Source organism: Pseudochryseolinea flava (assembly GCF_003286915.1).
GTDB classification, from domain to species: domain Bacteria; phylum Bacteroidota; class Bacteroidia; order Cytophagales; family Cyclobacteriaceae; genus Ohtaekwangia; species Ohtaekwangia flava.
Window position 1 is genome coordinate 1 of sequence record NZ_QMFY01000024.1, and the last position, 57,671, is coordinate 57,671.

At 43.8% G+C, this 57,671-nt stretch carries 51 protein-coding genes (1 of these 51 running past the window's edge); 31 read left to right on the top strand and 20 right to left on the bottom strand.

From position 1 onward, the window contains the following. Positions 1–374: 374 nt before the first annotated feature. Positions 375–554 (top strand): GIY-YIG nuclease family protein, encoded by a 180-nt coding sequence (locus tag DQQ10_RS25895; RefSeq protein WP_165824130.1) that lies wholly within the window; start codon positions 375–377, stop codon positions 552–554. Between the two features lie 322 nt (positions 555–876). Here DQQ10_RS25895 and DQQ10_RS25900 read toward each other — a convergent pair whose 3' ends face one another. Continuing rightward, a complete protein-coding gene (locus DQQ10_RS25900; protein ID WP_112749859.1) occupies positions 877–3,882 on the bottom strand; it encodes an AAA domain-containing protein in 3,006 nt (1,001 codons plus the stop codon). A gap of 298 nt (positions 3,883–4,180) precedes the next feature. Beyond that, positions 4,181–5,170 carry a GlxA family transcriptional regulator gene (locus tag DQQ10_RS25905; protein ID WP_112749860.1) on the bottom strand — a complete coding sequence of 330 codons (990 nt, stop codon included), beginning with the start codon at positions 5,168–5,170 and terminating at the stop codon, positions 4,181–4,183. A 208-nt stretch (positions 5,171–5,378) separates the two neighbouring features. Between DQQ10_RS25905 and DQQ10_RS25910 the strand changes: the two genes are divergently transcribed. Next, positions 5,379–6,170, top strand: coding sequence for an SDR family NAD(P)-dependent oxidoreductase (locus DQQ10_RS25910; protein ID WP_221409798.1), 792 nt, complete (start codon positions 5,379–5,381; stop codon positions 6,168–6,170). Between the two features lie 110 nt (positions 6,171–6,280). Here DQQ10_RS25910 and DQQ10_RS25915 read toward each other — a convergent pair whose 3' ends face one another. The 3 genes from DQQ10_RS25915 to DQQ10_RS25925 all read right to left on the bottom strand — a co-directional run bounded on the left by DQQ10_RS25915 (position 6,281) and on the right by DQQ10_RS25925 (position 9,244). Further along, positions 6,281–6,760: a hypothetical protein gene (locus tag DQQ10_RS25915; protein ID WP_112749862.1), complete on the bottom strand. Its 480-nt coding sequence runs from the start codon at positions 6,758–6,760 to the stop codon at positions 6,281–6,283. Between the two features lie 146 nt (positions 6,761–6,906). Then, the gene (locus DQQ10_RS25920) at positions 6,907–7,938 is read right to left on the bottom strand and encodes an ankyrin repeat domain-containing protein (RefSeq protein WP_112749863.1); all 1,032 of its coding nucleotides are present in this window, start codon (positions 7,936–7,938) and stop codon (positions 6,907–6,909) included. Positions 7,939–8,203: 265 nt separating this feature from the next. Then, entirely contained in the window at positions 8,204–9,244 is a 1,041-nt protein-coding gene (locus tag DQQ10_RS25925; RefSeq protein ID WP_112749864.1) for a DUF3667 domain-containing protein, read from the bottom strand. 686 nt (positions 9,245–9,930) lie between these two features. Between DQQ10_RS25925 and DQQ10_RS25935 the strand changes: the two genes are divergently transcribed. The 4 genes from DQQ10_RS25935 (at position 9,931) to DQQ10_RS25950 (ending at position 18,316) form a co-directional block, all read left to right on the top strand. Next, a complete protein-coding gene (locus DQQ10_RS25935) occupies positions 9,931–11,649 on the top strand; it encodes a hypothetical protein (protein ID WP_112749866.1) in 1,719 nt (572 codons plus the stop codon). Between the two features lie 38 nt (positions 11,650–11,687). Further along, the gene (locus tag DQQ10_RS25940; protein WP_112749922.1) at positions 11,688–14,873 is read left to right on the top strand and encodes a SusC/RagA family TonB-linked outer membrane protein; all 3,186 of its coding nucleotides are present in this window, start codon (positions 11,688–11,690) and stop codon (positions 14,871–14,873) included. A gap of 19 nt (positions 14,874–14,892) precedes the next feature. After that, complete coding sequence (locus DQQ10_RS25945; RefSeq protein ID WP_112749867.1) at positions 14,893–16,647, top strand: RagB/SusD family nutrient uptake outer membrane protein; 1,755 nt, start codon at positions 14,893–14,895, stop codon at positions 16,645–16,647. Between the two features lie 64 nt (positions 16,648–16,711). Continuing rightward, positions 16,712–18,316, top strand: a complete 1,605-nt coding sequence (locus DQQ10_RS25950; RefSeq protein ID WP_112749868.1) for an arabinan endo-1,5-alpha-L-arabinosidase — start codon at positions 16,712–16,714, stop codon at positions 18,314–18,316. Positions 18,317–18,432: 116 nt separating this feature from the next. Here the strand turns inward: DQQ10_RS25950 and DQQ10_RS25955 are convergent, their stop codons facing one another. Beyond that, on the bottom strand, positions 18,433–18,783 hold the full coding sequence (locus tag DQQ10_RS25955) for a DUF4180 domain-containing protein (RefSeq protein ID WP_112749869.1): 351 nt from the start codon (positions 18,781–18,783) through the stop codon (positions 18,433–18,435). A 158-nt stretch (positions 18,784–18,941) separates the two neighbouring features. After that, positions 18,942–19,283: a HopJ type III effector protein gene (locus DQQ10_RS25960; RefSeq protein WP_112749870.1), complete on the bottom strand. Its 342-nt coding sequence runs from the start codon at positions 19,281–19,283 to the stop codon at positions 18,942–18,944. A gap of 188 nt (positions 19,284–19,471) precedes the next feature. Here DQQ10_RS25960 and DQQ10_RS25965 point away from each other — a divergent pair, with 188 nt between their 5' ends. From DQQ10_RS25965 to DQQ10_RS25995, 7 genes are all read left to right on the top strand, one after another. Further along, entirely contained in the window at positions 19,472–20,533 is a 1,062-nt protein-coding gene (locus DQQ10_RS25965; RefSeq protein ID WP_245970549.1) for an acyltransferase family protein, read from the top strand. A 261-nt stretch (positions 20,534–20,794) separates the two neighbouring features. Further along, on the top strand, positions 20,795–21,196 hold the full coding sequence (locus DQQ10_RS25970; RefSeq protein WP_112749923.1) for a RidA family protein: 402 nt from the start codon (positions 20,795–20,797) through the stop codon (positions 21,194–21,196). Positions 21,197–21,250: 54 nt separating this feature from the next. Beyond that, positions 21,251–21,553, top strand: coding sequence for a hypothetical protein (locus DQQ10_RS25975; RefSeq protein WP_112749872.1), 303 nt, complete (start codon positions 21,251–21,253; stop codon positions 21,551–21,553). 70 nt (positions 21,554–21,623) lie between these two features. After that, positions 21,624–22,427: a helix-turn-helix domain-containing protein gene (locus DQQ10_RS25980; RefSeq protein WP_112749873.1), complete on the top strand. Its 804-nt coding sequence runs from the start codon at positions 21,624–21,626 to the stop codon at positions 22,425–22,427. 83 nt (positions 22,428–22,510) lie between these two features. After that, positions 22,511–22,951 (top strand): carboxymuconolactone decarboxylase family protein, encoded by a 441-nt coding sequence (locus DQQ10_RS25985; RefSeq protein ID WP_112749874.1) that lies wholly within the window; start codon positions 22,511–22,513, stop codon positions 22,949–22,951. A 5-nt stretch (positions 22,952–22,956) separates the two neighbouring features. Continuing rightward, positions 22,957–23,379: a GNAT family N-acetyltransferase gene (locus DQQ10_RS25990; protein ID WP_112749924.1), complete on the top strand. Its 423-nt coding sequence runs from the start codon at positions 22,957–22,959 to the stop codon at positions 23,377–23,379. Further along, a complete protein-coding gene (locus DQQ10_RS25995; protein ID WP_112749875.1) occupies positions 23,376–23,795 on the top strand; it encodes a DoxX family protein in 420 nt (139 codons plus the stop codon). The genes DQQ10_RS25990 and DQQ10_RS25995 overlap by 4 nt, the downstream gene beginning before the upstream one ends. A gap of 52 nt (positions 23,796–23,847) precedes the next feature. Here the strand turns inward: DQQ10_RS25995 and DQQ10_RS26000 are convergent, their stop codons facing one another. Both DQQ10_RS26000 and DQQ10_RS26005 read right to left on the bottom strand, forming a co-directional pair. Next, positions 23,848–24,264: an OsmC family protein gene (locus tag DQQ10_RS26000; protein ID WP_112749876.1), complete on the bottom strand. Its 417-nt coding sequence runs from the start codon at positions 24,262–24,264 to the stop codon at positions 23,848–23,850. 30 nt (positions 24,265–24,294) lie between these two features. After that, positions 24,295–25,209 (bottom strand): alpha/beta fold hydrolase, encoded by a 915-nt coding sequence (locus DQQ10_RS26005; protein WP_112749877.1) that lies wholly within the window; start codon positions 25,207–25,209, stop codon positions 24,295–24,297. A 100-nt stretch (positions 25,210–25,309) separates the two neighbouring features. Between DQQ10_RS26005 and DQQ10_RS26010 the strand changes: the two genes are divergently transcribed. The 7 genes from DQQ10_RS26010 to DQQ10_RS26040 all read left to right on the top strand — a co-directional run bounded on the left by DQQ10_RS26010 (position 25,310) and on the right by DQQ10_RS26040 (position 31,651). Continuing rightward, positions 25,310–26,278, top strand: coding sequence for a hydrogen peroxide-inducible genes activator (locus tag DQQ10_RS26010; RefSeq protein WP_112749878.1), 969 nt, complete (start codon positions 25,310–25,312; stop codon positions 26,276–26,278). A 249-nt stretch (positions 26,279–26,527) separates the two neighbouring features. Then, a complete protein-coding gene (locus tag DQQ10_RS26015; RefSeq protein WP_112749879.1) occupies positions 26,528–26,890 on the top strand; it encodes a hypothetical protein in 363 nt (120 codons plus the stop codon). A 119-nt stretch (positions 26,891–27,009) separates the two neighbouring features. Further along, complete coding sequence (locus tag DQQ10_RS26020; protein WP_112749880.1) at positions 27,010–27,528, top strand: YfiR family protein; 519 nt, start codon at positions 27,010–27,012, stop codon at positions 27,526–27,528. Positions 27,529–27,680: 152 nt separating this feature from the next. After that, entirely contained in the window at positions 27,681–28,868 is a 1,188-nt protein-coding gene (locus DQQ10_RS26025; protein ID WP_112749881.1) for a metallophosphoesterase, read from the top strand. A 162-nt stretch (positions 28,869–29,030) separates the two neighbouring features. Beyond that, positions 29,031–29,930 (top strand): carboxylesterase family protein, encoded by a 900-nt coding sequence (locus tag DQQ10_RS26030; RefSeq protein ID WP_112749882.1) that lies wholly within the window; start codon positions 29,031–29,033, stop codon positions 29,928–29,930. A 167-nt stretch (positions 29,931–30,097) separates the two neighbouring features. Next, positions 30,098–30,949, top strand: a complete 852-nt coding sequence (locus tag DQQ10_RS26035) for a hydroxymethylglutaryl-CoA lyase (RefSeq protein ID WP_112749925.1) — start codon at positions 30,098–30,100, stop codon at positions 30,947–30,949. Positions 30,950–31,012: 63 nt separating this feature from the next. Continuing rightward, positions 31,013–31,651, top strand: a complete 639-nt coding sequence (locus tag DQQ10_RS26040; RefSeq protein ID WP_112749883.1) for a tetratricopeptide repeat protein — start codon at positions 31,013–31,015, stop codon at positions 31,649–31,651. 9 nt (positions 31,652–31,660) lie between these two features. Here DQQ10_RS26040 and dprA read toward each other — a convergent pair whose 3' ends face one another. The 5 genes from dprA to DQQ10_RS26065 all read right to left on the bottom strand — a co-directional run bounded on the left by dprA (position 31,661) and on the right by DQQ10_RS26065 (position 36,366). After that, complete coding sequence (gene dprA / locus DQQ10_RS26045; protein ID WP_112749884.1) at positions 31,661–32,764, bottom strand: DNA-processing protein DprA; 1,104 nt, start codon at positions 32,762–32,764, stop codon at positions 31,661–31,663. 80 nt (positions 32,765–32,844) lie between these two features. After that, on the bottom strand, positions 32,845–33,183 hold the full coding sequence (locus DQQ10_RS26050; RefSeq protein ID WP_112749885.1) for a MerR family transcriptional regulator: 339 nt from the start codon (positions 33,181–33,183) through the stop codon (positions 32,845–32,847). A gap of 1 nt (position 33,184) precedes the next feature. After that, positions 33,185–34,249 carry a CapA family protein gene (locus tag DQQ10_RS26055; RefSeq protein WP_112749886.1) on the bottom strand — a complete coding sequence of 355 codons (1,065 nt, stop codon included), beginning with the start codon at positions 34,247–34,249 and terminating at the stop codon, positions 33,185–33,187. A 189-nt stretch (positions 34,250–34,438) separates the two neighbouring features. Next, positions 34,439–35,404 carry a M23 family metallopeptidase gene (locus tag DQQ10_RS26060; RefSeq protein WP_112749887.1) on the bottom strand — a complete coding sequence of 322 codons (966 nt, stop codon included), beginning with the start codon at positions 35,402–35,404 and terminating at the stop codon, positions 34,439–34,441. After that, the gene (locus DQQ10_RS26065) at positions 35,404–36,366 is read right to left on the bottom strand and encodes a M23 family metallopeptidase (RefSeq protein WP_112749888.1); all 963 of its coding nucleotides are present in this window, start codon (positions 36,364–36,366) and stop codon (positions 35,404–35,406) included. Before DQQ10_RS26065 ends, DQQ10_RS26060 begins: the two co-directional genes overlap by 1 nt. A gap of 222 nt (positions 36,367–36,588) precedes the next feature. Between DQQ10_RS26065 and alaS the strand changes: the two genes are divergently transcribed. The 3 genes from alaS to DQQ10_RS26080 all read left to right on the top strand — a co-directional run bounded on the left by alaS (position 36,589) and on the right by DQQ10_RS26080 (position 42,035). Continuing rightward, complete coding sequence (gene alaS, locus DQQ10_RS26070) at positions 36,589–39,297, top strand: alanine--tRNA ligase (protein WP_112749889.1); 2,709 nt, start codon at positions 36,589–36,591, stop codon at positions 39,295–39,297. A 99-nt stretch (positions 39,298–39,396) separates the two neighbouring features. Further along, positions 39,397–40,851, top strand: a complete 1,455-nt coding sequence (gatB, locus tag DQQ10_RS26075) for an Asp-tRNA(Asn)/Glu-tRNA(Gln) amidotransferase subunit GatB (RefSeq protein ID WP_112749890.1) — start codon at positions 39,397–39,399, stop codon at positions 40,849–40,851. Positions 40,852–40,874: 23 nt separating this feature from the next. Then, positions 40,875–42,035, top strand: coding sequence for a TlpA disulfide reductase family protein (locus tag DQQ10_RS26080; protein ID WP_165824131.1), 1,161 nt, complete (start codon positions 40,875–40,877; stop codon positions 42,033–42,035). A 14-nt stretch (positions 42,036–42,049) separates the two neighbouring features. Here the strand turns inward: DQQ10_RS26080 and DQQ10_RS26085 are convergent, their stop codons facing one another. After that, on the bottom strand, positions 42,050–42,505 hold the full coding sequence (locus DQQ10_RS26085; protein WP_112749892.1) for a hypothetical protein: 456 nt from the start codon (positions 42,503–42,505) through the stop codon (positions 42,050–42,052). A gap of 254 nt (positions 42,506–42,759) precedes the next feature. Here DQQ10_RS26085 and DQQ10_RS26090 point away from each other — a divergent pair, with 254 nt between their 5' ends. Continuing rightward, a complete protein-coding gene (locus DQQ10_RS26090) occupies positions 42,760–43,524 on the top strand; it encodes a DUF3298 and DUF4163 domain-containing protein (protein ID WP_112749893.1) in 765 nt (254 codons plus the stop codon). 23 nt (positions 43,525–43,547) lie between these two features. Here the strand turns inward: DQQ10_RS26090 and DQQ10_RS26095 are convergent, their stop codons facing one another. The 3 genes from DQQ10_RS26095 to DQQ10_RS26105 all read right to left on the bottom strand — a co-directional run bounded on the left by DQQ10_RS26095 (position 43,548) and on the right by DQQ10_RS26105 (position 46,266). Further along, a complete protein-coding gene (locus DQQ10_RS26095; RefSeq protein WP_112749894.1) occupies positions 43,548–45,128 on the bottom strand; it encodes an energy transducer TonB in 1,581 nt (526 codons plus the stop codon). Continuing rightward, entirely contained in the window at positions 45,125–45,487 is a 363-nt protein-coding gene (locus DQQ10_RS26100; protein ID WP_112749895.1) for a BlaI/MecI/CopY family transcriptional regulator, read from the bottom strand. Before DQQ10_RS26100 ends, DQQ10_RS26095 begins: the two co-directional genes overlap by 4 nt. Before the next feature lie 107 nt (positions 45,488–45,594). Next, complete coding sequence (locus DQQ10_RS26105; RefSeq protein WP_112749896.1) at positions 45,595–46,266, bottom strand: DUF4159 domain-containing protein; 672 nt, start codon at positions 46,264–46,266, stop codon at positions 45,595–45,597. A 105-nt stretch (positions 46,267–46,371) separates the two neighbouring features. Here DQQ10_RS26105 and DQQ10_RS26110 point away from each other — a divergent pair, with 105 nt between their 5' ends. From DQQ10_RS26110 to DQQ10_RS26140, 7 genes are all read left to right on the top strand, one after another. Beyond that, positions 46,372–47,235: a hypothetical protein gene (locus DQQ10_RS26110; RefSeq protein ID WP_112749897.1), complete on the top strand. Its 864-nt coding sequence runs from the start codon at positions 46,372–46,374 to the stop codon at positions 47,233–47,235. A 115-nt stretch (positions 47,236–47,350) separates the two neighbouring features. Further along, on the top strand, positions 47,351–48,145 hold the full coding sequence (gene thyA, locus DQQ10_RS26115; RefSeq protein ID WP_112749898.1) for a thymidylate synthase: 795 nt from the start codon (positions 47,351–47,353) through the stop codon (positions 48,143–48,145). An 84-nt stretch (positions 48,146–48,229) separates the two neighbouring features. After that, positions 48,230–48,688 carry a hypothetical protein gene (locus tag DQQ10_RS26120; RefSeq protein WP_112749899.1) on the top strand — a complete coding sequence of 153 codons (459 nt, stop codon included), beginning with the start codon at positions 48,230–48,232 and terminating at the stop codon, positions 48,686–48,688. Between the two features lie 94 nt (positions 48,689–48,782). After that, on the top strand, positions 48,783–51,302 hold the full coding sequence (locus tag DQQ10_RS26125) for a PIG-L family deacetylase (protein ID WP_112749900.1): 2,520 nt from the start codon (positions 48,783–48,785) through the stop codon (positions 51,300–51,302). 144 nt (positions 51,303–51,446) lie between these two features. Next, positions 51,447–53,153 carry a sodium:solute symporter gene (locus DQQ10_RS26130; RefSeq protein ID WP_112749901.1) on the top strand — a complete coding sequence of 569 codons (1,707 nt, stop codon included), beginning with the start codon at positions 51,447–51,449 and terminating at the stop codon, positions 53,151–53,153. A 123-nt stretch (positions 53,154–53,276) separates the two neighbouring features. Then, positions 53,277–54,725 carry a baeRF7 domain-containing protein gene (locus DQQ10_RS26135; RefSeq protein ID WP_112749902.1) on the top strand — a complete coding sequence of 483 codons (1,449 nt, stop codon included), beginning with the start codon at positions 53,277–53,279 and terminating at the stop codon, positions 54,723–54,725. A gap of 144 nt (positions 54,726–54,869) precedes the next feature. Then, the gene (locus DQQ10_RS26140; protein WP_112749903.1) at positions 54,870–55,973 is read left to right on the top strand and encodes a family 20 glycosylhydrolase; all 1,104 of its coding nucleotides are present in this window, start codon (positions 54,870–54,872) and stop codon (positions 55,971–55,973) included. A 3-nt stretch (positions 55,974–55,976) separates the two neighbouring features. Here DQQ10_RS26140 and DQQ10_RS26145 read toward each other — a convergent pair whose 3' ends face one another. Together DQQ10_RS26145 and DQQ10_RS26150 are read right to left on the bottom strand one after the other, a co-directional pair. Continuing rightward, entirely contained in the window at positions 55,977–57,029 is a 1,053-nt protein-coding gene (locus tag DQQ10_RS26145) for a hypothetical protein (RefSeq protein ID WP_112749904.1), read from the bottom strand. Next, positions 57,008–57,671: the final stretch of an NAD(P)-binding protein gene (locus DQQ10_RS26150; RefSeq protein ID WP_165824132.1), read on the bottom strand. 920 nt of this gene lie beyond the right edge of the window; the window shows 664 of its 1,584 coding nt (coding positions 921–1,584); the start codon falls outside the window, past its right edge; it ends in the stop codon at positions 57,008–57,010. The genes DQQ10_RS26145 and DQQ10_RS26150 overlap by 22 nt, the downstream gene beginning before the upstream one ends.

Below are 57,671 nucleotides of genomic sequence, written 5' to 3' on the forward strand. Positions count from 1 at the left end.
CGCTTCGCGCCAAGGTCGTCAGTTCGAATCTGGCCACCCCGACTTAGAAAACTGAAGCCTGCAAAAAATGCAGGGTTCTTTTGTTTTGCACTAATAGGTTTTTAGGAGTCGCGTTAGCGTAGCTCGGTATCACGTGGCGCGCTTCGCCCCAAGGTCGTCAGTTCGAATCTGGCCACCCCGACTTAAAAAACTGAAGCCTGCAGAAATACGGGCTTTTTTCGTTTTGCAGTAATAGGTTTTTAGGAGTCGTTAGCGTAGCTCGGTATCACGTGGCGCGCTTCGCGCCAAGGTCGTCAGTTCGAATCTGGCCACCCCGACTTAGAAAACTGAAGCCTGCAGAAATGCGGGCTTCTTTCGTTTTAACACAAACCGTTATGCGTTACTATACTTACATCATCTTCAGCGAGACAACGAATCGCTATTATATCGGTCACACTGAAAACCTAGATAACCGGCTACACGAACATAATACTGGAGAAACAAGTCGATCAGGTATGGCATTCCTTGGATACTGTTATGGTCGATGGAGTGTGATACACGAGCTGATGCAATGAAGCTGGAGAAAAAAATTAAGAGTAGAGGAGCACAACGATTTCTTGCAGATATAGATCGCGAGTAGCCCGGTATCACGCGGCGCGCTTCGCGCCAAGGTCGTCAGTTCGAATCTGGCCACCCCGACTTAAAAAACTGAAGCGGCAGAAATACGGGCTTCTTCGTTTTAACACAAACCGTTATGCGTTACTATACTTACGTCATCTTCTGCTAGACAACGAATCGCCTGCTTCTCGTTCATCCGTCCATGCACGATCGATCAATTGCTTTTGAAGTAAGCGGGCTTCTGTCGACACCCACGTATAAGAACTAAGTGACGAAGTATTATTTCATTAATGGCACCTCGTGATGCCGCACCAGGTACTTGATCAATTTTCCGGAAGGACTATGAGATTTAGGATTGAAAATCCGTTCATTACCAATCACAATAAAGCTCTCCTTTGCCCGAGACACAGCGACATTTAAAATGTTAGGTTTGTTGTCTCGGTCGAAAAACATGACGGACACGTCACCTTCACCATATACCGGTGAGAAGAGGATTATATCACGCTCTGCACCTTGCAACGCATGAACTGTTCCTATTTTCATCTTGGACACATTCACTCCACTGCTTTTGAGCTTATTGATGAGCAGGCGCTTTTGCCCTTTAAACGGAGTGATGATGGCCACAATTTCCTCAATGGGCTTGCTAGGTTTAGTTGTGTCGCTGTTATAATGACTTTCAATTTTTGCCCGATTTGCTGTAAGCCATTTTTTGATCTGCTCTGCTTCGCTTTCATTTGATCGGTCCTTATGATGAACTTGTGAGTTGCCTTCCGAATGAATCAATAACATTGGAGGAAATAACTGCCCGGCCTTTGCCTTACCTTTCATAGGCTTCAGCATTCCTTCATAAGCCAGATCATTACAATATGATATGATGTCATCGAAGCACCTCCGATGTTCAAGCAGCATCATTCCTCGTTCCTTCATTTTATTCGAAGGATCGAATACGTCGCATGCATGCTGAGCCATCTTCATGATGGAGCCGTTCGAACTTAGAAATCCATTGTCTGACAACGTTCGGTGCAACGGTTCTTCCACGTTCATGATGATCTTATGTCTTGGGAGATTACCCATATCCATCTTTGGAGTGATGTTCCAAACTGGCTCAATCTGTTTGACATCACCAACAATCACGGCCTTTTTTGCAAGGCCGAAAATGGCTGTTCCGATTTCAGGACTTACTTGCCCAGACTCATCTACAATAAGTAAATCAATAAAAGAGGTTAGCGGTGGACTTTCCCATTTAACTGATTTGTCATCTCGGTATCCGGCTGCTTTAGAATAAGAGAAGAATTTCGGAGCCATGAAAAAGGTACTGACAAAGCAAGGAGTTAACATCGCGCGTGTCTGCCAGTTCTCCATTCTGCCTCCTCGTCCATTATTTGGATCAATTCGGTCAGTCATTGCCATGAGCCAACGCCCTTCCCAATAATGAATGGCCAAATGAAATGCTTTATGTCGTAGCGACAAATCTACTTCATCGAAGAAGTAGCCTAGTTTGTTCTTTCCTTTTAATTTGGCATACTCAATTTCCCACATCGCTTGTTCGTCGCTTGGTGGATTGTGGATAATACTATTGGCAGATTTCCAGGTGTTCCACGCTTGAAGGCTTTTGCAAATGTCAATGATTGTCTCGATGCGCTGATGAAAAAAATCCTGCAACTTGACTTTGGATCTATATTGTAATCCTTCTTTGCTTAATGTAAAATCTCGAAAGAGGGATTTTACTTCCAATTCTCTTTCACGCACCCATCTCGACAGCGAAAAAAAACAGAAGAGTTTTCTAAAGAACGGCTCGCGCTCAAAGTACTGTTTTACTTTTTCCTCGGTTGATTCCAGCTCTTGCCTAAGCCCCTGCCAATATGTGATATCGTAACATTGGTTTAAATCGGGAGGGGTGTTGAAGGATGGGCGGATCAAATCAATCTGTACATTGAGATTTTTCCAAAGCGTCCGAGCTTGTTCCAGGAAAACCTTTAGTCCAATAATCTGGCGTTGTAAAGCATCCACGACTTCACTAACCTGAACATAGTTTTGATTGAGATAGGAGTTGCCTTTTTCAAGGTAAAGGCCTTTCCCCCGCGTGACGTAATCCGAGCTTTCCATATCGGTGAAGGTCCCGGGGAGTTTTCCAAGCTTAATAAAGTTAAGGTTGGCCAATTCCTTCTCCGTCTTATCATTAGCAGGTAGGTAAGAAGCATATCCGGAGAAGTTCGGCAACCACCGATCTTTAAGGGAATCAAGATTGCTATCAGCTTTAACAAAGCTCTCGTTGATATTGGTTACTGCTTGATTATTAGCAGAGCATGCAAGGATCAAAGGCGCCGCTTCACCCTTAATTGCTGCGAGCACGACTTCATTTGCCACAATACTCTGAAGCAACGTAGTTTTGCCTGTACCTGGAGGACCGTTGACGGCAAATACCCGGGAGTCAGTGCTGGATAGGAAGGTATACAGACTTTTCCGCTGGCTTATACTTAGCGGAAAGGAGTTACCCATCTGGCCGAGATGTCCGATGTGGGCATCCATAAATTGATTAACACTGATTGGTTCGCGATTGGGTTGTTTCTGTTTTAATGTAACAAATTGATGAAGTAAAGGGGGTGTACGGGCCTCCTCCAAAAGATGTTTATATAAATCAACGATCGCGATCGCCGCACCAACTTCCTTGTCCGGGACGACAAGCGTTGTCTCCTTCACAACAAGATGACCATCGGTTTGGTAACTGCTCAGCGACTGCTCGGTGAGTTGTGTGAAGACTTGCTCAATGTATTTGATGTACGTTGCCCATTGATCAATTGGCTCGCGTCTCAATGCAGCAGCCTGATCAATTTCGTCAACGGTACTGAATACATAATCATGCAACTCGTTACCAATAGGGCTGAGGTATTCTCGTGGAACGAGCGGGAAGTATTCATCAGGAACGCGAAGCTCCCCACTGCGAAGCAATGTCCCTTGAATCCAAAATGGATACAGACTTTTGCGGTTACCCATATACTGGAGGTTATCCGGTATGTGGTTTACTTTAAATAGGGAAAGTATTACAGGCACACCTTCAAGTCGCTCCCAATCGGGACCGTCCCTTAATGTGATGCCTTTTTCCTTGTTCTTCTTTAGCTCTTCTTTTTCAAACAAACTGGATGTAATCGGTTCATCTATTCGGCCACTGGACAAGAAATCACTAAGGGGTTGATAAGAGTTGGCCGGCGAAACATCAACAGATGCACGCATAGCATCCGAAAGATTGTTCTTCCAGTAGGTAAGCAATCGGTTTTCTAACGTCATAGAATAAAGTCAACGATGAATGAGAAAGTTACTCGAAGTGAAAGAGTATTAAAACTATTTAACCTTGAATAAATGGGCCCCGTTTCCTCTAATTCAATCGGAATTGGACAAGTATCAAAACAAAGCCTTCGCTTATATTATTTGTAACACTTGGTCGCGACGGGATGTTTCCGGTGAAGGAAGGACGCACGCTCTTGCAAATAATAGTGAACGGGGTTCTATGTGTTCGACGCAGAAAACTGAGGCCTGGGTAAATAATTCATTGATCTCCCTCAACTCACCGTTGAAAGAATCCGCTTCAGATGGAAGCAATGGCTTTATTATACTTCGAACGGTAATCGATGGGTGACATACCTGTTATTTTGCGAAACACTTCCCGAAACGCTTTGGTATCAGAATAGCCCACCGAATACATCACCTCATTAATATTTTTCCGGCTATTCTCAAACAATCTTTTAGCAGCTTCTATTTTTACACGTTGTGTGTACGCTAAAGGTGTGTTGCCCGTTGCTCTGATAAAGCGGCGATCGAAATTCCGGCGACCAAGAGAGAATTTTGTAGCAAGATCCGCAGTCGATATTTTTTCAGTGATCTTACTTTCAATATAGTTCTGAGCCTTCTCTACAACATCATCGCCATGCGATTTTTGTCCGTTGAAAATTGAAAACGGAGACTGACTCATACGTTCAATCTCTACCTGTAAAACTTTCGCACAATGAATTGCCGTTGCCCGATCATAGAATTTTTCGACCAGATAGATCAATAGATTCAAGAAGGAGTACGCGCCTCCATTGGTGTAGATGCCAGATTCATCTGTAATCAACCGATCTCTTTCCAAATTAACCTTGGGAAACCTCGCCTTGAATTCATCCGCCAATCCCCAATGCGTTGAGCAACGTTTTCCGTCGAGCAAGCCTGTTGATGCCAGGAGAAATGCACCGGAACAAATACTTGCTACTTCTGCACCATTCTCAAATTGATCGTTTATCCATTGCAGCAAAAATTTGTTGTCTTTATCATTCGTTTTAAATCGAGGACTGATCGACGGAATGATAATTAAGTCCGTTTTCATGATCGCTGAAATATGTCGCTCCGGTTTCACCATAAATAACCCATCGGAAAAAGAAACTTGCTTCGCCGAACCCACTCTCGCAAATTCAACTTTCAACGGTTCTCTTTTTCCTTTCGACTTCCAATGATGGTTTGCTTTGGAGAACACTTCATGAATTCCAACGATGGCGCTCAGATTTGTTTGCCATTGACTGACGATGACGGTAACATGTTTCATCTATCTATTGGTTAAGTGGAATGATATCAACGCCCATGCGATAAATTCTTCTACCCTATAAATATAGGACTTTCACCATGTCCAAATCAACCCGCTAGATGGTCCAATTCACACCCGTTTACAGTCTGAATTGGCCAATACATTTGTGGCAAGAAGTCGATGATCACGCGATAAAACAGTTAACATATCACAAATTAATTCACAACATATGAAACGTCTCGAAAACAAAGTAGCAGTGATTTACGGCAATGGAGGCATTGGTGGTGCCATTGCAAAAGCTTTTGCCCGTGAAGGTGCCAGGATTTTTTTAGCAGGTCGTACGCAGACCAGGCTGGATGAAATATCCGCAGAAATTCAAGCCGCGAATGGAAGTATTGCAACAGCTGTGCTGGATGCACTCGATGAACAAGCCGTTCGCATACATATCGACAAGATTGTTTCGAAAACTGGAGTGATCGATATTTCTTTCAATACCATTGGGCTTCCGCAAACTGGCATTCAAGGGATTGCCCTTGCTAATCTTTCTGTCGAAAATTTTCTGAAGCCGATTTGTATTTATGCGCAATCGCATTTCATCACCGCCAAATGCGTATTACCACATATGATCAAACAACATCAAGGCGTGATCCTTAGCCATGTTCCTAACGCGAGTCGTCAAAGCGCGCCGTATGTTGGTGGAATGATCCCGGCATGGTCGTCGTTAGAAGCGCTGTCACGATCTATATCGCTGGAGTACGGCCAACAAGGTGTTCGATCCATCTGCATGCTTAGCACAGGCATTGAAGAAACACCGCTTATCGATGAAGTATGGAGTATTCACAGCAAAGTGCACGGATTAACCCTTGATCAATTCTATGAAGCGTCACGGTCGTTCACGCATCGAAAACGCCTTACAACTTTAAAGGAGTTCACAGATGCGGCGGTCTTTGCTGCTTCTGACGATGGAAGCGCCATTACAGGAACCTTGTTCAATCTCACTGCTGGAATGATTGTTCATTAGGTAACTTCAATTCCGAATATCAGTTCCTCCCATGATCTGCTGTAGCGCCTTGCCGAGGCCGAGTTCTCCTTCTGTTAATACGGCGGCCACAAGTTGGTGATCCTGTAAATTTACAGGCAACGGTCCGCGCGGCGCAGCAGCATTGGAAGCATAAACATCGTTTGTCTGCACTCCCTGATGAACATAAAAAGTGTGGTGGTGTTCCAGGATAAGATGCGCTCGCCGAACTTTTGAAAGATTACAACGTCGCGCCGTGGATTGTCCTGGTCGTCGAATGCAAATGCTATGTCTTCTACGATGTGCGCGGGGAGTAGCATGTCGAAGAGGTACGCCTGTGATTTTAAATGCAGAAAGTACAGCAAGCCGTGTGTGGTGATGAGCGTCGGATATTCCCAGGGGAACGTAAACCCAAGTGCCAGTTCCGCTGTCTGTACATCGGCCAAAGAAATAGGGTCTGAAAAGTTGATTGCAAATCCAGCGTCGGTTATTGCCGCTTCAAAAGATCGGATAATGTTGTAAATAGATTCCGTGCAAGGACAAACTGAAAAAAATAGAGCGGTTGATCTTTCAATGCCCTTGCTGTCGTACAAAACGATGGGCGCACGAAGTTCTGAAAAGATTCGCTACTCACTTAATCTCAAAGATCGGATTGCAGAATCTTTCGATTGTTTGCCAATACAAGAGGATTGTTGATCGAATGGATATTAGAACGCAAGCACCGTGAGCGTTCCCAGTACTATTTCGACTTCAAGTATTCAACAACAGCTGCGGGAAAATTATTCTGTTCAGCGAAGTCTATAATTTTCTTGCCTGTTTTGTCCAGGTAGTGTACATCTGCGCCATGCTCAACAAGGTATTCGACGATCTTCAGGCTTCCTGTCGCGCATGCCTGGAGCAGTGGTCGCTCTTCTTGCGCTCGCACGTTGGCCCCGCGTTCAATTAGTTTTTTCACCAATGCCAGATTGTCGTTCATAATCGCGATAGTGAGTGGCTCGTTATCATCGTACTCGTTAAAAACGTAATTCAGCCCTATGCGCGTGGCCATATCTTCCAGGAGTTCCACAGGAAGATCGATATGGCATGCATATGCGAATAATGGAATGCGATGCTCGCCCAGCGTGACGTAGGCGCGCGGATCAGCCCCTTTGTTGAATAGGTAAGACAACGCTTTGGTGGGTATTTTTTTTTGCTCAATTTCAAACATGGTGCAAAGGGCAGCGGAGTATTCGCCAGCTTCCAAATCGTACCCGGCTTTTACCAATGCATCGATCCGTGCGTACATCGCAGTGAGACTGCTTCCTTCTCCTTTGCGAATGGCTTCCTTCGCTGCCTCGGATTCTTCGTCATCAATGTGATCGAGATCTAGCTTTTGATCGTAATAATATCGATCCAGAATAATGTCGAATGCGGTGTTTCCGTTTTTGCCCTGTCTTGACACGGTATGGATGTTAGCACCTTTCTGAATGAGCAATTCGAGAATTTCCGGAGCGAAGTATTTGATTGAAAAAAGTGCCGGCGTCTCACCCATATGGTTCACACCTTCTATATCGGCGCCATTGGCCAAAAGCAGTGTGGCTATTTCGGTATGTCCTTTCTTGCGAGGACTACTGGCTTTGAAAATGCAATGGTGTAAGAGCGGCCACGTTAAGCCATACGACGCTTTGTCGTCGTCGATGTAGTTTACGTCAGCGTTTTCCTCAATAAGCTTTGCTACAAGCGTAACATTAACATCTTTGATGGCTTCCAGAAGCTCTTTTTCTTTTGACATTGTAAGCGTTTGTGCGCCTCATGTTGTGCCTCGTGACACGTTGCGCGAAAGATGGGAAAAATAACTACAAATCCTACAGAAATCCGGCGCCTGGGTGTATGCGGAGCTGAGGATCTTTGTACTAAACGCGAGAAGTGAAGTGGTAAAAAAAAATGCGACGCGCTGTACAAAGAATACATTGTCAATTCGTACTCGCGTTGAAGTAAAAAGAAAAACGATATGATTTCCGACGCACTATTTGTTAGGCTTAAAAGTGGGCACGGGTTCACAAAAGTGCCGTGAGTCCCAATACCAAAACACCGACCATCAACATCATCAGGTAAGCGATGGCGACACCGACGGACTTCAATGTAGTGATCGCCCATGACTGCTTGTAGACAGTACGGATAGCGGTGATGAAATAGATTACGATGAGCAATGTCTCAGCAATCGGTAGATATTGTTTCGCCGCCGATGTTATGTACGCAACGATGTCAATCACTAGAAAAAGTAGGAACACGGCGCAATGAAAGTGCAAGGTAAATATGGCATGATCAGCATAGCAATATTTTTTCTTGCTGTAGAAGAGTTTCAAGATGAGCGCACACAGCGGCAATAAGATGAACATCAATTTAGGAATTGCCATTCTGGTTTTCTGAATAAGAAGCGCCGTAGAGCCTGTCCCGTATTTTTCTATCGACTGTAACCAGCGGCTGTAAAACCACGATCGTACACTGCTTTCGCGCTGATCGGGTGGGAGCGTCTGCTGTAAGGAGTCGAAACGGCTTAGATATCGATAGTCGACGTCGCCAAACATCAATACATTGTAAGCTTCTTGCGCAGTGTCTTTCGGAAAGTGAAGTAGACTGTCTATGTGGGTCAACACCGCCGCGCGTACGGGGCCATGGGTTGTGTCTGTTTTTGTTTTTGCGATCATCATTGCTATGCTATCGCGCACAATCTTTCGATCGTCATAGGACGCCTTTTCCTGAAGGCCCTTTTGAACGCGCGCAGCATAGTTACCTGTTGACAATGCGAAAAGGAAGTAGACGAATGAAATGAACAGGTACATTCGGATAGGATGCAGGTAGCTGTTCCTTCTTCCTTGAAGATATTCGTTGGTGAGAAAACCAGGCTTGGTAAACAAATCCCTCATCGTGACGAGGAACTTGGAATCATAATGAGTGAAGTCTTCGAAGAAGTGACGCAGTATGTGACTGAATGATTCTTTGGTTTCAATATTTTCTTGACCACAACGTGTACAAAATCGCTCTTCAACGATTGCCCCGCAATTCAAACAGTTTTTCTCCTTCCGCAGATGCCCCATGAAATCCCTTTATCCCGTGAAGGCTCAAAATAAGGCTTTTATTCCGTTGAAGACAAATAATGGATCAATCTCCAAACCAGGGTCATAAGTATCGGATGGCCATCAATGCTTAGTTCAATTGAAGCCAGAGATGGTTCATTCTGTAATGGATGAAATGAACTCTCAACGCGACGTTCACAATGCGAGCATGGATTTCAAATTCAATGAAGACTTACGGGGTCTACTAGAACTGGCATGGAACGTCCGGGAGTGCTGAGTATTTATCCATTTGTAGAGCCACGATTTTAGAAGGCATAAATACGGTCCGGACTTCGCAAAGACTGGAATTCAGTGGCGAAAAATGGCCTGATTTCGTTGAAATTCGCTGCCTAGCTTATTCTATTTTAATCTATTGCAATCGAAATAAATTGAATTTAAATCGATTTAAATTATAAGTGTAAGCGGTACGTTTAATATAAAAAGTGTATATTTAACAATTATATGGCTCAAGCCCATCTAAACCCAAAACAAACCCATATGAAAAAATCAATTACTCAATCACCGACCTTTTATTGGTCGGTTGATCATGCGAGTTGGCAAAACACCATTCCCGAAAACGATCGAAGAATTTTCTCGGAACACGCTACGGCTGCGATGAAGGTACTTGACACGGACTGTGAAATCTATAACCCTACCAATTTATCATTATGAAAATATCTAAACTGATATGGTTTGCTTGGTGCGCAGCTGTTTTCGCAGCTATTGCCTTAGTTGGATGTGAGGGCTTAGAACCTTATGAAATCGACTCGCCAGATGATCTCCAACATAAGATCGACTCTATTGCCGCGATCAAGGATGGAATGAACACCGGCGACACGACGTACATTACGATCTCTACGACGATCGTTGGGGCAGAGGATAACAGCGCAGTATGGTGGACATCGTTCTCCGACTACTTTACAATTCCTGCCAATAAGCTTTTGCATATTGAATTTGTCAACAATGGCACTGGCGTAAATAATTGGAACAACTGGAACGTTGCAGTCGCCAATGTTGCAGACCGCGAAGCCGAGGAGTATGCCGAGTACTTTGTGCTCCGTTCTGATGCTTATGGCTGGGGAAATGCTGATTATGATGGAAACATGATTGATCAAAACTACCCTGACACGAACGGCGATGACGATATCTGGAACGACTTCCGAGAAACAATGCAAGGTGCTTACGTCACGTTGGAGATCGATCATTCACCTACCGGGAATGCATTTGTAACAGCTACCGCTGTTGGTAAAAATGGAACTGAGTTGGTCATGACGTATAACCAACCAGTTTCGGCTACTGCCGATATCGTCGCATTCTTGGTTTGTGATGGCAGTCATTTCGTAATGAAGAAAGCATACTTGTTGCCATCCAGGGTTACCGCTGTCGAAGATGTTAATCCAGTATCCATTGCCATCACTGGTGCACCCGCGTTTGTTGAAAAGGGTGATGAAAATTTCTGGGGCAATGCAGTTGCAACCGTAACGTTTGCTGATGGGTCATCTGCTCCTGTGGATTCCGCAGATATTTCTTTTAATGTTATTCCCGACATGACGACTACCGGTGTGAAGACTGTTGTCGCAGCATACAGCAAAACGAAGCAAGGTAAATATGGTCCGCCAGTATCCACTGTTTATACACTCGAAGTTACAAATGCAGTGACGAGTCTCGCTGTAACGACGCCACCCATCATAACGACCTATTACTACTTCAACAACGCGCCTATCACATTTAATCCGAAAGGGCTTGAGGTAGCAGCAACCTATTCTGATGGATCAACGGGGGTAATGCCTCATGAGAGTCTGCAATTCGGAAAGATTACTGCAGCCACAGGGACTCAGTCAGCGCTTATTTCATATGTCGGCGCAACGAAGACGGTAACAACGACCGCTCCATTAACACTTGTAAAAGGAACGAGTCAAGTGGGAGCAACTGATTTCTCGACGCCTTGGCCAACATCGTCAAATGCGTACACGGTCGCTTCTGGTTCGAGCCGCGTGATTACACTCTACTGTTACTCTAATAATCTTAACAACTGGAATAGTCCAAGTGTGGCTGTTGGCAAAGCCGGCAACTTGAACGTTGATATGCTTGCCGCTAACCCTGCTTCCGCAGTGGTGCGCATGGACAATTTTGGTTGGGGACCGGGCTATGCTGGGGCCGTTCTTACATCAAACTGGAATTGGGCGACGTTTGCATCGAACATCAGTGGTTCGAAGATTGTCATCACAGTCACCAACCATGGTAACAACACCGCTGATATATTATACAATGTCACTTACGCGAACGGGGAAACACATTTCCAGAAGTACGCGGGGATAACTGTAGACAGTTCTGATTTGACTTGTGCGCTTGTAACTGAGGGTGCCTATCTCGTCATCGTTGATTAAGTCAAAGCAAAATGATCTTTAAAAAATTGAAAATATTTATGAAGAAGTATTTACAACTAAAGGCTACCGCCGTGCTGGTAGTCTTGATGATGGTCGCCCCGGATGTTTGGGCGCAGGATCGAACAGTATCAGGCGTCATCAAAACGTTTGAAGAAGGTGATCCGTTGCCAGGTGTTTCAATTGTTGTGAAAGGTACTACCAACGGAACGGTTACAGATGCCGATGGCAAGTATCAGATCGTGGTGCCGGATGGCGCGGTGCTAATTGTTTCTTTTGTTGGATTCAAGAACCAAGAGATAGAAGTAGGGGCGCGTACAACGATCGATGTTATGTTGGAAACCGATGTGATGAGCTTAGGAGAAGTTGTGGTAATCGGTTACGGTGAACAACGCAAGGTTGATCTTACAGGTTCTGTCGCGATCGTTGACCCGGATGAAATGAAAGTAGTATCAAACTCAAACGTTTCGTCAATGTTGCAAGGCAGAGTTGCAGGTGTACAAGTTACTTCCGATGGGCAACCCGGCGCCAATCCAACAGTACGTATTCGTGGTATCGGTTCGTTTGGGAGTACCGATCCGCTCTATGTCGTCGATGGTGTAATCGTGGGGCAAACCGTCCGTGATTTCTCGCCGAACGACATCGAGTCCGTACAAGTATTGAAGGATGCTTCCGCGGCAGCCATTTATGGAGCTCGGGCTGCTAACGGTGTTATTATCATCACGACGAAGCAAGGGAAGAAGAATCAGCCCCTGAAAGTTGACTACAGTGGTTACATGGGACTTGATCAAGTGCAGGATGGTGTGTACGACGTGATGAATTCCAAGCAGTATGGCGATTTTATCAATATGTCCTTTGGTAATAGTAATATGGATGTTCCCTCAGGTTATGATCCAAGCAGCCCCAACTACTTGTACGCAGCAGATGGTACGCCAAAAGTTAATACGAACTGGCAAGATGCAGCATTCAAAACCGGCGTAAGACAGAATCACAACATCAACCTATCGGGAGGTGGTGACAATAATACTTACAGCATCGGCCTTGACTATTTTAGTCAGCAAGGAACAATAGAAGGTGCAGGTCCTAATTTCGATCGTTTCACCGCACGTATCAACAATACCTTCGATGCTAAGTTTATCAAATTCAAAACTGGTATTGTGTACAGCCATAGCGATCAGGATAACATGGCGCTCAGTAATGCGAATGAATACGTAGAGGGCTTATATGGTGCACAGTTTCCAGTGATGGCTTCAGCGCTGTTGTTGCCGCCTACGATCAAAGCTTATGATCCGTCAACATGGGTACTCGATGATAAAATTGCTGCGGCATCGCAGTACACGCATGACTCTTATGGCTATGGAACATATTACGATAACATTCACGGCGACTTGCGGGTAACGAATGTTTTGCTTACCAACAATCTCCTAGAACGGAACACGAAGGTCGACAGAATTTTAGCCTCGGGTTCTGCGATCGTTGATTTGATTGACATGCTTGGCGCACCAAACAAGAATCACAAACTGAATTACACATTGAACTTGTCATACAACCGGACTTTTGTAAAGGGTTTTACATTCGTGCCTGCATTCATACAGAGCACCACGAACTACCTGACGAAGAGTAATGAAACATTGAGCCAATCGTATTGGAATGGTAGTACTTCATTGATCGAAAACTTCGCTACGTATGATGGAACAATAAAACGTCACCATGTCAATGTGGTGGGGGGTATTTCCTTTCAGCGAACCCTTGAGCACTCCCTCACGGGGAGCGGTGTAAATCTTCCTGAGCCTTATTATACCCAAGTGAACAACGCCGGAGAGACGCAAGCGGATAGCAATGAAGGTGAGGACGTACTAGCCTCATATTTCGGTCGTGTGAATTATGAGTTTGGTGAAAAATACCTTCTATCCGGTACGATTCGAAAAGATGGATCCAGCCGACTTTCTCCAGCTGACAATTCTGAATGGTTTTATGCTGGATCTGCAGGTTGGCGCATTGATGAGGAAAACTTTTTTCAGGTACCTGAATCAACAATCAATCTCTTGAAAATTCGTGCGAGCTATGGTGAACTCGGTAATGTTTTCAATTTGGGCTATTATAACTATATGAATGTGATGACTAGGTCTGACTATACATACAGTTTTGGAAATACAAAAGTAAATGGCTCAGCGCTATCGAACTTCACCAACGAACGCCTGAAGTGGGAGCGGAAGAAAATGGCGGACATTGGATTTGATCTTGGCTTATTTAACAATCAAATAGAGTTCTCACTCGATTGGTACAAAGCGACAACGGTAAACCTTCATTACGGTGTCGAAGTCCCGCCACAAGCGGGTTTCACAAATCCAGATGTAAGAATGAATGCAGCGACGATGGTTAACGCTGGTCTGGAGTTTCAAGCCACATATCACAACGATCGGCATGCTGTGAAATTCGATATTTCAGGTAACCTATCTACGCAAAAAAATCAAGTGACGAAACTTGGTGTTAGAAATTTACCTTATACGGTAGGGAACTCCCGAACAGAAGTGGGCCGCGAAATCGGTGCATTCTATGGCTATGTGTTCGAAGGCGTATTTCAAACACCGGAACAGCTCACTGATCGTGTCAATGATTTAGGTAACCCAGTAAATCAACCTGGTGCGCAACTCGGTGACGCTGCCTATGCAGATTTGAATAACGACGGTGAAATCACCAACCTGGATCAAGAGTATTTAGGTAGCGGATTACCTTCTATGTCCTATGGATTTAATATTCACGCTGAATGGAAAGGGTTTGACTTGACCGTGTTTGGCACAGGCGTTACGGGCTTCCGCGTTGTTGATTTTGTAGATATGACCCTGCGGAGTTCTTACGGTGCACTTAATAAAAGCACAGACCTTCTGAACGCTTGGACGGAAAGCAATCCTAATTCCAATGTGCCGCGTGTGGCGAACAAACCTACTGGTGCCATCACAAACGATATGTTCAGCCAACGGTTCATGCAAAATGCAGCGTACCTGAGAATTGCAAACATACAACTGGGATATAACTTGCCTGATAAATGGTTTGCCGGTTATGTAAGCCAGGTTCGTCTCTATGCTTCTGGCCAAAACCTGTTTACATTCTCAAAATACCGTGGCTATAATGTCGATTTTGCTGGCGGTACATTCACACCTGGATTCAACTACGCCTCTTATCCAACGCCACGCACCGTCATGGCGGGTGTACAGTTTTCTTTCTAATACATAGATCTAAGAACTTATGAAAAGCATATATAAAATTCTTACGGTGTTGGCACTCATGGCTAGCACGACGGCATGCGATGATCTGCTCGAAGTGAAGAACCCGAACAACCAAACAACGTTCGACTTTGGTGATTCCGAGCCTGAACTTCAGGAAGCGCTTATTGCATGTTACAATCGCATCCGCCTCGAGGGAACTTTTGCGCGTGTAGGCTATACGTTGGATGCCGTGCGTGGGGATGAAGTCTGGAACTCATCGCAGCAATGGTATCTGGAATATGACAACTTAAATTCTCCCGGCACAATTGGAATAGGTGACGAGTGGCCGTGGCGTGACAACTATCATGTTGTTAATCGCGCAAATTTCGTACTGTCGAAAGTTGAAGATGTTGAAATGTCCGAAGAGGTGTACAACCAAATAAAAGGTCAAGCACTTTTCCTCCGGTCATTGGCATACTATCATTTGGCGACGTACTACCAGTCGGTTCCCTTGATCATCGACTATGAATCTTATTCTGATATCGCGAGTTTATACGCACCGAATAATACGCAAGACGAAGTGTTTGATCAGATTGAGACAGATTTGACAACCGCGATGCAAATACTTCCCTCGCGTAACAACGGTGGGGAATGGGCAAAGGGCCGCGCTACCAGTGGTGCTGCCGCAGGATATCTTGCGCGCGTGTTGATGTTCCGTCATAAATTTCCGGAAGCATACGCGGTGTTGAAAGATATCATCGCTGGTAAGTATGGGACTTATACACTCACTCAGGATTATGGCGACAATTTTAAAGAAGGAACCGAGAATAATTCTGAAAGCCTTTTTGAAGTTCAGTTCATGAACTATGGTACAGGTGGTACCGACGAAGAATGGACGCCGGTCAATATCAGTCCGGATGCTACGCAAGGGCATGCGGTAGAAAGTAATTATGCGTCGCAGGAATTAGGAAGTTGGGGTGATCTCGCTGGATCTCCTTGGCTGTATAATCTTTTCAGAGGCGAAAAGTGTACGGATAATCGTCTTGATCCACGACTGTACTGGACACTCGTAACATATGAGCCAGAGTATAACACGTACACCGACATTCCTACGGCGGCATATCCGGATGGAGATCCGCGCAGCAATGTGATTTATAAGGAAACGGTAACAGAGACGCCACTCTCAAACAATGCTCAAGGAGGAATATCCATCGCCAAGTTTACGAATGCTAGAAATAACATTTATAGCACAATCACCAATGGTTTGCAATGCGGAATAAACTTGCGTCTCATGCGTTATAGCGATGTGCTCCTACGTGCGGCGGAATGTGAAAATGAAATAAACGGTCCGACGCAAGTTGCGATTAATTACATCAATGAAGTCCGTAGACGTGTAGCGTTGAAAGATCTTGAGCTTTCGGATTTCCCTTCGGCGAATCATCTCTTTGAACAGATTGCGAACGTGGAACGGCCTAAAGAATTTGGTTGTGAGAACGGTCGCGGAATTGACTTGCTTCGCTGGGGATTTTTTTATGATGAGGGTCGCATGCAACAACTTATTCAGCACGGATATTACAAACGAGATCGCACCGCTAACACTGATCCGCTAACAGAAGCGACGGCAGACGACTCATCGTTCAAGTATTTATATAAGGGACATGAGTACTTCCCGATATTTCAAGGAATACTGAATTCCAACCCGAACCTCGTGGGCAATTCGGCCAATCGTAATAATGATAATGGACCTGGTTTCCTTGCCAAATGGTCCGTTCGCCCAGTCACCGATTTAAATTAAAAAAATGATAAACGTCCTTGTCGACGCGTTGTGTTGAGAAGGACGTTTAGTAAAATAGATACACATGAGACTAAAGCACTTATTCAATTTTTCGATCGGACTCACTTCCGTTTTGCTTGCGGCATGTAATACCGATGATTTACAACCGACGGGGATCGTAACGAAACCAAAAACACCGTCGACGGAATTCACTCCGCCAACGTATGCTGACGACTATGCTTCAATCGCATCGTGGGGAAACCGCACATCATGGAATCTTGCTAACGTACATGACCCAAGTGTTGTGTACGATGGTGAATATTACTATATGTACGGCACCGATGCTTCTTACGGTAACGAGCATGTAGGACATGGACATTTTCATGGTCGGCGCTCGAAAGATTTAGTGAATTGGACTTACATCGGAGCATCTATGCCCGCGACACCAACATGGGTCAAAGACACGTTGAATAACATACGCGAACGCGCTGGTTTAACACCGATTGATGCACCTACATTCGGGCATTGGGCTCCTGTAGTGAGAAAGGTCGGCGATAAATATCGTATGTACTACAGTATCATTGTTGACAACTACATTGAGAGTGGAAAGACCAACACGCCTGCAAACTTTGATGGGTCATGGACAGAGCGGGCGTTTATTGGACTAATGGAAACGACTAGCTTAAAAGACAATACGTGGACTGATCGCGGTATGGTAGTATCGTCGGCAACGGATCGCGGCACGAATTGGTCACGTGCGAATCTCGATGATTGGAGTGCATATTTCAAGTGGAACGCTATCGATCCTTCTTACGTCGTCACACCTGAGAATGAGCATTGGCTTGTTTATGGCTCTTGGCATTCTGGCATTGTAGCGTTGGAAATAAATCCGACAACGGGTAAGCCTGATAAACTTGAAACACTGACCGACCACGGTGTGCGTATTGCGCGCAGACAAAACAGCGATGCGAATCGTTGGCAAGCTCAAGAAGGACCGGAGATCATATACAATGAAACCACAGGCTTCTATTATCTCTTCCTTGCGTATGATGAATTGTCGGTTGCATACAATACACGCGTATGCCGTTCAACAAACATTACCGGCCCATGGGTTGGAATTGATGGTAAAGATATCACGCAGGGGGGCGATTGCTGGCCAATGCTAACACATCCATACAAGTTTAATAATCATTCGGGTTGGGTTGGCATTTCACATTGTGCAGTCTTGCAAGATGAGGCTAGTGGAGAATGGTACTACGCTTCTCAAGGACGTCTACCAGAAAACACGGGAGGCAACACGTTCAGTAACGCCATCATGATGGGACATATTCGACACATTCGCTGGACAGACGATGGATGGCCAGTGGTGATGCCTGAGCGTTACGCTGCCGTGCCTCAAACGGCTATCGTGAAAAATGATTTGGTAGGCACGTGGGAAAATATCACCATGGAATACCAATACAAAACGTTGCAGACGTCAACAACACTTACACTCGGTGCTGACGGTAAAACGACTGGAGCATTTACCGCGGACTGGACCTATGATGAAACCAAGAAGGTATTAACCATCGGAGATTTAAAACTCTGCGTGGAAAGAGGGCTCGATTGGGAGGCATCGCCCCGGAACATCACGCTTATTTATTCTGGACTTACCGCCAATGGACGACCGGTATGGGGAAAGAAAAAATAGCAACAAAGCCTGCAGCAATGCGGGCTTTTTTTTCTTTGAATTTTCGCCGTGTCGTGTCTGTAATGGACAGGATTAAATTTCCAATCAAAGAAGTGAACACGGATGCAGTTTTTGTTTTAAGAACTCAACCGCTTCAAAGCGTCTTCTATCGTACTCACAAAAACGATGGTGTTGGACTTATTGCTCTCGTAAATAAAAGCTTTTAAACTTTTACTGTCATAGATTGAGAAATCACCCACGATAGCCAGCCGTAGTCGGTAGTTTACAACTTTTTGCAACATCTCACCTGCGATACCACTTTTTAAATCGAAGAAAAGTTCTTGAATACTTTCTTTTCGAACGATAACGGCTTCAGCGGACGAATCCATCATCATTTGTAAAAATTCTTGCGTTGAACCGATAGGGGGGGCGTGAACAATGAGTTCTGCAATTGAAATGCCGTTCACATTGTGTTGAATGAATTTCATGAAGATTACTATTTTTTATTGGTTGAGGTGGTTGAACGCATGGCCAACTACGGGCGATTTGATTTCAATCACTCACGACCTACGAGTTTTGCAATTTGGTCGTCGATTAGGTCGTGATCGTGACACAATAAATGTTCAAAGTGAGTACTAAACGGATGCTACTTAGGGCGGAGCGCCTGACCTTCGAAAATAATTCCATCCCAACCATGAAGCATAAATTGCCTAATATTTTGATGGTCGGTACCATTGGGCGTGTTTAGCACAGCCTGATAATGTTCTGCAAATAAAAATAGCGTGTCATCCTTGCTCAATTGGTTGATCTTTGCGAAACTAAAAACCTTTGCGCTACCTTGATTCTGAGTTGCTTCATTATGCTGCGATCCGTTCTTAAACGCTGTGGGGTGATGTTGATAGTACGTCTCAATAAATTCAATCACGTCTTTAAACTGGCGAGAGTTTGCCTTTAACATTGCTAGCAGATTGGACAGCTGTTCTTTCATGTGAAATATTTTTCTGCGAATTTAACGAAGGTTCACGATTAGCCAATGTTGGGGGCTACGAAATGCTGTGTGCGTGCATATAGTTCCGTCGCCTTTATGAGCAGTTCTTTTTCCGGTCATCAAATTATCACGCGACTAATCTCCTGTTTTATTATGTTTCGGAGATGAACAGTCCAAATAGTTCGACGATGGTCCTTGAGACCAAGCAACATTACCAAGTGCTCGACGGTCTTCGCGGCGTCGCAGCCATCACGGTGGTCATTTTTCACTTTATGGAAATTGCCATACCGAATCCGGCTGAAAGTTTTATTACGCATGCTTACCTCGCAGTTGACTTCTTCTTTTGTTTGTCAGGATTTGTGATTGCCTATGCGTATGACAATCGTATTCAGATTATTGGAATTAAATCATTTTTAAAATTGAGATTGATTAGACTACATCCGTTAGTCGTCATCGGAACAATTTGGGGAATGATTGCCTTTATGGTCGATCCGTTTAGTGACCTTTTTACGAAGTATCAACCGCTATTCTGGCCGATGCTAATAACATCATTGTTGATGATTCCCTACGCGGTAGTGCCTGAACGTTATTTCAATATATTTCATCTTAATCCGCCGTCGTGGTCGTTGTTTTGGGAATATGTTGGAAGTATTGTCTATGCGCTCATACTCGTTCGTGTAGGCAAAAAGGTATTGTGGACATTGGCAATTGTTGGAGCGATAGCATTATTTATTGAAGCACATCACGCGACAAATTTAGGCGTCGGATGGAGTGGCGATAATTTTTGGGGTGGTGGCGTACGAGCATTCTTTCCATTCGTTGCTGGTATATTAGTATATCGTTCCGGGTTTGTATTCAGGTCTAAGTTCGGCTTCTTATTACCAAGTCTGCTGCTGATGATTGCTTTTTTGATTCCCTTCTCCACTACATATAACTGGTTTGTAGAGCCCCTCGTTGTGATTCTATATTTTCCGTTGCTCCTGGCATTAGGCGCAGGCGCTGTGCCAGGACATAGAACTGAAAAGGTATGCACGTTTTTTGGAGAAATTTCGTATCCACTTTACATGATTCATTATCCTTTTATTTGGATCTTCTTTAGCTATGTTCAGCGTTACAAACCTTCTTTGCAAGAGATGAGCATCATTACCGTTGCGGGTACCTTGCTGTTGATTTTTTTGTCATATCTCGTGCTCGTGTTTATTGATAAGCCCATTCGTCAGTACCTAAAGAGAAAAATAGTATTGAGGTGAAAGTTCATTTTTATCAAGTAACGGCTTGGTAATCGAAGAAGTTGCTCCAAGACTGTATCAGATGAAGGTAGGTTGGGGCTGTAGCTAATGGTCGCGCGCCTTTGTGACAGTTGAGCACCATGAGTAGCGCTGAATACAGTAATAGTGTAATGATTACATATTCGTCCGGCAGTTTGGCAATGAATTTTACGTGTCAATAGAAGTAGAAGTTCCCATTTCATGGCGGACCTTAATTCAAATTGTCAACAAAAAAAGAAATTCATGAGCAGCAAGATTACTTTTATCAACCCGGAAAGTTTTATGCAGAACCCCGCGTTCTCGCATATCGCTGTGACGAAGGGAAATGGCGAAAGCATTTATATCGGCGGTCAGAACGCTATCAACAAAGACTTGGAAATTGTAGGTAGGGGAGATCTCGTGGCGCAGACTGAGTTTATTTTGGACAACATCGAAATTGCATTGAAGGCAACTGGCGCGACATTAGATGATCTCGTTAAATTGACGATTTTTATTCTGCAGGGCCAAGATGTTAGAAAAGGATTTGAAGGCGCCCGGAAATTTCTCAGGAAATTAAAACAACCGCCGGTGATTACAGGCGTCATTGTTGCCGGTTTAGCGCACCCCGACTATCTCGTGGAAATAGAAGCATTTGCCTTTAAATAGGATTGATGGAATTATTCATCACGCGCGCCCGTTTATAGGGTAAATTACAATGTCATGGCTAATGCATATACACCTGTTGCTTATGAGTATCGCGAAGTGATCAATGAACAAATTCAGCAGAAGACATCCGGTAAAATTTTCTATTGGAACGATGCCGAACAGGTTGATGATTGGAGCGGAATTGTTGTAAACCTGGTAGACGTTGCCGGTGAAGGAATGTTCATTATACTTAATAATGAAGCGCGAATTCGGATCGATCGGATCATAACACTGTTTGGAAAACCCGGAGCTGCCTACGACGAATACGATGCTTATTCGAATGCGTGTCTATCTTGTCAAGCTGGTGTTCCTTTATAACATGTGTGCTACTATAGCGTGATTTTCATTTTTTGGTTTTGAATCGTAATATTGTCTTGATTCTAAAACGATGATCTCGCGATTCGATATTGATGAGGCGCTATTAATGGCGAAGCCGGAGCGTCAGCATAAGTTTGTTCTCTTATTTTGTCGCCGTGGATATCTTTCCATTGAAATCGACCAACAACACTATTCGCTTGGCGCCAACCAATTCCTTACCATAACGCCAAAACAATTTTACCGATTTCTCGATACCGCTGGTGAAGGTGTCGTTGTGGAATTTACCTACGATTTCTTTTGTAAAGACGATAAGTCAATTGAGCTGATCTATCACAATGGTCTGTTTTGTCATTTTGCGCTTAATGAAATTATCAATATTCCGAATGAATCGGTACTAAAGAATGTGGAGTTCCATCTCGCGCAGCTGCATCATGAACTCGACGCACAGCAATTTGAATATGAAGCTAGTTTACACGCGATTGTAAAGTTATTGTTGATAGAGGTTAGTCGCTGCAAAATTGTACAGCAACAGCGTCCACTATACAAGCCCGATGCTGTATTTCTTCATTTTCTCAAAATCGTTCGCGATACCTTTTCAAAACGCCTTACCGTGAAAGAATATGCCGCGCAGATGAATATCACGGAACAAAAACTGAATGAGTTAACAAAAAAGAATACCGGCGAAACAACACAACAGCTAATCAACGACTTGATTGTATTAGAAGCAAAACGTTTGTTGAATTATGAAGATATGAATGTGAAGCAGGTAGCACTGCAATTAGGTTTCGACGATCCTCATTATTTTTCAAGATTCTTCAAGAAGCAAACTGCAAGTCGCGCAAAAGATCATTTACGGACGTTGATTACAAAATAGCGTTGTCCACCATTCTCAAGGTTTTGTCCATTTACTAACGTCACGCGACGCAAGATCTTTGCTGCATCATCAAATTTTACAATATGCAAACGCAAAGAATCGACATTGCTAAAGTTACCCCGGGCGCTTATCAGCCACTCATTCAGTTAGATAAGAATATTGCTACGACAAGTCTCGCGAAAGGATTATATCACCTTATAAAAGTGCGTGCATCACTCATAAACGGTTGTGCGCTGTGTATCCAATCACATAGCAAAGACGCGATCGCGGATGGTGAAACCACGAAAAGACTTTTAGCTTTGAATTCATGGGAAGACTCTCCTTACTTTTCAACGGAAGAACGTGCCGTGCTAGCGTTAACAGATGAAGCGACTTTAATTGCAAAAAATGGTGTATCGGATCAGACTTTCGACACAGCCGTGAGCGTACTCGGACAAGAAAACGTGTCTCATGCAATCATGGCAATCGCTTGCATCAACGCTTGGAATCGTATTGGCAGAGCTACGTTGCTAATTCCTGAATGATGAAGATGACAAACATTCAGATTGCAAATTCAGACGATGACATAGTTTCTTGCTGGGAAACTATGTCGTTGCTTCGCCCAATGCTCCAGCGTGATGGCTTTGTAAAACAAATAAGGGATATGCAACGTGAGGGGTATGTGTTGCTATTCATTCGCGACCAGCATGTTGTTGTATCGGTCGCGGGATACCGTATTTTTCCGATGCTTCATTGTGGGAAAATGCTATACATTGATGATCTTTCAACGCTACAAGGGAGTAGGGGAAAAGGATATGCCTCAATACTGTTGGCGCATTTATACACCGTGGCGAAGCAAGAAAACTGTCAGTCCATTCAACTTGACAGCGGGCCAACCCGGACGACTGCCCACAGGCTTTACCTTCAGCAAAATTTCATCATTAGCGCTTTTCATTTTAGCAGAATGTTATGAATACAAAACGAATTAAAATTGTGGAGTGGTTTCTGCGGATCGCCATCAGCGCAAGCTTTCTTTCTGCTGTCGCGGATCGATTTGGTCTTTGGCCGAAAGCTATTTCGGCATGGGGCAAATGGGGTAATTTCATTGTATACACGAAACAACTTGTGCCATTCCTACCCGATGTGATTGTTCCTTTCGCGGGAGGCGCTGCTACGTTTTTAGAAATTGTCTTGGGTATTCTGTTGTTGGTGGATTTTAAAACAAACGTGGTAGCGATAATAAGTGGCGCTTTATTATTAACGTTCGGATTTTCAATGGCGATTTTCAGTAGTGTGAAAGCACCGTTAGATTATTCGGTTTTTACAGCTGCGGCGGCATGTTTTGCACTCAGTGAGATTGTCCTTGCGCGATCAAAACATAGACACTAAAAAGAAAGCTGCTTACCAGTCTAGGCAGCAGCTTCCTGATCATAAGCCTCTGTTATTTCAAAGCGATTTCTAGTGTGATCATTGCATTAAGTGCTTTTGATATCGGGCAAAGCCTTTTTGCATTTTGTGCAATCTCTTGAAAGGTCGAAAGGTCTATGTTGTCAGCTTTGCCAGTTAACGTCAACTGGACCTGTGTGATATTACCATCTTCAAAGATGACCTTTGCTTCAGTTTCCAATTGTTGTCCCGAATATCCTGCAGCGTCTAAGAGAAATGCTAGTTGCATGGTAAAGCATCCAGCGTGGGCGGCGGCGATGAGTTCTTCTGGGTTTGTTCCTACGCCACTTTCAAATCTTGTTTTGTAGGAATATTGCGTCTGGTTGAGCACGGTACTGTCTGTCGTAAGATTTCCAAGACCGTCTTTACCAGAACCTGACCATTTTGCATTTGCTTTTCTTGTGAATTTCATAGTAGTATTTCGTTTAGATGTTTTTTGAAATTATTTCTTGATAAAGCCGATTAATGAACTGTTAAACTTTTCGCGTTCTTCGATGAATAGAGCGTGTCCACTTTTTTCAAAAGGAATCAATTCTGAATGTCGAATCATAATTTTCATTTGCTCTGCCAGGTCATATGAACAAATGTGATCATGTTTCCCGTGAAGAATGAGCGTCGGTACTTGGATTTTCTTTAGGTCTTCACGAAGGTCTGAGTCACGTAACGCCTTCAAGGCCTCTTGCATTGCATAAGGAGACGCCTGGAGATTAATGTTGCTGAGCCATTGTGCGAGTGCCGGCGAGACGCTTGTTGATGATGCGCCGAAGATTTGTCCAAAGTTTTCCAACAGCTGCATGCGATTGGTTTTATTAAGTTCGATCAGGGCATTGACATCATCTGTAGACCATAGGCCATAGGGAAAATCATTGCGCTTTGTCCATACGGGAGCGGCTGCTCCAAAAAGGGCGAGTTTGTTGATATGTGCTCCCTTGTATTTTGCTGCGTAATGGATTACGGTCGCGCCGCCCATAGAAAAACCTCCGAGCGTAGCGCTTTCAATTTTAAGTTTGTCGAGAATATATTTGATGTCGTCAGCGAATACGTCATAATTATATTGTCCATAAGGTTTGTCAGATTTGCCGAAACCACGCAGCGTGATTCCAATAACACGATAGCCATTGTCGATCAGCGCGCTGTATTGATATTCAAACATCGCGTCGCTTAATGGCCATCCGTGTATGAGTACAACTGGTTTCCCTTCGCCGACATCGGTAACGTGGAGTTTAACATTCGGCTCTACCTCAATATATTCTTCGCGTCCCAATGCAGCAGGTATTCGTTGCGCATACGTGTAAGTTGATACTATCGTCGACAAGAGGAAGAGAATTGTCGCGGCCAGGTTCATTTTTGTTTTCATATCCTATGTTGTTTGTTTCATTGATGGCTCAAAAATGGCGGCTTGCTGATTATTAATCAAATTAATATATTTGTGGTATTATAAATGAAACTTATAATGTATGACACTGCAACAGCTTCGATACATCGTGACCCTTGACCAAGAGCGGCATTTTGCGCGCGCTGCCGAGTTATGCGCAGTAACACAACCTGGTCTGACAATTCAATTGAAAAATCTGGAAGAGGAGATAGGGGTGAAAATATTTGACCGGTCGCGTGTGCCGCTAAAGCCGACTACGGTTGGCGACGAAATTATAGAGAAGGCCAGGAAGGTTCTTCGAGACGTTGACGCCATACAAAATCTTGTTGTAAATAAAAAAAATGACCTTCAAGGAAATTTGAACATTGGAATCATACCCACGCTATCGCCGTATCTCGTACCGCTATTTATCCGCGCGTTGGAAGAGGCGATGCCAAAGATGAAATTTGTGATTAAGGAATCTTCAACGATGGAATTAATTAGAAATCTTGAAGCAGGTCGAATTGATGTTGCGATCATGTCGACGCCAACAGGTAATTCATCACTGAAAGAGTTCGTATTGTTCCAGGAACCTTTTGTGGCCTATTTGCATCCCGCACACCCTGATTTGAAAGCGAAGACTTACCAGCTTCGCGAGCAAGACAAACTCGAGCTATTGCTTTTGCGGGATGAATATTGCTTTAACGCGCAGTTGATTGATATCTGTAGTAGAGGCAAGAGAAAGACACCCGAGCAATCGGTGTACGATATTAATTCAATAGAGACGTTAAAAAACCTTGTACGCGCGTCGTTGGGCTTTGCCGTGGTGCCATGGTTGTCTGTCATGAATGAATTGGAAGATGGCTTCTGCAAAAGTTTCAAAGACCCGGTTCCGGTTCGAGACATTAGTTTGGTTGTCAGCGATTCGTTCACCAGAAAATTATTGCTCGAAAAAATGAGCGCGACGATTTGGAATTGCCTTCCTGCTCCGTTAAAAAAAGATAGAAAACATAAACGTGTTAAATGGAATGACTCGCCATATTTTTTGAAGATATTGGAAGGACATCAATAGTGTCGCATTTTTTGTCTAGAATAAGTTAATATGGTCTAACACCAACTAGCAATGACCTACTTTCAATACCACGCGTTGTTCGTGCCTATTCTTCTCGCTGTCTTTTTAATTTTTTATTACCGCGCACTGAACGGTATACTTGATAAATTGCGCCGTTTCTCTTTGATTATTTCTGCAATATGCGCAGCCATACCGTTGGTTCTCATTTTGATTTTTTTGATTTTCAGTACACTCCCTTAATTTTCATGGATGCCACTTTCGGCATCTTACTTCCCACTGCAGATCCGTTTTGTAATCATAGTCGTGTATTATGCAACCATGTCGGTGTTGCTTTACAAACGCAAACCCGCGACATTGATTATTTTTTGGTGCCTGATTGCCCTGTATAACGCATCAGATCTTGTGCAATTTGGGTATGCGTACCTGACATGGCGTCCAGAAATGTTGCCGCACAATGCCAGTAGCAACACCCTGGTTGAACAAGCAATTCGTAATCATGTGATGATGGATAGCCGTACCTACCTAATAACACAAATGATTCTTCCCGCATTTTGGTCCGTTGTAAGCTTTTTTGCGCTGCGACGTGTATTTAGAGGTCGTCACGAGCGTTAATGATGCTTTCCGGTTCCGATGGGCGAACGATATTTCAATATAATACTAGATTAACCATGAGGTAACGTTGCTTTGGTAGACTTGCATACCAAAAACAACGGGTAATCAACGCTACCGATATGCGCAGCGCAAGTATCATACTATTTATCCTTTCCTCATTCCATTTTGCAAATGTTGTTTCTGCGCAATCGCAGGAAAAAGTGTACGCTTTATTAATGCTCAGTTTTGCGAAAGGAATCCAATGGCCAGACCTTCCTTCCGGGCAGAAATTTACGATTGGCGTTTTGGAATATCCACCGCTCGCAGCGGAGCTTACTACCTCTGTTGGATCGTCTAAAATCGGCACGCATACGGTGGAGATCAAAGAATTTGCACATGCTGACGAAGTTTCCAATTGTCAAATAATTTTCATTCCTGCCTATAAGGCGAGGCAACTCGCGCAGGTTGTGAATAAACTCGGAAAATCATCCGTGCTGATCGTCACAAACAAAACAGATCTCATTCAAAAGGGAAGCGATGTTAATTTTGTACTCGTCGATGGAAAACTTCGGTATGAAGTGAATTGTAAACGCATCGAGGCCCGCGGGATGAAGATATCTTCGACGGTAAGAGGACGGGGTATCGTTGTTGATTTGTAATTGACTATAATCGCCGTACCTCGGGAGAATGAACAGTACGCTGTACAAATTCGAACAGAAATCTTATCGCAGCGCTGCAGGAGTTTGATATTTCAAGGTTTTCAGTTTGGCCGGGTGTTTGACATGCATCGCGAAAACCTAAACCGTTCGTGATGAAAAATTTTCTACGTTACCTCAAGCACATCCTTCTTACTGTGGTTGCAATCTCCGTCGGAGCTGTTATTTTTTTGCTTCTCGCTGGAAATAAATTGAAGTATGATCCGAATTATCATTTCAGTGAACTGTTAGAGAATGAAGGTCCTTTTGTTATTACACGTAATGACACTGTGTATGTCAGCTATATTCATGGTAATTCCGAAAAAGGTTATTGGCTTGAACAACGAAAAGTTAGCGACACTACGGTAGGGCTATCTGTTTATTACGGACCTGATAGTTCTTCTTTTCCCATTGTGTTGTCGCCTTATCATGACATTCAATCACCACCGTCCACATATGAAACCGGAGAGTCAATCTTTGTAGTGTCTGACATTGAAGGAAACTATAAGTCTTTTCGCGACTTCTTGATTAATAATCAGGTCATTGACAAGAAATTAAATTGGACTTTTGGAAAGGGCCATCTTGTTCTACTTGGCGATTTCATTGATCGCGGCTTCTTCGTGAACCAGGTGCTATACTTAATTTACCGTCTTGAGCAAGATGCAGAGCGTGTCGGAGGGAAGGTTCATTTCATTTTGGGTAACCATGAAATCATGAACATGCAAGGCGATCATGGATACGCTTCTGGTAAATATTCCATGGCTGCATCATTGCTCAAGTTGAAGCCAAATCAATTATATGATCCTACGGTTTCTTTTCTTGCGCGTTGGCTTGCCAGTAAAAATACAGTTGAACGCATAAACAACGTATTGTTTGCGCATGGCGGTTTGCATCCGGATTTTGCAGGCTATCGTTATTCGTTGGACTCATTGAATAATTACATCCGTCGTTATTACGGGGAAGAATATTATCCGCGTCGGAGCGCCAGCAAGTTCGACGATGAACTTCTACGTTCAAGCGAAAAATCACCTTATTGGTATCGCGGCTATTTTAAAGGTGATATTGATGTTGCTACTATCGACAGTACATTGAATGTTTTTGAAGCTGATAAAATTGTTGTTGGGCATACGATTCAGTCACATGTGGATATGTTGCACGATGGGCGTGTCATCGCGGTAGATGTTGAACATCCTCAGGAACGTTGGGGCGCATCATTCCCTTCCATGCACTCAGAAGGACTGTTGATTATGCAAGGAAAATACTTCCGCGTACTTGATACTGGTTTGCTTGAGGATTTGGATTGACGCGATCTTTCTGGCGACAACTTATCTCTCAGGGCTGCGACTAACCGTATTATTCCCCTTTATACCGCCATGTGCATGTTGGTTACTATGGCTGTTTGTTTGATTTCCGTAAATTCATTTTACTAAACGAAAACGCTTAGTACCCTAAAAAACTCTACGGTTATGTTAACCTTAAGAAAGGCTATGGCCTTATTTTTTGCAGCCAGTGTGCTAGGCACGTTGGCTGGTTGTGGTGGGAGTGACAGTGATGCAGATCCGACTCCTTCCGGTGGTACCGATACGGAATTGAGTGCGCTCCCAAAGGATACCGGTGGCCAGCACGTGGCGCAAGTCCTTGGATCAACACAAGCATCGCTTGGCTTCTATGTTTATTTGCCTAGTGGCTACACTGGAGGTTCGGCGTCTTATCCGTTACTCGTATTTCTCCATGGAAAATCAGAACGCGGTGATGGTACCAGTACAAAAGCTGTACTGGATAAAGTACTTGCCAATGGACCACCAAAATTAATTAAGGGTGGAACGTGGAATCCAAAATATCCGATGATTGTAGTCTCTCCACAATTTCACGGCACTACAGGTAGCGCAAATAACTGGGGTGGCGGCGATCCTTCTCACCTGAAAAATTTTATCAAGTTCATGGTCGACAACTATCGGGTCAATCCCAAACGAATTTACCTGACTGGAATGAGTCATGGCGGAAATGGTGTCTACGATTACCTGAGTCTTGAAGATGATGCAACGGGATACATTGCTGCTGCAGCGCCCGTAGCAGCTTATGGCGCTAAGAAAGGATTTAATAAAGCGAACGATACACCGATATGGTCTTTCGTTGGCGATCAAGACGAATCAAATTTCGAGTCAACATTGAATTATGTGAACGAATACAATGCTCAGTTACCGAAACCTGCCGTGAAAGCCCGACTTTCAGTCTTCAAAGATGCGGGTCATGACGTTTGGACACGAACGTATAGCGGCTCGGGTATTGGTACGGCTAGCAGCGAATATGATGCATTTGATAAATCGGTGTACGATTGGATGTTTCAGTATAAAAGAAAAGATTGATCGATTATTTACCATTACAAGAAAGCAACTTGATCTTGTCAGGTTGCTTTTTTTGTGCGCGAACTCGGACGTATGATAATTCGTTTACAATTTTTTAATCGCTGAAATAATGCTAAAATGGTATCTGTTTGGTCTATCGAAACAGAAAGCATAAACAATAGATGAAGATGAAGCTAGTGGAATGTCCGCGTGATGCGATGCAAGGTCTCACCGACTTTATAAAGACTGAAGATAAAGTCCGTTATATTAATCAACTATTAAAGGTTGGATTTGATACGATTGATTTTGGAAGTTTTGTGTCGCCCAAAGCTATTCCACAAATGCGTGACACTGCGGAAGTATTAGCAAAGTTAGAATGGGAGCAAAGTAGTTCCAAGTTGTTGGCGATTGTGGCGAACACGAGAGGCGCGGCAGAAGCGGCAGAACTTGAGGGGATAAAATACCTAGGGTTTCCACTTTCCATATCTGAAACTTTTCAGCAACGTAACACAAATAAATCCATTGCGGAAGCACTGAGTTCGCTGGAGGAAATTCAGAATATCTGTGTCGCAAAAAATAAAAAGCTAGTCTCTTATATCAGTATGGGATTCGGCAATCCTTACAACGATCCGTATGCGCCTGAGTTGGTTGTTCAGTTTGCTGACATTCTGAAGACATTGGGCTCCGATGTTATTTCGCTAGCAGACACTGTGGGGAGTGCGGAGCCGCAAACGATTAACGATCTGTATGCGTCATTATCGAGGCACGCGCGGGGTGTGGAGTTTGGAATACATTTACATTCCACACCACAGGCAGCACAAAGCAAAATTGCCGCGGCGTATCAAGCAGGGTGTCGTCGGTTCGATGGTGCACTTCGGGGGTTTGGGGGATGCCCTATGGCGAAAGATGATTTGGTTGGAAACCTGGCGACCGAAACAATTGTTATGTATCTCGGATCACAGGAGGTTCCGCTTACAATAGATTCTCATGCTTTTGCTGAAGCCATGAAGATCGCGGACGAAATATTTCCAAAGCATTGAAAATATTACCTCGTATGATTCGTGGCACGACAATCGCTTAATTTTGTCATAAATTTTACGTCCATGAACAAAGTCTTCATTTTCATCGGAATGCTGCTCATCATCAGCTCTGTTGCCCTGGCACAAGGTGCTAAGGAATACACTCAGAAAGGCCGCGATCTTTATGAGAAAGGTGAATTCATGGAAGCGCTTTTGAACGTCAACAAAGCCATCGAAACTGATCCCAACTATGCTCCGGCATATTACGTCCGTGGTAACCTGAAAGATAATTTCGACGACAGACACGGTGCGATGAAAGACTATAACACGGCGATCGAAAAGAACGTGAAGTTTGCAGATGCTTTCTTCGCTCGTGGTAACGTTAAAATGAAACTTCAGGACTACTATGGCGCGATCGCAGATTATTCTGCCGCCATCAATATCAATGAGAACTACATCGAAGCGTACTTTAATAGAGGCAAAGCAAAACAGTTTCTCCAAGCGTACGAAGATGCCATCAATGACTGTTCGAAGATCATCACCATCAACCCAAAAAATGTGGACGCATATTATATGCGTGGAATTCTTCGCATCAATTTTGGTGATATGAAAAATGGTTGCCTCGACCTTAGCAAGGCCGGCGAGCTCGGCGACTTAAAGGCGTACGAAACGATCAAGGAAAAGTGTAATCAAAAATCGCAAGACAGTGACGGAAGTTACTAAGTGCGATACTTATAGTTTGAGCTTATAAATTTTTCCCGGCAAGGCATTTACGATACCTTTAAATTCCAACGTCAATAGGATAGAGGCAAGTTTGCTAATATTGATGTTGCTTCTCCACCCAAGTTCGTCAATCATGAGTTGGTTGTTATTTGACTGAAGGATTTGTACAATGCTTCGTTCTTCGTCGCTGAAATCTTCACCAATATTGAAATGGTTTTTCTTGGTAGGTTCATTTAAGTCCCAATTCATTAAGTATTCGAGATCTTTGACATCGGTGATCATGTACGCCTTGTTGGATTTGATCAGGTTATTACATCCGGTAGAATAGCTTTGTCCAATATTTCCTGGAAAAGCAAACACATCTTTATTGTAGCTATTCGATATGTCAGCGGTGATGAGTGCACCACCTTTCTCAGCGGCTTCAACCACAATTAACGCGTCGGATAAAGCGGCGATGATACGGTTGCGCGCAGGAAAGTTGTGGGCATCGGGTTTCGTTCCAAAAGAATTTTCCGTGACAAGTCCACCCAGATGAAGCATCTTCTTTGCTGTTTCCTGATGAGCTGGTGGATAAATCACATCGACGCCACTACCCATCACACCAATCGTAGGAAGGTTGTGCTTCACAGCTTGCTTATGCGCTTGAATATCGATGCCGTATGCGAGACCACTTACGATAAGTGGTTTGTGTTCTTTCAACCCGATGATTAAATCCTCGACGCAGTTTCGTCCATAGTCTGTTGCTTTACGGGTTCCAACAATCCCGACGGTTTTTGGATTTTCGAAGTCGACATTGCCTTTAACATACAAGATACATGGCGCGTCAGGAACTTGTTTTAGACGAGACGGATAATTGGTGTCTGTGAAAAGTAGAATTTGGACGTCATCCTTTTCTGCTTTAGTCAATTCTTTTTCAGCTTGTTTAAACGTGTTGCCAGTCCGAATAGCTTCGGCTGTAATACGGCCAATGCCAGGAATTTTTAGCAGCTTACCCTTGGGAGTCTTAAATACATTTTCGGCATTGCCTGCATAGCTGATGAGTTGTCGAAGGGTGACGTCACCAATGCCAGGAATGGCATGAAGTGCCAGCAGCGCCAGTCTGTTCTGATTCATTATACACAACGGTTTTAAGGGCCAATAAAAAAAGCCGATGAAGTATCACCGGCTGTCAAAATCATTACAATATAAACAACTCACTGAAGTTTTTCACGCAATTGCACGAGAAAACCTCTTACCTTTTTGAGTGATTCAATCATCTCCATTTTATCACGCACGGCTTCGTTGTCATTGCGAAGCATTTCCTTCGCGCCCTGAAGCGTAAAGCCCTTCTCTTTCACGAGGTGATAGATCGTTCTTACGTTATCGATGTCCTCTCGTGTAAACTGGCGATTACCTTTTCTGTTTTTCTTTGGCTTGATAATATCAAACTCAGATTCCCAGAAACGGATCAAAGAAGGGGCAACACTGAACATTTCTGCCACTTCACCAATCGAGAAGTAGAGTTTTTCGATTTCCTTTTCTTTATACGCCATGTTAATTAGAAAGATAAGTAATTAAACCGTTATCGTCAATCTGTACTTTTGATTCAGGGAAATCTTTTTTGGTGAGTTCCTGAATCTTTTTGATCACCTGTTTTTGCGCATCAACGCGGACGCCAGTTCCATAAGTTTGGTACGTTGGAATGATTTGGGCGTTGAAAAGCTTGCCATCATGATCGGTGTACACCTTAATAATTGGTGCCAACCCATTCACGCCACTCACACTGATGCCACGATATGTACAAAAATTTCCGAGGCTATAGGCAATGAATCGTCCTTTGTAGACATCAATGGCACGTGTTACATGCGGTCCGTGGCCAAAAACAACATCCGCACCGACATCGATTAAGGTTCGTGAGAATTTATAAACGTCGCCGCGATTTTCTCCGTGATAAAGCTCTGTCGTACGCGGCACATTCTGAAATTGCGCGCCCTCTGCGCCACCGTGATATGAAACGATAACGATGTCGCAAATGGAATCAAGGTGAGCTACGATTCGTTTAGCACCTTCGAGATCATTGAGTGGAACGCAGTTTGAATTTGGCGCAAATGCGGCTAACCCGTAGGTGATACTATCTTTGGTAAACGTCACATAAGGTTGATTGATCTGGCCTGCATGAAGAATGCCTGCTACTTCCAACGTCTTCATGCTACTCTTACGACCGGCTTCACCAAAATCGCCTGCATGATTGTTGGCCAAACTCATCATATCGAATCCTGCACTGATCAAATTTCGAACATATCGTGTGGGTGTTCTGAAAACGTAACACACTTTTGGGTCTTTACATGACTTCGGTGTCCCGCCGACATCAAGCAGAGTACCTTCAAGGTTACCGAACGTGACATCGGCATCTCTGAGAACGGATTCAACATCTTTCATCAAGAATGCCCCGTCATCACCAGGTAGTTTATCTTCTGGGTAACTTGTTCCCATCATGATATCACCCACGCCGATTATCGACAATGTGTCGGGAGCGCGCTTGGTCGAATCGACCTGTGCTGTCGCGTTAAACGCTAAAAGAAAAGTGGTTACGAACGCCGCGTATTTGAAAATGTTCATGGAGAGAGAAACCTTATTTTGCTTTACATGATTTCACATTTGTGAAATACTTTCCCGGCTGAGAAGTGTCGCTAGAGATGTGTGTACAGACAAATAATGTGCTGCACGCCACACAGATGGTGCGTAGATTCTTAGCCAAAGACATGACTGCGAAAGTAGAAATAAAAAACTGAATGCTGAAGTAAAACTTTAATCTAGCGGGCGATCTTGCTGACTTCCAATCTCAATTAATTTCTCATACTCCTTGTTGTTGAGATCACGCTGGAAGAAGTTAATAGGATTGGCATGTTGCCCCTTGTATAAGACTTCATAATGCAAGTGCGCAGATACTGATGTTCCGGAATTTCCAACATAGCCAATCACCTGACCACGTTTTACTTTATCACCGGGTTTTACGGCAAACGCTGAAAGATGCGCGTAGCGTGTTTCGTACCCGTAACTATGGTTGAGATAAATCACGTTTCCGTAGGAGTCAGAAAAATATGCCATAGCGATTTCACCGTCACCGGTGGCGTAGACGGGCGTTCCTTTTTCGGCCGTGAAATCCAGCCCTTTGTGTTCGCGGTAAATCTTCAGGATAGGATGGAAGCGACTCCCATAAGTTAAATGAAGGTTGTCTAACTGTTTGTTACTAATGGGTTGAATAGCTGGTCTCGAGGCCCACATTTCCACGCGTTCTTCCATCATTTTACTCAGTTCTTCAAATGATTGAACTTCGACATCCAATTGATGCTTCAGTTTTTCTGCACGTGTATATCCGCTTAACAGATACGGGTAGTGTTTGAGTATCTTTGTATCGAATTTTTCGCTGCCCCCGATACCAGCTTCACGAATTTCAGGTGTTAGTGGATGCGAGTCAAGAATTATACGATAGTTATGGTCATCTTTTTCAATGAGCTCTTGAAGATGTTGATTGCTCTTTGCGATTTGATCTTCCAATAAATGCCATTCAGTCTTCAGCAAAATGTTTTTCTGAGTGAGGCGCATCTCATCAAATGAGCCGACTTTCTTAACATAGAATGAACATGTCGCGATAGCAAGGCCAAGTGCAGTCGAGATAAATATTAACACACGCTTGCGAAGTGTCTTTCCACGGACGTAGTATGTTTCGTACCGACAAGTTTCAGGATTATAAATGTACTTCGTTCTGGCCATCAGTCAAGTGATTGGTTTTGTTGCTTGCTCTTTTGGAGCATGCTGCTGTATTGATCGGGATCAAATCCTTCAATCATATATAGCACAGGGTTAACTTGTTTTCCTTTTACCAGGATTTCGTAATGAAGGTGTGGTGCAACGGAGCCGCCACTGTTGCCAACGGTGCCGATGATCGCCCCTTTCTCGATTTTTTGTCCAATGCGGACAACGATTTCTTCTAAATGCGTGAAGCGCGTTACAAAACCATTTCCATTGTTGATCTCGATATAGTTTCCGTAACCGGCTTGTAGTTCACTTCGCTTGATGGATACAACGGTACCGTTACCGGTCGCCAATACTGCAGTGCCGCGCGGCATTGCTAAATCTATTCCTTCATGGTGGTAGGTACCTTTATGGAAAGGGTTTACACGATCACCGAAACCTGAGGCGAGATGGTCGGCAGTAAGTCCGTCGATGGGCGAGCGAGATGGTGCCGCGAGGAGTAACGCCATACCAGCATCGCTGATGTGGAGATCGTGTTGTATCGCGGCGGATTCAGCATTAATATCCTTTGATTTATTCTCGAGTTGCTCAAGAAATACTTTAAACTCCGACGCGCTGGCCAACAACACTTTATCTTTCGGGAATAGCGCTTCATGTTTCTCACGAGCAGGCTGCTCCGCGTTGAACAATTGGGTGTACAGCGCTTGATCCTGTTCATCGAGTTTGGAAAGTGTTCCTTGAATAGCAGCAAGCTTTTCTTCAAGAACTGGTTTATATTGTTCTATGGCTGCATTCTCTGCTCGCAATGCTTTTTCAGTATCGCTTTCAACAAGATAATTGTAGAGGAAAATGAGTCCGACAAAGAAGATGAAACTCACGGAAACCAAACCGATAAGGTAGGTGATGACCTCTCGAACAGAAAGACGTGCCCGTTCGTATTGACACGTTTTTTGGTTGTAGACGTATGTGATCTTACTCATCCGTTTAATCCGCAGATAGAAAAAATGTTTGGGGCTTCCGGGCCAAAAAAACGTTAATTACCTGCCTAATCTCCTTATCTGCGCTTATTTTTGTGGCTTGCCGGTTTCCAACAGCTGGCTAAGATAGTAAAAATAGCCTCTCAGCAAAGCCTGTGTCTCTTCAAACGTGACATAGAAGCGGTGAGGCGACATAGGGTACACATAAACAAGCGGTTTACAACAATGGATTCTGGCTCGATTAGACGCACATTTTTAGAGTTTTTTAAGAAAAAAGGACATACGATCGTTCCTTCAGCGCCTTTGGTACTCAAGAACGACCCCACCTTATTGTTTACCAACTCAGGGATGGTTCAATTTAAGGACTACTTCCTTGGAAATGCCACGCCGAAAGCCAGTCGTATCGCCGATACCCAAAAATGTCTGCGGGTAAGTGGAAAACACAACGATCTCGAAGAAGTAGGTATCGATACCTATCACCATACCATGTTCGAAATGCTCGGGAACTGGTCGTTCGGTGATTACTTTAAAAAGGAGGCAATTGCTTGGGCGTGGGAATTATTAACCGAAGAATATAAACTACCCAAAGACAGGCTCTATGTGAGCGTGTTTGCCGGTGATAAGGATGATAATCTTCCGTTCGATCAAGAAGCCTACGACCTGTGGAAGCAATTCGTGGCAGAGGATCGCATTATCCAAGGAAATAAGAAGGATAACTTTTGGGAGATGGCTGACTTGGGTCCGTGCGGCCCTTGCTCGGAAATTCACGTTGATCTTCGTTCTGACGAGGAACGCGCGACGACACCTGGACGGGACCTCGTGAACAATGATCATCCACAAGTGATTGAAATTTGGAACAACGTGTTCATGGAATTCGAACGCTACTGGAATCCTGAAAAGGGTGGAGCTTCCGAATTGTTTAAGTTCGACCTTGAATATCATGGTGAGGATAAGAAAGCAAAACGCGAAAAGTTAAGATCTTCGCTGACACTACTTCGTTACCTCCCTGCAAAAAATGTCGACACGGGAATGGGCTTTGAACGCCTTTGCCGCGCGATCAATCTTGTACAGTCGAATTACGATACAGACGTGTTCACACCGTTGATCAACTTCGCTGCGCAAACGTCGAATATCCCTTACGGGAAAGATGAGAAGACAGACATCGCGATGCGCGTTATTGCCGATCATGTGCGTGCTGTTTCATTTGCAATATCTGATGGTCAGCTTCCATCAAACGCAGGTGCTGGTTATGTCATCCGACGCATCCTTCGTAGGGCAGTTCGATATGGTTTTACATTCTTGAATTTTAAAGAACCGTTCATTTATAAATTGGTTCCAATTCTAAGCGGGCCTTTAAAAGATGTGTTCCCTGAACTTGAATCACAGAAAGAGTATGTGAGTAAGGTGATTTTTGAAGAAGAAGCTTCGTTCCTCAGAACGCTAGAGAAAGGTTTGAAACGTTTTGAACTTATTCAAAATGAAGCGAAGAATGGTGTGATTAACGGCGATCTTGCTTTTGAGCTTTACGATACCTTTGGATTTCCTTTCGACTTAACATCACTCATCGCGCGTGAGCGTGGCCTATCGGTTGATGAACAAGCGTTCAACGCCGCAATGGCCAAACAAAAATCACGTTCGAAGACTGATGCGGCGAAGGAAACTGGAGATTGGGTGATTGTCGGTAGCGACGTTAAGCCTCAGTTCATTGGGTACGATCAGCAGGAAGCTGAAGTAAAGATTATTAAATACAGAAAAATTAAACAAAAGAATAAGGAGCTATTCCAACTGGTATTCGACAAGACGCCGTTCTATGCAGAAAGCGGTGGTCAAGTAGGGGATACCGGCTACATCCAAAATATCAACGAGAAGATCACCATTGTTGATACGAAGAAGGAGAATGAATTGATCATTCATTTTACAGAAGAGCTTCCTGAAAAGTTAGAATCGTCCTTTGAGGCGAAGATCGATCAACAGAAACGGTCATTGACGGAAGACAATCACTCTGCAACGCACTTACTACACGCAGCGTTACGTAGCGTGCTGGGCAAGCATGTTGAGCAGAAAGGATCGCTTGTAAATGATAAAGTACTGCGTTTTGACTTTTCACATTTCGCGGCAATGACAACCGAAGAAATACAGAAGGTCGAATATATCGTCAATCAAAAAGTACGTGAGAATATTCCGCTAGACGAAAAACGCAACGTTCCAATCGAACAAGCTAAGGCACTTGGTGCCATGGCTTTGTTTGGCGAGAAGTATGGTGATTTTGTTCGTGTGATTACATTCGATCCGAAATACTCGGTAGAACTTTGTGGTGGAACGCACGTGAAGTCTACAGGGCAAATCGGCATGTTCAAGATCGTGTCGGAAAGTTCCGTAGCAGCCGGAGTTCGTCGTATCGAAGCGATCACCGCAGAGGCCGCTGAGCAATATTTTAGAAGTGAGCTAGCCGTGTTAGAAGAAGTTCGAGCGCTCTTAAAGAATCCAAAAGATCTGTTAGCTTCTACAAAGAGCTTGCTTGAGGAGAAGCACGCACTGGAGAAGAAGCTTGAGGTTTTTCAACAGGAACAAGCCAACCAGATTAAAGATCAACTTGCGGCGAAGGCTGTTAAGAGTAACGGATATCATCTGATCATTGAGCGCGTAACAGTGCCCAATGCAGATGCTTTGAAGAATATTGCGTATGGATTGCGTAACCAATTCGATGATTTGCTGATGATATTGGCGGCCGACGTCGAAAGCAAACCACAGGTCGCGGTGATGATCGGCGAAAAGTTGATGGAATCTAAAAAGTATCATGCCGGAAACATGGTGAAGGAATTGGCGAAAGAGATTGAAGGTGGTGGTGGTGGACAGCCTTTCTTTGCTACTGCCGGTGGTAAGAATATCAATGGGCTGGCTGCGGTGTTGGATAAAGCACGCAAACTTATTTAGTTGGAAAAAGTAAATACAGTTCTGGGCAACCTTGTGCGTACAGCCACACCGTTGAGCAGACATCGTATTTCCACTTTGAAACACACTTGAAAACGTAAAATGAATTCCCTTCGCGAGAAATATACGCTTGTCATCGGTCTTGAAGTACATGCGCAACTGTTGACCAAGAGCAAGATCTACAATTCAGATGCGAATGCTTTTGGAAGTGATCCGAATACAAACCTCGGCGTGATCACGTTGGCGCATCCCGGTACCTTGCCAAAGCTTAACAAGAAAGCTGTCGAGTTTGCCATCAAGATGGGGCTGGCGTCGCATTGCGAGATTTCCAGGTTTAACATTTTTGATCGGAAGAACTATTTCTATCCTGATCTTCCGAAGGGATATCAATTAACACAAGACCGCACGCCTATTTGCAAAGGTGGCTACATTACTGTCACCGTGAAAGAAGGTGATCGTGATGTCAAATTGAATCGTATTCATATTGAGGAAGACGCCGGAAAGTCTATTCACTTAGAAGGAGAGCGCGATACCTTGGTTGACTTCAATCGTGCGGGTGTACCCTTAATTGAGATTGTGACAGAACCGGATATTCGTACGTCGGAGGAAGCGGGTGCATTGCTATCGGAAGTAAGAAAGATGGTGCGCTATCTTGACATATGTGATGGCAATATGGAAGAAGGATCGCTTCGATGCGATGCGAACGTATCAGTGATGTTAAAAGGAGCGACGCAATACGGTAAGAAAGTTGAGATCAAAAACATGAACTCCATTCGTAACGTACAACGCGCTATTGAACATGAATTTGATCGTCAGATTTCTTTACTAGAGCGCGGCGAGAGCGTGGTTTCCGAGACGCGAACTTTTGACGCGAACGATGGGAAGACGTACGGCATGCGTACGAAGGAAGAGTTAAACGACTATCGTTATTTTCCGGATCCCGATTTGAGCCCGATGGAAGTTTCAGATGCATGGTTGAAGGAAATTCAAGACACGATGCCCGAGTTGCCACGTGCGTTAGCAAAGAAGTATACCAATGAATATCAGCTTCCAGAGTATGATGCGCTAGTGTTGACGGACTCCAAAGATGTAGCCCAATATTTTGAAGCGATATGTGGTCGTACGAAGAATTACAAAGCGGCTTCAAACTGGGTTATGGGGCCCGTAAAGTCCTATTTGAAAGAGCTTTCACTTACAGCTGACGAATTTCCCGTCGGACCGGCGATCATTGCTGAAATGATTGAGCTTATCGATGGCGGAAAAATCAGTTACACCATAGCTTCACAACAGATTTTCACTGAGCTGCTCAAGAATCCGAACAAGACTGCGTTCGAAGTGGCACAGCAATTGAATGTTATCCAAGATAGCAATCAAGATTCTTTGATGCCGATCATTAATGAGGTTATCAAGGAGTTTCCTTTGAAAGTTGAAGAATATAAACATGGAAAGAAAGGGATTATTGCCATGTTCATGGGAGAGGTGATGAAGCGTAGTAAGGGGAAAGCAGATCCTAAAGTTGCGAACGAATTATTAACCAAGAAACTAAAAGAAGTATGATGGCCTTTATGAATGCCACCGCAATGAACATAAGCAAGGTGATTACCATTACGCTATTGGCGTTTTTGGCTTGTCTGTCGTGTTCATCCACGAGCAAAGATGATCCGAAGGTAACGGCTGCAGAACCGACACAAGGCGGTTGGGTTGTTACTGTAAAGGGATCTGTATTGTTTCCTCAGAAGGGAAAAGTTACCATCCAACAAGTGAATGAAAGTGGTGTCGTATGGCAAGACACCGTGGTGCTGTCAGCAAAGAATACCTTCACGAAAAAAGTGAAGCTAACGGAACCAGGGTACTATAAAATCAATTACTATAATAGACAGATCGTCGATTTCATTCTGTATAAAAGTAATGTTGAGATTATTGCCGCAGGGAATGACCCACGTGGTAATGTCGAGATCAAAGGCTCTCCAGAAATTGAAATCATTAGAAAGGTTCAGCAGATTTTACAGCGCGCTGAGAGTTCGCCTGCGGTTGCGAAGTTAAATGAGGAGTTCGCGGCAGCGGCTCAGGCGAAAGATGGGGCGAAGATGGAAACTCTTCGGAAGAAATATCTAACCATGGTGGGTGATAGTGTAGCGCCGTTGTTGCGTAATGAACCGCCGTCACTTGGCGTGATCAACCTGCTCGAAGGTGGCCAGGTACTCGATCGTGATCTTTACATCGATACGTATGTTGCCGTGGCTGAAAAAATAAAGAAAGAATGGCCAAATTTTGAAGTTGGAAAAAACTTCGTAGCAGCAATCGAGAAAGTAAAAGCGCTTGCTATTGGACAAATCGCTCCTGAGATTGCATTGCCAGATACGACGGGACAGGTTGTTAAACTATCATCGCTGAGGGGCAAGTATGTATTGGTGGACTTTTGGGCAAAATGGTGTGGCCCATGCCGCGCCGAAAACCCTAACGTTGTTGAGGCATTTCATAAATTTAAAGGCAAAGGCTTTACGGTATTCGGTGTATCGCTCGATCGAAATCGTCAAGATTGGGTTAACGCGATTAAAGCTGACAAACTTGAATGGACGCATGTGTCGGATTTGAAATATTGGAATTCTGAGGCAGCGCAGACATATAGTATTTCATCCATTCCTTTCTCATTGTTGATCGATCCACAAGGAAAGATCATTGAAAAGAATTTAAGAGGACCGGCTTTGCACGCGAAGCTCGCGGAGATACTGAAGAAGTGAAATTAACGAAAGCGTTAAAAGGAAGTCGGGTGGTTGTCATCCGACTTTTTTTTATTGCTATCAATCGTCAACTGGATTCTGTTTTTGTATTCTAGGCGTGTGAGAGAGGCTGTTTTGGAAATTAGATCGGCTATATCCAATAGGGAAGTCGCTTTATTCAAAAGCAATAGTCCGCTCTTATCGCCGTCTTTTAGTTTCGCGTTGCCAACAGCGATGAAATAATCTACAAGGTGTTCAACATGCGTATCCGTGAAGCCCTTCTTTTTTAGCAACTCTATCATACTGTCCTTGTCGTGCTGAAGAAACGCTTCAAAGTGAACGCCAAGTATTTCATGTGCCTGCGCCTGAGTTGTTATGAATGCAACGTCAGTAGACCCTTCTGATTTCAATTTTAGGAATGTCGAGAGCATCTTTCCTAATAATTTACCAAGCTGCTCGATCTGTTCTTTTAGTATGTCGCGACGTTCCATCGGTAAGTTGTTTAGGCTATCGTGTTTTCATGAAACGTTAAAGGCGTGACAAGGTTAAGTCTAAACTTATTTTCATTTGAAGTGCGCTTACGGATGTCGTTCGAAGTGTTAAAAAATATGCTTAACTTAACAAGTCGCGTGATCACTATTCATCGCTTCTAGGGGCTATAGTTGTTACTTTTGGGGGATTTGTTGATAGCCAATTGCTGAATAGTGTTTGCGATACACGTCGAGAAGAAAACCTAGCCCATCCTATGAAATACCCTTTACGCGCATTCGTACTGGCACTTGCTGTCATGTCGTGTACTAACAAAAAAGTCTCTGGCCCTGCATTAAACATCAAAACAACAATGAAGGTGTTTGAATTCGCATCAACACCACAACAAGAAGATACGACCGTAGTCGCGAGCTATAAGGTGACCTACCCTGTGTTTGAGGGGGTCGATGAGAATGTAGCAAACAAGATCACATTTAAAATAGACTCCTTGCTCACGCAAGGTTATTCGGAGGCGATGCCATTAACAATCCAACAGGCGTCTCAGGCGTTTGTTCACCAATTCGAAGAATATCAAATGGAAGATCCCACCTCCAAACAGCGTTGGTATTTCAGCGGAATTGTCGGCGTAAATATCGTGAGTGATACGCTGATCAGTCTCGCTATCTTTCGTGATGAATACACAGGTGGCGGACATCCAAATACACGCACAGACTTCCTTAATATCGATCCACATACAGGAGATGATATCTTACTCGCCCATGAATTGGAAGAAGGTTTTGAAGCGCCGCTAACGGTAGTCGGAGAGAAAGTTTTTAGAACTGTTCGTCAGATTCCAGACTCTTCGTCGCTGTCGAATAGCTACTTTGAATTCCCTCAGGACAAATTTCGCCTAACGAAAACCTACGGATTTACGAAGAAGGGAATTCTATTCTTTTACAATAACTATGAAATAGCACCCTATGCGATTGGGCCAACGGAGGTATTGGTCCCGTATAGCGAGATAAAAGACTGGCTCCGGTAACCAGTCTTTCTTTTTTGAGATCGCTATTGAAAATTGATCGGCACGACAAAACGTACACGCACATTTTTTCCATTTTGCTTTCCAGGTCTCCACTTCGGCATAGCCTGAATTACGCGAATCGCTTCGTTTGTAAATTTGTCGGCAATGGTTGATGGCAATTCATTTTCCTTTAGTTCGCCGTTGGCTGAAGCATATTTTGCTTGTATTACTTTTACATCCGAGATAGATCCGTCCTTGTTAACAATGAAATTAGCAAAGAGTGTAGCGGAAATTCCTCGCTGAATTGCATCTGCTGGATACTTAATGTTATCGGATAAAAACTGTTTAAACGAAGACATTCCTCCCGTATATTCTGGCATTTCTTCGACCACCGCGAATACGGCTTCAGTATCGGGTGAACCGTTATTATTGAGTGCACGAACTTGGTCGTTATACTCAAGAATAAGAAAGTCACCAGGCCCTTTTGTACCTTCAAAAACAACGCCGCTTTCGCTTTTACCGATCAAGTTTTCTTTTGGATCTTCTTTAAATACATGAACGGATTTTGGAAGTCCATATTTTGTTTCAAACTCTTTGATCTTGGCCATGGCTTCTGAATTCGGCTGGATCATGACATAGGTGGATGAGGGATTTTCTTTCACCAACTTATCATAAGCTTCCTGTACATGTGGCGGCACGATCAACGCAGCGCTGGAGTTCTTGGCAATAGCATCGAGGTCGTCAGCAACTTGATCTTGACAAGCAACGGCTACGAAGAGCACCGGCGCGATGATCGCTAGGGCTATAAATTTCCATTTGTGTATTTTAGTTTTTAATGTTCTCATCATGTTAATTCTCTTTACTGTAAGTGACTGATTAAAATGACTGGCGATTTTGAAGTCGGCCGACTGTAAAGCAACCCTCGCCAGAAGGCTGCAGTACTCATTCACTTCGTCATTCTCGACAGCGCGCGCATCTGCTTCGAATTCGTGAAGTTGAACGAATATCTTTTTGTAGCTGCGAAGAAGTGGATTGAACCAAAAGAAGATCGCAATTACGTTGAGTGTAAGAATGTCGAACGAGTGTAGTCGTTCACTGTGTACCATCTCGTGACGAATGATATGTGCTGTTTCTTTTTCTGTGATGCTGTTCACGTTTCCAATAAAAATGAAATTGAAAAAAGAAAAGTTTGGATGATCGTCGTGTGTTCGCGCTATGAGAAATTTTCCGATAGGCTCACCTTTATATTTTCGTATAAGCCGCATCACTTGAAGAAGTTGGATGAAAAAGAGGATTGCAAAGATTGCAACACCAAATGCATAGGCATAGATCGCGACATCCCAATAGGAGTTTGCCGCGGTGATAGCTTTGGATTCATCGCTAATCACACCGACTGTAATTTCAGGTAGCCAATACGTTGGCACAAAGTCGTTGAGTGCAGGAACGAGTTTGGTTTGGCTGTCGAAATGAATCAGCGGTACAATAAGGGCGAAAAGAATTCCGACTAAAAGAACTTTACGCTGCAACGTGAAATCAGTTTCCTTCCGAAAAAGGAGATAGTACATTACAAAAACAATGCATAAACCAATGTTGGCTTCGATGATATAGTTCAGGTAATGATTCATGGCTTTTGGTTTTTGATTTCGTTTAACAACTTCTCAATATCGGATGTGTCTAACTTATTCTCTTTCGCGAAGAATGAAACAAGATTCGGAAAGGACCCATTGAAATATCCTTTGATCATATTGTTCAAATAGAATTTGGTGTACTTGTCCTTGCTCACCAACGGGAAGTACTCATGTGTTTTTCCATAGGCCTTGTGGTCGATGAAGCCTTTGGTCTCCAGAATTCTGACAATCGTAGAAATGGTGTTATACGCGGGCTTCGGGTCGGGCATCTCTTCGACGATGTCTTTCACAAAACCTTTTCCGAGTTTCCAGAGTATTTGCATAACCTGGTCTTCCGCTTTTGTCAATTCTTTCATAACTACTATTGATTTAGGTATGAAACTAAATAATTAGTTATAGAAAGCAAAATTTCTTTTCAAATCTTTTACGCTTTTGTGCAAAAGGTTGGAGGAGAGCTGGTTGGCTAGTACGTGTGTGTAAAACAGTAGGCGATTAGGTTGGCACCCATTCGCAAGGCTTGTTGGCGTTTTTCTTCGGGGTCGTTGTGAACGCGCTGATCTTCCCAGCCATTCCCCAGATCTGTTTCGAAAGAATAGAATACCACTAAGCGCCCTTCGTAAAATAGCCCTAAGCCCTGTGCAGGTTTTGCGTCATGCTCATGAATTTTGGGAATACCGCGGGGGAAATCAAACTTCTGATGGTAAACAGGATGATCGAAAGGAATGTCAACAAATTCAACTTCCGGAAAAACCTTTTTCATTTCTATGCGCACAAACTTATCAAGCCCGTAGTTATCGTCGATGTGCAAAAAGCCACCACCAACAAGGTACTTTCTAAGGTTCGCGGCGTCAGCATCTGAGAACACCACGTTACCGTGCCCTGTCATATATATATAGGGATACAGGAAAATGTCTCGACTTCCAACCTCAACAACGTCTTCCTCAGGCGCGAGCGTCGTATTCAACTCCCGATTGCAAAAAGCAATAAGATTTGGAAGCGCTGTTTTATTCGCATACCAATCACCGCCACCGCCATATTTTAATTTGGCAATCTTTATCGGTATTTGTCCTAATCCCACGGTGGTATTCACCACGAGGAGTAAAAAAAGAAGAATTCGCACGTTCTTGGTTACCATCGGATATCTATCGGCACTAAAAATGTAGAAAATATTTAAACAGTGCTTAAACCTTTACAGGAATAGTCCATCTAATTGCCAAATTAACTTGAAACAGCCAAACTTATGAAAATGAACAATTGGTTTCTGAGATCAGCAGCAGCCGCTTCGATTGCCGCCATGACGGTGATTTCGTCTTGTAAAGATGAAGTAAAGCGATTTAATGCAGAAGATGCACAGGCGCTGTCTGAAGAAGCGATAGCCGATGCCTACTATGAAGATGCTGACGATGTGAGCTCTTCTGTTGTTTACGACACTGAGAACGCTACCAACAACGGGCGCGTGGCCACGGACATCGTAAGTAACGACGGACGATTGAAAGATTGTGCAACCATCACTTTGACGGGCGATAAAACAAGTGGTGTAATCACGATCGATTTTGGTGATGGCTGTACTTATCGAGGTAATACCCGTGAAGGAAAAATCATATTGACCTATTCTAATGGCCCTGCAGGATCCAACGGATTTACGGTTGTAACCACTTTCGAGGCGTACAAAATCAACGACATTGAACTTAAAGGAAAGCGTACCATTGTGAAAGAAGCAAATGCGACGCAGACCAACTTGCAGCACCACATTGTGCTGGAAGATGGCCAGGCAATCTGGCCTGATGGATCGACCATCCTCAGAGAATCCGATTTTACCCGCATTTGGGTTCGCGATGAAACAGATCCACGCATCTTATTGGATGGTAGCGCTAGCGGTAAAACGCGCCTTGACAAGACTTATACAATGGAGATCAATGAAACCCTTGTATACCGTCGGGAATGTATGGTTGATGAAGGTATCTTCATGGCCGTGCAGGGGGAGAAGGTTTTTAACACCGACGGTAAGCAGATTGTGATCGACTACGGCACTGGAGCGTGCGATAGAACCGTTACAATCACGGTTAATGGAATTTCTCGTCAAGTGTCTGTAGCGAATAACTAATCAGTGAGTTATCTATTATCAAAAAGACCTGGCTTGAAATCGGGTCTTTTTATTTTTTTACCTTCTTGAGAATCTTAAATCAACTGCATTAATTGCATGCTTTATTGAACGGACCATGAAGCAGTATTTGGATTTGATGCAGGATATTCTTGATAACGGTGCTCTTAAAACGGACCGCACAGGAACGGGGACTTATTCTGTTTTTGGCCGCCAAATGCGGTTTAACCTGGCAGATGGTTTTCCTTTGGTAACAACCAAGAAGCTTCATCTGCGATCCATCATCTACGAATTACTTTGGTTTTTGAATGGCGATACGAACATCAAGTATTTAAAGGATAATGGTGTTTCTATCTGGGACGAGTGGGCCGACGAAAATGGCGAGCTCGGTCCGGTGTACGGGCACCAATGGAGAAGCTGGCCTGCGCCTGATGGTCGACAAATTGATCAAATTACACAGGTACTTGAACAAATCAGGAAAAAACCAGATTCAAGACGCCACATCGTTACGGCTTGGAATCCTGCTGAAGTCGATAAAATGGCGTTGCCTCCGTGTCACGCGTTGTTTCAATTTTATGTTGCCGACGGAAAATTGTCGTGTCAGTTGTACCAGCGAAGTGCAGATTTCTTTTTAGGCGTGCCTTTCAACATCGCTTCGTATGCACTCATGCTGCACATGTTCGCACAACAATGTGATCTTTTGCCAGGCGAGTTTGTGTGGACGGGTGGTGATGTGCATTTGTACACCAATCACATTGAGCAAGCTAAATTGCAGTTATCACGCGAACCACATCCGCTTCCGCAGTTGGTTATTGGCCGTAAACCTGCATCGATCTTTGACTATCAGTTCGAAGATTTTCAAATCGTAAATTATCAATCACACCCTGGGATAAAAGCGCCAATTGCCGTGTAGACGAAGGGTTTGAAATCATGACCATTCGAAGTGTTAGAGAAATTTCATTCATTTCGCTAACTTAGATTTCATAACCGATGCGCCATGAAGATCGCCATTCTACTGATCTCTGTTTTTTGTTTTCAGCAATCGGCACCGTTTAAGCCGAACGATCAGTTTGCTATCAATCTTGATTTTCAATTCAAAACACGTTACGTTAATTCAAGCGTTGTTGAAGTTGGTGGGAATGAGCCTCGCTCTACAACGGGTGGGGTACTGCCGTATCTCATCTTAAATGTTAACGTATTAAAATTAGAAGCAGGTGAAATACGCGTGCGTGTTGAAGATAGCCGAGGCCAGGTGGTTTTTAGTCGGAAAGCAGAGAATGGAATGATTGCTAAGCTTGATCTCGGTTTTACGGATGATATCAAAGATGGTGTTAGCTCACGCCAGTATGAAGTAAACTTTGTGTCGAAAGAAAAGACTACACTTAGCCGGATTCTAATTGCGTTCGAAGCGGACGGTACCTATCTCGTTAACGGCGAAAAGCGCGGTAAAATTTAGTGTTCTTGGCGACATCAATAACAAGCCGTTAACAAATTTTTGGTTGCGTAGTCGCTTTTTTTTCTCGTAAATGCGGCCCTAAATCCACCAATCGATGAAACGTTTGTTTCTTTTCATTTTTGCATGTTCGCTTCTCTCACCTTCCTTCTCTCAGCCAACAACGAAACTAAGCGCAGGCCAGATTAAGCTTAAACTTAAAAAGCTAAATGTTCTTACGTCAGTGTTGTATGTGGCAGCCCATCCTGATGATGAGAATACGAGGGTTATCACGGCCATGGCCAATGAAAAGCTAGCCGCGACAGCATATCTATCGATGACACGCGGTGACGGCGGGCAAAATTTGATTGGTTCAGAAATCCGTGATGAACTTGGGCTCATTAGAACGCAAGAACTGCTTGCAGCAAGACGTATTGATGGTGGCGATCAATTTTTTACGCGCGCCAATGATTTCGGTTTCTCGAAATCTGCTGACGAAACTTTTAGGGTTTGGGGAAAGGATGAGATCATGCACGATGTGATCGCTGTTTATCGACAGTTTCAACCCGATGTGATCATCACGCGTTTTCCGCCAACGACTGATGCAGGTCACGGTCATCACACAGCATCGGCGATTCTTGCGCAGGAAGCATTTGATATTTCTGCCGACAAGAACGCTTATCCGGAACTAGCTTCTTCATTTGGCGTATGGCAACCGAAACGCCTTTATACGAACACTGGCCGATGGTGGAATAAAACAATTAATGAAAATACACCGGGAATAATTGTCGTGAACATTGGAAACTACAACGCGCTACTCGGCGAATCGCATTCTGAAATTGCAGCTAGAAGTAGAAGCCAACACAAGAGCCAAGGCTTCGGTTCTGCGGGCACACGCGGAAATCAGTTGGAGTTTTTAGAATATATGAGAGGGGACCGCGCGACGAAAGATATATTTGATGGGATTAACACAACATGGTCACGCGTAAAAGGAGCGGAGAAAGTGCAGACACTCGTGTCCAAAGCTATCGCCGAGTTTGACGAAGAGCATCCTGAAAAGACCGTGGAAAATTTGCTGATGCTTCGCCAAGAGATTTTGAAATTGGAGCAAAGTGTTTGGAAGGTACGTAAGTTGAAGGAGACGGAACAACTAATACAAGATTGTATGGCGTTGTTTATCGAAGCCGCTTCCGACGTATACTGGGCGTCTCCAGGAGAAAAGACGAATGTATTCTTTGAACTCGTTAATCGATCGTCACTCGACATCACCATCTCGAAGGTGCATGCATCTGGACTAGATATTGACTCGACGTTGAACCTTCCGCTGAAAAATAATATTCCCGTGCTCTTCAAGATGAAAAGAAACGTGGCATCGACAAATCGATTTTCTGGTCCGTATTGGTTGAATGAACCCCATGGCCCAGGAAAATTTGTTGTGGAAGATTCTAAAATGATCGGAAAGCCTGAGAACGACGCAGCGATTCAAATTCACCTCGATGTTATGTTGAAAGGAATGAGCTTCACCATTACAAAACCTTTGATATACAAGTGGACAGATCCTGTCAAAGGCGAATTGACGCGTCGCTTCGAGGTTGTGCCACCTGTATTTGTGAACCTCAACGATAAGGTCGTTATATTCCCCGACGGTAAATCGAAGATGATTAGCGTTCGGATAAAGTCTTCATCAGCTGCGGTGAAAGGTTCACTTCGGTTGCAGTTGCCAGCAGGGTGGCGCGCCGTCCCTGAAGCGATTCCTTTCCAATTGAAAGAACGTGAAGAAGAGCAGCTGAAGACGTTCGAAGTAATTCCAGCGTCGAATGAAATCACAGCTGTATTAAAAGCTGTTGCAGAAGTGAATGGAAAATCTTTCGATCGTGCGCTGCAAATAATTTCCTATGATCACTTGCCGCTCCAAGTATTGATGCCGGAAGCGTCGGCCAAGTTAGTGCGATTGAATTTGAAAAAGGAAGGTGAAACGATTGCCTACATTAAGGGGGCCGGCGATGATGTTCCCGCGGGATTTCGAAACATGGGCTACCAAGTTTGGGAGATGAAAAATGATGAAGTAACCGCTGAAAATCTGAAACGTGTTGATGCAGTCGTGTTGGGTATTAGAGCACTAAACACCAATACACGAATCCGCTTCATGATGACAGACCTCATGGAGTATGTGAAGACAGGTGGAACACTCGTTGTACAATACAACAACAACTTTGACTTGGAGACCGAAAATTTTTCACCGTACCCATTAAAACTTTCGAGGCATCGTGTTACCGAAGAGGATGCGGCGGTGAGATTACTTAAACCGGAACATCTTGTCTTGAACTATCCCAATAAGATCACGACCGATGATTTTTCTGGATGGGTGCAGGAGAGAGGGTTGTACTTTCCGGAAACTTGGGATCCAAGTTTCGACGCGATTTTGTCGATGAATGATCACGGCGAAGAGTCAGCGCCCAAGGATGGTAGCTTATTGATTGCAAAGTATGGCAGTGGCTACTATGTGTACACGGGCCTTTCGTTCTTTCGCGAACTTCCCGAAGGCGTGTCCGGTGCGTATAAATTGCTCGCCAACATTGTCTCGCTCGGTAAACCGAAGCAATTGTCGCCCGTGAAAGGCAAAGTGAAAAGCAGGTAGACGTACCGTTGTCATCGATACATTCATTAAGCATATGGATAATAAACCACCACTCTTCAAATCCTGGACTTCCTGGTACATCCTTGTAGTTGGTGTAATGGTACTGCAAATTTTCATTTACTACTACCTGACCCAAGCATTTGCATGAATTATCTGGATTGGATTGTACTTGCAGGAACAGTAATATTTATCGTAGGTTATGGAACGTGGAAGACACGTAAGACCGCCACGATGGAAAGCTATTTGAAGGGAGATGGTTCACTCAAATGGTGGATGATCGGCGTTTCTATTATGGCGACGCAAGCAAGTGCCGTTACGTTTCTATCAACGCCGGGGCAGGCAATCCAAGATGGCATGCGTTTCTTGCAATTTTATTTTGGACTCCCGTTGGCGATGGTGATCATCTCCATCACCATGGTTCCGATATATTACAAGCTGAAAGTTTACACAGCCTACGAGTATTTGGAGTCGCGATTTGATCCAAAGACCAGGGCGCTCGCCGCAATTTTCTTTTTAATTCTCCGCGGACTTTCTGCTGGCATTACGCTCTATGCGCCGTCATTGGTACTGTCAACGATTTTAGACTGGCCAGTGTCTCTGACTACCGTGCTGATCACAACATTGGTAATCGTCTATGTTGTATCAGGTGGTACGAAAGCTGTGAGCCTTACGCAACGACAACAGATGGCGATTATTATGAGTGGGATGATTTTGGCAGGGGTGCTCGCTTATGCAATGTTGCCCGAACAAGTTTCGTTTTCAGATAGTGTTGCGATCGCCGGAAACTTGGGCAAACTGAATTTAGTGAGTCTCGATTTTAAAATTACAGATCGCTATAACATTTGGTCTGGCTTGATAGCCGGCACATTTCTTTTTTTAGCCTATTTCGGAACAGACCAATCACAAGTGGCGCGTTACCTGGGTGGACGCTCGATGACGGAAAGCAGGTTGGGATTAATCTTCAATGGCCTTCTTAAGATTCCGATGCAGTTCATCATTCTATTCATTGGGGTGATGGTCTTTGTATTTTACTTGTTTTCGCAGCCACCTGTTTTTCACAATCAAGTGCTCATGGGGCGCGCGTTGCAAACCGAATACGGCGATACACTTCGCACGTTAGAAAAACAGTACGCGGTTGTTCATGCAGAAAAGCGCCAAGCGGTAGATGAACTATTGACTGCTATTCACCAAGATGATGACAAGGCAATCGACCAGGCTCGCGCCGAAGTTCAAGTACACCAGTCGAGAGAACGCGTGATTACTGATTCGGTTAAACAAAAAATATCAAAGGCAATACCTGGCGCAAAAGAAAGCGATACCGATTATATCTTCCTGAATTTTGTACTCAATCATCTTCCGCACGGCATCATCGGATTGTTGCTCGCGGTGATGTTCTCGGCTGCAATGTCTTCTATGTCTGGTGAGCTGAGTGCATTGGCATCGACCACCTCTGTGGATATCTACAAACGAAATTTTAAAGCAGAAGCTTCGCCGGATCACTATTTAAAGGCTTCTCGTTGGTTTACAGTAATGTGGGCTTTGCTCGCGATGACCTTCGCCATGCTGGCAAACTTTGCGGAAAATCTTATCCAGTTTGTGAACATTGTTGGTTCACTATTTTACGGTACAATCCTCGGGATATTTTTAACTGCATTTTATTTCAAGAAGATCAAAGGGACTGCTGTTTTCTGCGCAGCGATAGTCTCTGAGATCTGCATCTTTTCGTTGTACCTTTTTACCGACGTGGCGTTTCTATTATACAACATGATTGGCTGTGTAATCGTCATCGCGACAGCGGCCTTGTTGCAGCTATTCCTGTCAACACCGTCACAACAAAAGAAGGGCGTTTAATTCTTCAATCGACCTTATTTTGCATTTGTCGAAACCTCCGTGGGCGCCTGTCTGACTTGGGTGCTTCTACGCAAGAGGTGGTATGGTTATTTTCTTTCGTTTTTGAAATGAAAATGAAATACTATGGGAAAAGATAAAGAGGGAAATTTTCATCCTATGAAGGGGAAACCTTCAGGAAACGGAAAGGAAATCGATCAGCAATTAAATTTCGCGACACCGGGTGCATATGAAAAATACGTTGACATTGCGAACAAGTATACGGGTGGGCTCGCTGAGGAAGTCGTTGATGTGAAGCTACGACATCCCAACCGAAATGTCTCTAAACGTGATGAAAAGCAACATGAGAAACGTTCTGGTGATGTGAAGTCGAAGAAGGAAGTTCTTCTTCCAAAACAAGTCGACACCGAGGTGGAAGAGATTCTTACACTGTCGCAAGATGTTTTTACAAGCTTAGCGGAATATGTTTCACCGCGTTGTGTAACCATTTACTTGCCCACTCACAAGGCTGGTGTTGCCGTGAATGAGCAAAATGATTTGACAGAATTTAAAAGCAGGATTCAGCAAGCATCATCAAAGCTTAAGGCCAATGGCATGAGCGGCGATCTTGCTGATAGAATTGTTGCACCGGGATACAAACTGATCGCCAATGAACGTTTTTGGCGTGAGCTAACGTGTGGGCTAGCGGTTTTTCTGGCTGACGGTTATTGTAAATATTATAAAATGCCCGTCGCACCGAAAGACGAATTATTGATCAACAGTTCGTTCTTTTTAAGTCCGCTCATTCCAATTGTTACACAACGGGACTATTTTTATTTACTTGTACTCAGCAAGAAGCAAGCGCGGTTTTATAAGGGTGATCGCTTCGGATTAACCCACATTCCTGTTCCTGAAATGCCAAATGGAATTGAAGACGTCGTTCATTTTGAAGAAAAAGATGATCAAAAATTATGGCGTACAGGAAGTAGTGGGGCAGGCGGTGGTGCTAACTATCATGGGATTGGCGCTGGTAAGCCGGATGACAAAGAAAATATCGCGATGTATCTCGATGAAGTTGATGAGACGCTCTGGAAAGATCATCTAAACAAAGAGAACGCTCCGTTACTACTTGCAGGTGTTGAATATCTCGTGTCCATTTACAAGCAAGTAGCGCAGTATGGTCATATCTGGCCAGAGTCAATACACGGTAGTCATGAACATGACGATATTCACGCGCTCTCCAACGCGGCGCAGTTAAAGATGCACCGGTATTTCTTACAGCGAAAAGAGAAAATGCTCGACAATTATGGTGTAGCATCCGGTGCCGGGTTGTCATCATCAATTGTTGATGAAGTAATTCCTGCCGCGTTTTACAGTCGGGTTTCTGTGTTGTTTGCACTTAAGAACGAACATCTTTGGGGAAAATTCGATGAACAAGACAACGTGCTCGCGCTACACGCTGAACAGCAAGAGCAGGATGAATGTTTGTTGGATAAAGCAGTGATTCAAACGCTGCTGCATGGCGGAGAAGTGTTCTTACTCGATAAGGAAGAAATGCCAGCACATTCGAAGCTGGCCGCAATTCTTAGATACTAGCGAAAAAAATAAAGAAAGCGTGGCTATTCTTACGACACTAAGCGTTGGCCGCGCTTCTTACTTTTTAAATTAATGTGCGTGCGTTTGCGCACACATTTTTACTGATACAGTTTTTTACTATTTTCATGAGTAATTTTTATTTGCATGAAAAATATTCTATTCGGCTTCATTGCTTTGCTCATCTTGAGTTCAAGCTACGCGCAAAAAAAGAACTTGGTGCAAACACCAGTGGTTGAACCTTCCTTTCCTGTTCGCGGATTTTGCATCGCTGCGCCGACAGTTTCTGGTGTCGATCCATTTGTAAAATTCATTGCCGAAGAATTAGCGCCACGGAAGATAAATGTGCTGATCTTGCGTGTGGATTTTAATTATCAATATCAAACGCATCCCGAGCTTCGCGACAGCATTGCTTTATCAAATGCCGATGTGAAGAAGCTTGTCGCAGTTTGCAAGCAAAATAGCATTCGACTCATTCCCCAGATCAATCTTTTAGGACATCAGTCTTGGGCTGAAACAACATATAATCTGCTTCGTGCTTATCCGCAGTTTGACGAAACTCCGCATGTAAAAATGCCGGAGAAATATGTTTGGCCTAACCCAGATGGATTGTATTGTCGAAGCTATTGCCCGTTGCATCCTGATGTGCACAAAATTGTATTCGATATTGTTGACGAACTCTGTGACGCATTTGAAACCGATGCTTTTCATGCTGGTATGGATGAGGTATTTTATCTCGGTGATGACAAATGTCCAAGATGTGGTGGACACGACAAAGCCGAGCTCTTTGCCAATGAAGTGCGTACCATTCGTGATCACCTTGCACTAAAGAAGCGAAACTTGTGGATTTGGGGAGATCGATTGATTGATGGAAAAACGACAGGGATCGGTATGTGGGAAGGTAGTTTCAACTACACGCACCGTGCGATAGACATGATCCCGAAAGATGTTACGATTTGCGACTGGCACTATGAAAGACCAGATAAAACACCTGTGTATTTCGCAATGAAAGGGTTTAAGGTAATCACTTGTCCGTGGAGAAATCCAGCAGTAGGCCAAGTTCAATATCAAGATATGATCCGTTTCAGAAAGGAGTCGACGCCTGAAATGAAAGAAAACTTTCAAGGCATGATGCAAACTGTTTGGTCAGATGCAGAGAGTTTTCTCAAAGGGTACTATAGCAAAACCCCAGCTACGGGAAATGAGATCAACACACCTTGGAATTGTTTCAGAACGATTTTTGTGAAATAGATACTAGATGCGTGCGCGTGCATCACTTGAAAACTTCCAGATAAAGCCATCGAGTATGTAATGCGTGATTTGCGGAAGCACGAGCAATGGTACAACGATTGATAGCACCCATGAATTACTAATGGGTGTCATCACCGTTGGTAACCATGAAAATACTTGTTCATGATCGCGCCACACCCATGCATCCCAAATCGCTTCTTCGAAATAGGCAAACAAAATCAACACGCTTAAAAAGATCACCACGCCTTTCCATCCGAAGTTAAAATTTCTCGTAGCTTTCTTTTCTCCGTAAAGCCATACCAAACCCATGTACGGAATACCGTGCGCTACTACATTCAAAAAAGTGAAGATTAAATCACCTTGGAACATCACGATACCAACGTACCATGAAGCGTAGGTTCCGATCATGATTAGATTTTTGGGAAGATTAAATTGTTTACGCTGCAGCGACAACCATCCCTCTTTTATCACATATGTCGCACCAATGATAATATACACCGCAATCAGTATTTCACTGTGTTGAAAATTTAGTGCGACGAAATCATCTTTGACAAACCAATTGATTTGATTCGTGAGATGAATGTGCCAATACAGTATTGGAAAAATCGTTGCATTGTAAATTGATACTGTATCGATCCACTTTATCCATCGATTGTTATTTTCTTTACGAGCGTACAAGCGCATAAATCCATATTGTTGTCGAATGAAATGGAACACGGCAATGTATGCGAGTACCCTCCAAAAAATCATGTCGTTATAAAAGTGGATGGCAAATCCGACGGCAAAAGAAATTATCGGAATGATTACCAACAAGCTTTTGTAGCGATCGAATGTATGCTTGTCCCAATACATCCGAAAGAGCGTGCTATACACGTGACTCACATCAATGCAAACGACCAAGATCAGCCACCAAAGCGTTGATACGGTATTAGTCGAGAAGTAATTATTAAAAAATAATACGCCTAAAACCGGCACAATCGAAGGGACCATGATTATCCAACCTTCTTTTACCGGATCGGTTAGCCAATGTGATTTTATGGTCGATGCTTCAGACATAATTTTGCAGCTTGATGGCCTTGGTAAAAGGCTTCTTCAAAAATTGAAATTCCGCTAAGGTCAGAGTGAGCTTTGAAAATTTTCTGATCAACGCTTGCAGCGACTTCTCTAATTTCTTGTCCCCAGATGAGGCCTGGTGCAGGACGAATCATTCCATGCCCCCAAATCCAGATGTCGATGTTCGTAATTTCCTTCGCTATGTTTGGATGGGCTTTTGAAAGATCTTTCAGAATAATCTCTTTCCAATCATCGTACCCTCTTTCATAGGCGCGGCGCCTTTCAGATGTGGTGTCACTTCCCGTCAGCGGGTAGTAATACGTCAGCACTTTCTCCGCTGTAGCAATGCCAACGTATTGATGGGACGCGTTTACGTAGCCTAATGATTGGCTCCCAAAAATTACATTGTCCCACGCTATTTGTTCTCCTTTACGTTCGCTCAATGAACTCCCGATCGTTATGTTAGCAATCATCCACGGCGCATATTGAAATGATTGGGAAACCGTTTTGCCTTGCGGAAATATTCTGTTGTTTATGTACTGCGGCGTTGCAAGAATTACTTGCCTAGCGTGATAGCTAACGGTACGATTTTCCTTTGCATCAAAAAAGAGTACTTCAACGCCGTCATCCTTAATGGTAATACCA

Excerpts from the sequence above, each read along its gene's own strand:
- DQQ10_RS25895 (WP_165824130.1), top strand. The coding sequence starts at position 375 with ATGCGTTACTATACTTACATCATCTTCAGCGAGACAACGAATCGCTAT.
- DQQ10_RS25900 (WP_112749859.1), bottom strand. The coding sequence starts at position 3,882 with ATGACGTTAGAAAACCGATTGCTTACCTACTGGAAGAACAATCTTTCG.
- DQQ10_RS25905 (WP_112749860.1), bottom strand. The coding sequence starts at position 5,170 with ATGAAACATGTTACCGTCATCGTCAGTCAATGGCAAACAAATCTGAGC.
- DQQ10_RS25910 (WP_221409798.1), top strand. The coding sequence starts at position 5,379 with ATGAAACGTCTCGAAAACAAAGTAGCAGTGATTTACGGCAATGGAGGC.
- DQQ10_RS25920 (WP_112749863.1), bottom strand. The coding sequence starts at position 7,938 with ATGTCAAAAGAAAAAGAGCTTCTGGAAGCCATCAAAGATGTTAATGTT.
- DQQ10_RS25925 (WP_112749864.1), bottom strand. The coding sequence starts at position 9,244 with ATGGGGCATCTGCGGAAGGAGAAAAACTGTTTGAATTGCGGGGCAATC.
- DQQ10_RS25935 (WP_112749866.1), top strand. The coding sequence starts at position 9,931 with ATGAAAATATCTAAACTGATATGGTTTGCTTGGTGCGCAGCTGTTTTC.
- DQQ10_RS25940 (WP_112749922.1), top strand. The coding sequence starts at position 11,688 with ATGAAGAAGTATTTACAACTAAAGGCTACCGCCGTGCTGGTAGTCTTG.
- DQQ10_RS25945 (WP_112749867.1), top strand. The coding sequence starts at position 14,893 with ATGAAAAGCATATATAAAATTCTTACGGTGTTGGCACTCATGGCTAGC.
- DQQ10_RS25950 (WP_112749868.1), top strand. The coding sequence starts at position 16,712 with ATGAGACTAAAGCACTTATTCAATTTTTCGATCGGACTCACTTCCGTT.
- DQQ10_RS25955 (WP_112749869.1), bottom strand. The coding sequence starts at position 18,783 with ATGAAATTCATTCAACACAATGTGAACGGCATTTCAATTGCAGAACTC.
- DQQ10_RS25960 (WP_112749870.1), bottom strand. The coding sequence starts at position 19,283 with ATGAAAGAACAGCTGTCCAATCTGCTAGCAATGTTAAAGGCAAACTCT.
- DQQ10_RS25965 (WP_245970549.1), top strand. The coding sequence starts at position 19,472 with ATGGTCCTTGAGACCAAGCAACATTACCAAGTGCTCGACGGTCTTCGC.
- DQQ10_RS25970 (WP_112749923.1), top strand. The coding sequence starts at position 20,795 with ATGAGCAGCAAGATTACTTTTATCAACCCGGAAAGTTTTATGCAGAAC.
- DQQ10_RS25975 (WP_112749872.1), top strand. The coding sequence starts at position 21,251 with ATGGCTAATGCATATACACCTGTTGCTTATGAGTATCGCGAAGTGATC.
- DQQ10_RS25980 (WP_112749873.1), top strand. The coding sequence starts at position 21,624 with ATGATCTCGCGATTCGATATTGATGAGGCGCTATTAATGGCGAAGCCG.
- DQQ10_RS25985 (WP_112749874.1), top strand. The coding sequence starts at position 22,511 with ATGCAAACGCAAAGAATCGACATTGCTAAAGTTACCCCGGGCGCTTAT.
- DQQ10_RS25990 (WP_112749924.1), top strand. The coding sequence starts at position 22,957 with ATGACAAACATTCAGATTGCAAATTCAGACGATGACATAGTTTCTTGC.
- DQQ10_RS25995 (WP_112749875.1), top strand. The coding sequence starts at position 23,376 with ATGAATACAAAACGAATTAAAATTGTGGAGTGGTTTCTGCGGATCGCC.
- DQQ10_RS26000 (WP_112749876.1), bottom strand. The coding sequence starts at position 24,264 with ATGAAATTCACAAGAAAAGCAAATGCAAAATGGTCAGGTTCTGGTAAA.
- DQQ10_RS26005 (WP_112749877.1), bottom strand. The coding sequence starts at position 25,209 with ATGAAAACAAAAATGAACCTGGCCGCGACAATTCTCTTCCTCTTGTCG.
- DQQ10_RS26010 (WP_112749878.1), top strand. The coding sequence starts at position 25,310 with ATGACACTGCAACAGCTTCGATACATCGTGACCCTTGACCAAGAGCGG.
- DQQ10_RS26015 (WP_112749879.1), top strand. The coding sequence starts at position 26,528 with ATGCCACTTTCGGCATCTTACTTCCCACTGCAGATCCGTTTTGTAATC.
- DQQ10_RS26020 (WP_112749880.1), top strand. The coding sequence starts at position 27,010 with ATGCGCAGCGCAAGTATCATACTATTTATCCTTTCCTCATTCCATTTT.
- DQQ10_RS26025 (WP_112749881.1), top strand. The coding sequence starts at position 27,681 with ATGAAAAATTTTCTACGTTACCTCAAGCACATCCTTCTTACTGTGGTT.
- DQQ10_RS26030 (WP_112749882.1), top strand. The coding sequence starts at position 29,031 with ATGTTAACCTTAAGAAAGGCTATGGCCTTATTTTTTGCAGCCAGTGTG.
- DQQ10_RS26035 (WP_112749925.1), top strand. The coding sequence starts at position 30,098 with ATGAAGCTAGTGGAATGTCCGCGTGATGCGATGCAAGGTCTCACCGAC.
- DQQ10_RS26040 (WP_112749883.1), top strand. The coding sequence starts at position 31,013 with ATGAACAAAGTCTTCATTTTCATCGGAATGCTGCTCATCATCAGCTCT.
- dprA (WP_112749884.1), bottom strand. The coding sequence starts at position 32,764 with ATGAATCAGAACAGACTGGCGCTGCTGGCACTTCATGCCATTCCTGGC.
- DQQ10_RS26050 (WP_112749885.1), bottom strand. The coding sequence starts at position 33,183 with ATGGCGTATAAAGAAAAGGAAATCGAAAAACTCTACTTCTCGATTGGT.
- DQQ10_RS26055 (WP_112749886.1), bottom strand. The coding sequence starts at position 34,249 with ATGAACATTTTCAAATACGCGGCGTTCGTAACCACTTTTCTTTTAGCG.
- DQQ10_RS26060 (WP_112749887.1), bottom strand. The coding sequence starts at position 35,404 with ATGGCCAGAACGAAGTACATTTATAATCCTGAAACTTGTCGGTACGAA.
- DQQ10_RS26065 (WP_112749888.1), bottom strand. The coding sequence starts at position 36,366 with ATGAGTAAGATCACATACGTCTACAACCAAAAAACGTGTCAATACGAA.
- alaS (WP_112749889.1), top strand. The coding sequence starts at position 36,589 with ATGGATTCTGGCTCGATTAGACGCACATTTTTAGAGTTTTTTAAGAAA.
- gatB (WP_112749890.1), top strand. The coding sequence starts at position 39,397 with ATGAATTCCCTTCGCGAGAAATATACGCTTGTCATCGGTCTTGAAGTA.
- DQQ10_RS26080 (WP_165824131.1), top strand. The coding sequence starts at position 40,875 with ATGAACATAAGCAAGGTGATTACCATTACGCTATTGGCGTTTTTGGCT.
- DQQ10_RS26085 (WP_112749892.1), bottom strand. The coding sequence starts at position 42,505 with ATGGAACGTCGCGACATACTAAAAGAACAGATCGAGCAGCTTGGTAAA.
- DQQ10_RS26090 (WP_112749893.1), top strand. The coding sequence starts at position 42,760 with ATGAAATACCCTTTACGCGCATTCGTACTGGCACTTGCTGTCATGTCG.
- DQQ10_RS26095 (WP_112749894.1), bottom strand. The coding sequence starts at position 45,128 with ATGAATCATTACCTGAACTATATCATCGAAGCCAACATTGGTTTATGC.
- DQQ10_RS26100 (WP_112749895.1), bottom strand. The coding sequence starts at position 45,487 with ATGAAAGAATTGACAAAAGCGGAAGACCAGGTTATGCAAATACTCTGG.
- DQQ10_RS26105 (WP_112749896.1), bottom strand. The coding sequence starts at position 46,266 with ATGGTAACCAAGAACGTGCGAATTCTTCTTTTTTTACTCCTCGTGGTG.
- DQQ10_RS26110 (WP_112749897.1), top strand. The coding sequence starts at position 46,372 with ATGAAAATGAACAATTGGTTTCTGAGATCAGCAGCAGCCGCTTCGATT.
- thyA (WP_112749898.1), top strand. The coding sequence starts at position 47,351 with ATGAAGCAGTATTTGGATTTGATGCAGGATATTCTTGATAACGGTGCT.
- DQQ10_RS26120 (WP_112749899.1), top strand. The coding sequence starts at position 48,230 with ATGAAGATCGCCATTCTACTGATCTCTGTTTTTTGTTTTCAGCAATCG.
- DQQ10_RS26125 (WP_112749900.1), top strand. The coding sequence starts at position 48,783 with ATGAAACGTTTGTTTCTTTTCATTTTTGCATGTTCGCTTCTCTCACCT.
- DQQ10_RS26130 (WP_112749901.1), top strand. The coding sequence starts at position 51,447 with ATGAATTATCTGGATTGGATTGTACTTGCAGGAACAGTAATATTTATC.
- DQQ10_RS26135 (WP_112749902.1), top strand. The coding sequence starts at position 53,277 with ATGGGAAAAGATAAAGAGGGAAATTTTCATCCTATGAAGGGGAAACCT.
- DQQ10_RS26140 (WP_112749903.1), top strand. The coding sequence starts at position 54,870 with ATGAAAAATATTCTATTCGGCTTCATTGCTTTGCTCATCTTGAGTTCA.
- DQQ10_RS26145 (WP_112749904.1), bottom strand. The coding sequence starts at position 57,029 with ATGTCTGAAGCATCGACCATAAAATCACATTGGCTAACCGATCCGGTA.